The following is a 57,671-nucleotide window of genomic DNA, read 5'->3' as shown; positions in this document are numbered from 1 at the left end:
CAATTAATTCTTCGATGATTTCTTGTTCAAAACCTTTTGGGAACCAAGTTGGATGTTCACGAACAACAAAAGAAGATGGGCCAAACTCTTCGAGAAATACCCCTACTTCTTCTAACGCTTGTCGATTTTCTTTTAAGATGAATGCCTCATCTTGGCTGTAGTGGAACGTTAAAGGCAGCAATAATGCTTGCCGCTCATTCGGATCCACTTCCCCCACCTTTTCTTTAAAATATTCATATTTTATTCGTTCTTGTGCAGCGTGTTGATCGATTAAATAAAAGCCATCTTCCATTTGTGCAACGATATAAGTTCCGTGAATTTGCCCAACCACTTCTAGCTCCGGAAATGGTTCTGTATGTTTAGCGACGATGGGCTCTTCAACAACTGCCTCAGCCTTTTCCATAGTTGTTTCATCACCCTCATCTGTTTCCTGATGGCTAGTTGTATTCTCCCATTGGTTCACTAATTCTGTTGGGGGTGACTCTATTTCTATTTCATCCATTGCAGGACTTTCATTTATAATGGCCGATTCATCGGCTAGACGTTCGACAATTGTCTTGATTTTTGATTCATTAATCGTAGGTTGTTTCCAAATATTCATTTGCTCAGAAATTGGTCGAATGATTTTCTCTTTTTTTTGAGCTAATGGGACATTCATACGTTCACGAATCGCATGGCGAATCGTTTGTTCAATCAACGGCAACAACTCTTCTTCTTTACTTAAACGAATTTGTAATTTCGTAGGATGCACATTGACATCAGTCAAATATGGATCGCCTTCGATGTACAATGCAACGATTGGAAAGCGTTCGATCGGCAAAAAAGTGTGATAAGCATCAACGATTGATTTTTGGACTAAGTAATGTTTCACCCATCGGCCATTGACGAAAATGGAGATATAGTTTTTAGACGCGCGTGTAATTTCAGGCAAAGAAGCATATCCGTGAATGGAATAGTCTCTATTTTCTCCACTGAAAGCTATCATCTTTTTTGCATTTTGCATTCCGTAAATCGCTGCAAGTACTTGTTGCACATTTCCACGACCATTTGTTTGAAGGAGTGTTCCTCCATTATGAACAAGCTTAAATGCGATATTTGGATACGCAAGGGCTAAACGATTCATTAAATCGATGGAGTGCCCGAGCTCTGTTTGAATCGTTTTTAAATACTTTAGCCGAGCTGGTGTATTAAAAAATAGTTGGGACACGGTAATTTCTGTCCCTTTTCTTAGTGGCCCCGGCTTTTTCGATACAATATTTCCACCTTCAAGTTCTAATTCAATTCCCGATTCCCCATCAGAAGTTTTTAATTGAAGTTTCGAAACAGCAGCGATTGATGCAAGAGCTTCCCCCCGGAATCCAAGGGTGCGGATGCGAAATAAATCTTGCTCTTTCGAGATTTTGGATGTCGCATGGCGATAAAAACATAACATCGCATCAGTCTCATCCATGCCGCTTCCGTTATCAATAACTTGAATAGAAGTTAAGCCCGCTTCCTCAAGGAAAACTTCAATGGATGAACTTCCTGCATCAATGGCATTTTCAACAAGTTCTTTCACAACCGATGAAGGTCTTTCAACAACTTCCCCCGCTGCTATTTTGTTGGATAGCCATTCATCCATCAGTTGAATCTTACCCATGCGTATCCCTCCTTATTGTTTTAGTGATTGTTGCAATTCGTACAAAAGATTCATTGCTTCCATTGGTGTCATCGATACGATATTTATTTTTTCTAATCGTTTTAAAACTTCTTGCTCATGAGATTTCAGCGATTTCTTTTCTTGTTTAGGCTCTACATCTTCTTCAAACAATGATAGTTGATGAACCTCTTCCTCAATTTGAGGGGCTGAGTTGTCTATTTGTTGTGATTCAAATTGCTCAAGCAAAATTCTTGCCCTTTCAATAATCTTCTCCGGCATATTTGCTAGTTTCGCCACATGAACACCGTAACTTTTATCTGCTGCTCCTTTTTTCACTTTATGCAAGAACACCACATTGCCATTTTTCTCAACCGCACTCACATGAACATTTTGAAGCCGTTCAAGTACCTCTTCTAAAGCAGTTAGTTCATGATAATGGGTGGAAAAAAGCGTATTTGCACCGATGTGGTCGTGGATATATTCCATCATGGCTTGAGCAAGGGCCATCCCATCATAGGTTGATGTACCTCGTCCAATTTCATCAAATAATAACAAACTTTTTTCCGTTGCATTCGTAATGGCATACTGACTTTCCAGCATTTCCACCATGAAAGTGGATTGGCCAGAAACTAAGTCGTCAGCGGCTCCAATTCTAGTAAAAATTTGATCGGTAATCGGCAATTCCGCTTCATCACATGGTACATAACAACCCATTTGCGCCAATATGACAATCAACGCTACTTGACGCATATATGTACTTTTCCCAGACATATTCGGTCCGGTAATCAGCATCATATTTTTTTCTTCTGTTAACACGCAATCATTTGGTACATAGCCTTGTTTATTTAACATTTTTTCAACAACCGGGTGTCTTCCGCCAATGATTTTTAAGCCTTTTCCTTCATGGAAAGTCGGCTTAGTAAATTGATATTTTTCTGATACAACTGCAAAGCTTAAGTACACATCCAATTCGCTAATAATTGAAGCGAGTTGTTGTACACGGGGAATATATGCTTTTAACTGTTCTCTTAATTCAACGAATAGTTCGTACTCAAGAGCTAAGCTTTGTTCTTCCGCATTCAAGATTTGGGTCTCTTTTTCTTTTAATTCTTCCGTAATAAAGCGCTCTGCATTGGCTAGTGTTTGTTTTCGATGATAGCGAGATAAATCTACATTCGATAAGTTCGATTTTGTTACTTCAATGTAGTAACCAAAAATTCGGTTAAAGCCAATTTTTAAATTTTTGATGCCTGTTAGCTCCCTTTCTTTTTGCTCAAGCTGGGCAATCCAATCCTTCCCGTTTCGGGCAATATAGCGCAATTCATCTAGTTTTTGATTGTAGCCTTCTCGGATTACATCTCCCTCTTTAATGGCAACTGGCGGATGATCCGTAATAGCTCTTGAAAGCAATTGCTCAATATCCTCACAAGCGTCCATTTTACTCGCAAGGTTTATTAACGTTTCTTTATTGCTTTCGAGAAGTTTTTCTTTAATGGTTGGGACTTGTCTTAATGATTCACGAAGTTGCGCTAAATCTCGACCACCTACATTGCCAAATGCAACTCGTCCTGAAAGGCGCTCCAAATCATAGACGCTTTTTAGCAGTTCCCTTAATTCATCTCGCAAGAAAAATTCATCCAGTAAATCGGTCACGGTGTTTAGTCTTTCTTCTATTTGTGCTCGGTTCGCGAGAGGTTGGTGGAGCCATTGTTTTAACTTTCTTCCGCCCATTGCCGTTACCGTCTCGTCTAAAAGCCAAAGCAAAGTTCCCTTTTGATCCTTTCCACGAATGGATTGCAGGAGTTCTAAGTTGCGTTTTGAATTGGCATCGATTTGTAAATATTGTTTCGTTTCGGTATATGTAAAAGGTTGAATGTGAGATAAGGAGCGCATTTGTGTACGTTCAATATATTGAAGTAAATATTTAGCCACACCGAAACACTTTTTCGGGAGATGGAGTAAATAGTTGTTAGCTTTTTCATCGTGCATCTCTTCATTTTCAATAGATAAAACAATGCCGAGATTTGCCGCTTGTTCTTGTAAGAGAATTTTTAATTCATCTGTCACTACAAGTTCTCGAATATTATAGGCTTGTAATTGTTGAAAAAGCCCCTTTACGCCGCCTTCAATGATGAAAGACTTCGCTTCCCCAGTGGAAACATCCAAATAGGCAAATGCAAATTCATGATCACTAATTCGCTCAGCACATCCGATGAAAATGTTTGATTTATTGTCAATTGTTTTTCCTTCAATCATCGTACCTGGTGTAATGAGTTGAATGACTTCACGCTTCACTACACCTTTTGCTTGTTTTGGGTCTTCCACTTGTTCGCAAATGGCTACTTTATAACCCTTTGATACTAATGTTTCAATGTAGCTTTGGGCGGAGTGATATGGTACACCGCACATCGGTACTCGTTCATCTCCACCCGCATCACGTCCTGTTAAAGTGATTTCAAGTATTTGAGACGCTTTCAATGCATCTTCAAAAAACAATTCGTAAAAGTCACCTAATCTAAAAAAGAGAAAAGCATCTTCGTAATCTGCTTTAATGGATAAATATTGTTGCATCATTGGTGTATATGTAGTCATGTTATTACCTCACTTAAAATTCTCTAAGCTATTATAACATGACGAAAATTATAGCGATAACCAAGAAAACATGCTTTTTAATATTAGGAGCACCATCTTATTATTCTATTGATGGTGCTCTCAATGGAGATTATTGAAATGAAGAGGAGTCTTCACTGCTGCTTGATTTTTTATAATCGAAATCTGAAGAACTTGAAGAGGAAGAGGAGCTTGATGATTCATCATCATCGTCATCAAAATTCCATTCTTCTTCAAATTCAATTGGATGAACTGATACTACCACTTTTGTTTCACCGATTACTTCCACTAAGAATTCGCGTTCAATCACAATGTTGAAGCTATCGCCTTGTTGGTTGATCACTGCTTCAATGCAGTTTGGTTGTTGTAATACTTTTACATGGACTTCATTTGAATCGATGATTTCTTCATCGCGATAATGTAATTTTATTCTGTCTTTATAAGGAATTGTTTCTGTATAAACAGCAGTTTTTGAATGGTTATGATATGCATACCACACATTCACATCGAATTTACCAGATACTTCTACATATTTCCCCACTTTTTTTGCAGAATAGTGGTGGTTGATTACCCAACAACCTAATATGCTTGTTGGCGTGTTAGGTGGACGCATCACTTCACTGGATTCCGTACGTTTTTTCCCTTTCGCCACAACCGCTTTTGTCACGATTTGACGCAAACGTTTCAAACAATTTCCTCCTTTACATCTAGTCGAACTATTGTATGCGGCGAATGCCTAATTGGTGAAATATGATCTTTGTTTTTAAAGAAATTTGTTAAATCCTGTCGATTAAAGCAATAATGAGTTGAACTAGTGCATTTGCCTAACAAACATATAGTATTAAAGGAGGTTAAGAAGTGTTCCAGTTTGCGTAAAAAATTCAAAAGAAAAAGGCTACTGGAAAATCAAACATTCGATTTTCCTTGTAGCCTTTTATTAAGAGCAACTTCCAGGACTCGTATTTTGCACTTTTGATCCCGTTTCACCAGTAAGTAAATTGCCGCCAGTTGATTCAATAATATCGTTTGTAACAGTTGTCGCAATCGCGTTGGAAACTAATTGCAACAGTATATTAACTTCCATTTGAGATTGTTTAAACTGCTGAACAACTGGTAATTCATCGATTTCTTTTTCTATTTCCTCGATTTTTTTCTCAACAAGTTTCAGCGCTTTTTCTTTCCCTAAATGTTGGAAGTTTACAGCTTGTTTTTGAAGGGATTTTAAACTTGCAATTTTTTCACGCACAAATTGATTTTCATTAATTTGAGCTTCTGCTTTTTTGAAAAATTCTACTTCTTCAGTTTGGGCAATCATATGAGCGATTTCTTTCGCTTTTTCAACAATTTCATCTTTTGTATATAATTTAGTCGCCATTAGATTTCCACCTCTTGTCGTTTTACCACTTCTACGAATTCACCGCGAAGAGAGTAAGAACTTGCTTTCGTGATTTTCACTTTTACTAACTGACCAATTAATTCTTTCGGGCCAACAAAGTTTACTAATTTATTTCTTCTTGTATAACCAGCTAATACATCACTGCGTTTTTTACTTTCGCCTTCAACTAACACTTCAACAATTTGATTTTCATATTTTTTCAATGCAGCTTTTGAGAATTCTTCTACAACGGCATTGAGGCGGTATAAGCGATCTTTTTTCACTTCCATTGGTACGTTGTCTTTCATTTTTGCAGCTGGCGTACCTTCACGTGGAGAATAAATGTAAGTAAATGCTGATTCAAATCCAACTTCACGATATAAATCAAGCGTTTCTTGGAATTGTTCTTCCGTTTCGTTCGGATATCCAACGATGATGTCAGTTGTCAATGCCACATTCGGAATAGCTGCTTTAATTTTTCGAACAAGTTCTAAGAATTGTTCTCTCGTATATTTACGAGCCATAATTTTTAAGATTTCATTTGAACCAGATTGAACTGGCAAGTGAATGTGTTCAACTAAGTTTCCGCCTTTTGCTAACACTTCAATCAAGTGATCGTCAAAATCGCGAGGATGGCTCGTTGTGAAACGAATGCGTGGAATATCAATTTTACGCAGCTCATCCATTAAATCGCCAAGTCGATAGTTGATATCTGTGAAATCTTTACCGTAAGCATTTACGTTTTGTCCAAGAAGCATAATTTCTTTGTATCCTTGAGCTGCAAGTTCTCTTACTTCTTGAATGATTTCTTCCGGTCTGCGGCTGCGCTCTTTTCCTCGAGTATAAGGAACGATACAGTATGTGCAGAATTTATCGCATCCGTACATGATGTTTACCCAAGCTTTAATAGAGCCTTGTCGGGCTTTTGGAAGGTTCTCGATTACGTCCCCTTCTTTTGACCAAACTTCAACGACCATTTCTTTAGACATGTACGCTTCTTTTAAGATATATGGTAAACGGTGTATATTATGCGTACCAAATACCATGTCAACATGTTGGTATTTCGTTAAAATTTTATTGACAACCGATTCTTCTTGGGACATACATCCGCACACCCCAAGCAACATATCAGGATTTTCTCGTTTGTATTTTGCAAGAAGGCCTAGTTCACCAAATACTTTATTCTCTGCATTTTCACGGATGGCACATGTATTTAAAAGTACGACATTTGCATCTTCTACTGAATCAGTAGGTTCATATCCTAGTTGCATGAAAATGCCGGCCATTACTTCTGAATCGTGTTCATTCATTTGACAACCGTATGTGCGAATATAGAATTTACGGCCGTCTCCCATTCCTCGAAACTCTTCAGGAATTTTAAAATCTTTATGATATTTCACTTCTTCTTTTCCGCGTTTTTTCGCTTCTTTTAAAGAAGGAGCAGTGATTACTCGTTCAAAATATTTGCTATAATCTTTTTCTGTTTTTTGAGGTTTTGGCTGTGCTGCCTGACTATTTGCTAAACGTTGTTCTTCGTTCATTGATTATGAATGACTCCTTTCTAATGGATTCATAGAGGAATCCCATTTTTTAATTATAACGAATAGTTCATTAAAAGAACAATATTTATGATACGATTATGCTACTTTTGACATATTTACCGTACTGAGAGAAATCGCTCATATTGCTTGTGATTCTTCTCTTTTATAATGGTCAAAAAGGTTAGGCAATTTTGAACAACGGTAAACCAATTGAATGGATATCGTTGTTCAAATTGATATTTCGACAAGGTCAATACGGATTGAAAAAGCTCTGTTGGTTCAATATTCTTCGCTTGTAAATGCGCTAAAAAAGCAAGGAACCTTTTATGATCTTCAACTGTTAGTTTTTTTTCATCTACAAGCTTATCAATTTGTTCTCGATTTTGAAACGAATTTGCTTTACGAAACAAATTAAATAATTGTTCCTCATGTTTTCTCTTCTTCATGGAGAAGAAATCAATTACATTGCTCAATGGTAAGACCTCGATTTCTATCGATCTAAATATTTTCCTATAACCATTAATGAAATTGCGCCCTTATCTCCCATATTACCCTCTTTGGAGAATAATTTCGAATGAAAAATATAGAAAAAGAAAGAAAGTACTTTTAACTTAAATTATTGCAAGTTTTAAATGAAATAGTAAGATAAGCCAACATACTCAAAAAAATACCAACTTAAGAGAATCTAACTGTCAAAGGACAGAATTCACTTAAGTTGGTTTCACTGCATTAATATTCGATTTGACACAAAGAGCATTTTACATAAATTCTTTTACTAATTCGTTAAATTGATCTTCATCAATTTTTAAATCCATATCCACTAGCGGCTTTTCTGCAAAACCTTCTAATTGTTGTTCATAAGGTACGGATTTAGTATCTTGATAAACGATACCTGTAACAAGTCCATCTTTTTCCATTACTGTTTGCATCGCCAATTCACGATTTTGAGGGTCGTAATGTTCAATATCGCTTAATTTCGTTAGATGTTCTTTAAACCATTCATACGTGTTCACTTTATTGTAAGTCACACATGGGCTAAATACGTTAATAAAGGAAAATCCTTTATGTTGAATACCTGCTTCAATTAAAGCAGTTAGTTCTTTAATATCAGATGAAAATCCTTGAGCAACAAATGTTGCACCTGCTGATAGAGCAAGTTCCAATGGCTTAATCGATGGCTCAATTGAACCGTTTGGTGTTGATTTTGTTACGAATCCGTAAGCAGAACGTGGAGAAGTTTGACCTTTTGTTAAACCGTAAATTTGGTTATCCATTACGATGTAAGTAATATCGATGTTACGGCGAATGGCGTGAACCGTATGAGCCATCCCAATCGCATAACCGTCACCATCTCCGCCAGTAGCAATGACATGTAAATTACGATTGGCAATTTTTAGACCTTGAGCGATTGGCAATGCACGGCCATGTGTACCGTGAAAACCATAGGAATTGATATATCCACTAATGCGTCCTGAACAGCCGATACCGGAAATGATTGCAAGTTCATGTGGTTCGATACCGACATTGGCAGCTGCCCGTTGAATCGCTGCTTGCACAGAAAAATCTCCGCATCCAGGACACCAGTTAGGTTTTACGTTGTTACGAAAATCTTTAAATGTTGCCATTAGTCAAGCAACTCCTTTACACGAGTTTTTAATTCACGAGGCAAGAATGGAGTGCCGTCATATTTCGTGATACTAAATGTTTTGTTATGTCCACCAATATTCATTTTCATAATATTGGCCAATTGACCTGTCGCATTATTTTCCACCACAATAATTTTTTTCGCACGGTCTGCATAAGGTCTTAATTCATTGGCTGGGAATGGATGAATTAACCGGACATGAACGTGGTTCGCTTTAATGCCTTCTTGCTCCAATAATGGGCGAATTTCTTCAATCGCACCTCGAGTTGAGTTAAAACCAACGATTAAAACATCAGCTTCCTCATGAGGCGCATCGACATAAATTGGATCTTTGAAGTTTAAATAATTTAATTTACGTAAACGCTTGTCCATTTGATTTCTACGGTTTCCTGGTGCTTCTGCCGGTTTACCAGTTTCATCGTGCTCGTTTCCTGTTACTTTATGAATGCCGTGTAGTTGGCCTGGAAGAACACGAGTTGAAATTCCGTCTTCCGTTACTTCATATCGTTTGAAATCTTCTTTCGGATCTTTTTCTGGCAATTCATCAAGGTTCAATTTACCACGGCGAATTTCAATTTTTGAATAATCAAATGGATCAGCAGTTTGTTTACCAAGAGCCAATTGTAAATCCGTCATCACAATGACTGGTAGTTGCAATTCTTCAGCAATGTTAAATGCTTGGATTGTATCGTAAAAGGCTTCTTCTAGTGTTGAAGGAGCAATTACTACTTTTGGAATTTCTCCGTGTGTACCGTAAAGCATCGCCATTAAATCAGATTGTTCTTGTTTTGTTGGAAGCCCTGTTGATGGACCGCCCCGCTGTGTGTCGATGATTACAAGCGGCTGTTCAGTCATACCAGATAAACCGATGGATTCCATCATTAAGGATAAACCAGGACCTGCTGATGCAGTAAAGGCACGTACTCCGCCAAAGTTCGCACCGATTGCCATCGTACAAGCGGCAATTTCATCTTCTGTTTGAATAACCGTACCACCAAATTTAGGAAGTTTTTTAATTAAATATTCCATGATTTCAGAGGCCGGTGTGATTGGATATGCAGCCATAAATCGAGAACCAGCAGCAATCGCACCTAGCGCAACCGCATCATTACCAATCATGAACATGCGTCGTTTGCCATCTGCTGGTTCTAATTCCCATTTACCTACTTTATCGCCAATGAGTTCGCAAGTTGCATCATAACCTCGTTGAATGGCTTCCATATTTTTTTTGACTACTTCTTCACCTTTGCGGCCAAAAATTTCATCGACAACTGCTTGGAAGCTTTCGATTGGCAAGTTTAATAAAGCCGCAGTTGAGCCAATTGCTACCATGTTCTTCATTAACGATGTGCCAAGCTCAGTAGCAATTTCTGTAAACGGAACAGAAAAGAGTGGCGCTTTTGAGTCTTCAGGATTGACTGGGTCAAATTTACTATCAGCCAAAATGATGCCGTTTTCTGTTAATTCTTTATAATTGACCTCTATTGTTTCTTGGTCAAATGCCACTAAAATATCTAAATCGTCCGCAATTGCACGAACTGGTGTTGGGCGAACAGTAATTTTATTATTTGTATGACCTCCCTTAATGCGAGAGGAGAAATGACGGTAGCCATATAGATGATAGCCTAAACGGTTCATTGCCATTGAGAAAATTTCACCAGTACTCTCAATACCTTCACCTTGTTGCCCACCGACTTTCCACGAAAGCTGATGTAACATTTTAACATCTCCTTAAAAACTTTTAATTACATACTTTTTTCTTATTTAAATATAACATGAATCGATTTCCTTGAAATACGAAAAACGGTTAAATATTTCAATTTCAGACCTTAGACGGAAAAGTTCGTTCAAAAGTTTGTAAAGGTTACAACACTTATTTTTCCCTGCTATGTATTTTCTAAAAGAACTTTTCTTACATAGGAGAATCTTGTTATTTCGATCATTATTGATCATTTCAAGAGAATTCCACAAAAAAATGGTGGAGAATTTACTCTCCACCCTCCGTAAATTTTGGAAGAAGTACTTCCTTTCGCCACTTTGAATGATTTATCGCTGGCGTTTCTCAACTACAAGTTTTAGTGCAGTACGATCTTCTCCACCAATTTGAATGTCTGCAAATGCTGGAGAACAGATTAAATCTGTCCCGCTTGGTGCTACAAAACCACGGGCAATGGCTACTGCTTTTACCGCTTGGTTCAGAGCACCCGCACCTACAGCTTGCATTTCTGCATATCCTTGCTCTCGAATTACCGCAACGAGCGCACCTGCTACAGAATTAGGATTTGAGCGAGACGATACTTTCAATGAATCCACATTTATTCCTCCCCATATTTGCTTTTTTATTGATTTTGAATGAAGCTTTTTTGCTGGCATTCATTCAAAGGACTTGAACTTATGTCCGTAGCACATTTTATGCAGCAAATTAGAAAAATAGAATCATTTTGGAAGGGAATCATGCAAAATCTTGGGAATTATCCTTGGAAAGGATAATCGTCATTAATGTAAATTCTTTCACAAAAAGTGGCTTTGCCCGTTTCGTTATCAATATCAACGAAAAAGCCGCTGAATACGTCTCTTCCCGATTTTGGCACTTCAAATCGAGAAGGCATATTCGTTTGGAATTTGTAAAGGACGCTTTCTTTTTTCATGCCTAAAATTTCATCGTATGGTCCAGTCATCCCTACATCAGTTATATATGCTGTACCACCTGGAAATATTCTTGCATCTGCTGTTTGAACATGTGTATGTGTTCCAACGACTGCAGAAACCCGTCCATCCAAATGCCAACCAAATGCAATTTTTTCGCTCGTTGCTTCACCATGGAAATCAACAAATACTAAAGGAGAAATTTTTCTTGCTTCTTCAACTAATTCATCCGCCATACGAAACGGATCTTCATGGGGAGGTAAAAATACGCGGCCATGTAAATTGATGACCGTTAAAATATGTCCATTTTTCGAGATTTGGACAACGCCTTTACCAGGTGCCTCTTTAGAAAAGTTTGCAGGTCGAATTAAATATTGAGCCTCGTCAATAAACTCAAAAATTTCTTTATTGTCCCAAGTGTGATTACCCATCGTAATCACATCAATGCCCATTTGCAACAATTGTTGATAAATTTTTTGCGTGATTCCTCGACCCGCTGCTGCATTTTCTCCATTTGCAATAACTACATCGGGTTCATATTTTTTCTTTAATCGTGGTAAATATTTTTCGACCGCCTCTCGACCGATTGATCCGACGATATCACCGATAAATAGTACTTTCAAGCTGAATAACCCACTTTCTATAAATCAAACCTACTCAATTTTATCATCTTACAAGTATGAATGCTATTTTATTTATAATCTTGTGCCATGAAAATAATCTTCACATTTTATTTTTTTAAAATGAAACATTGCCAAGAAATTATTCTTCATAATTATAAGAAAACCCCTTTTGATTAAAAAATCAAAAGAGGCTATTAAAATATTTTATTATTTCGCATATTCAACTGCACGAGTTTCACGAATGACCGTCACTTTGATGTGACCTGGATAATTGAGTTCTTCCTCAATTTGTTTTCGAATATCCCGCGCAAGTCGATGTGCTTGTAAGTCATCAATTTTTTCAGGTTGCACAATGATTCGGATTTCACGGCCTGCTTGGATTGCGTAGGATTTTTCTACCCCTTCATAGGATTCTGAAATTTCCTCCAATTTTTCCAATCGGCGGATGTAGTTTTCGAGTGTTTCACTACGAGCACCAGGACGGGCAGCTGAAAGAGCATCTGCTGCAGCTACAATCACTGCAATAACGCTTGTAGGTTCCACATCGCCATGGTGAGAAGCGATACTGTTGATGACAACAGGGTGTTCTTTATACTTCGTAGCAAGTTCAACACCGATTTCCACGTGGCTTCCTTCTACTTCATGGTCAATTGCTTTACCAATATCATGAAGTAATCCTGCCCGTTTCGCGAGCGCTACGTCTTCACCTAATTCAGCAGCCATAAGTCCTGCCAAATGGGCAACCTCAATGGAATGTTTCAATACATTTTGGCCATAGCTTGTCCGATATTTCATGCGGCCTAAAATTTTAATTAAGTCTGGATGTAAATTATGAACGCCGACTTCAAACGTAGTATGTTCTCCCGTTTCACGAATATGTTCGTCCATTTCTCGGCGTGATTTTTCAACCATTTCTTCAATTCGAGCTGGATGAATTCGTCCATCTTGCACGAGTTTTTCTAATGCAAGACGAGCAGTTTCACGACGGATTGGGTCAAAACCAGATAAAATAACCGCTTCTGGAGTATCATCAATAATTAAATCGATACCAGTAAGCGTTTCAAGGGTACGAATATTTCGTCCTTCACGACCGATAATTCGGCCTTTCATTTCGTCATTCGGCAAGTTTACAACCGACACTGTTGTTTCTGCCACATGGTCAGCAGCATATCGTTGCAGAGCCAACGATAAAATTTCTTTTGCTTTTTTGTCAGACTCTTCTTTAGCACGCGTTTCAGCTTCTTTAATCATCATAGCGATATCTGTTGAAAGTTCTTGTTCAACTTGTTTTAAAATGATATCTCTCGCTTCTTCTTTCGTTAAAGAAGCAATGCGTTCTAATTCTGACTGTTGTTGTTCTACTAGCTCTTCCACTTTACTTTCCATCTGTTCAATATGCTGTTGTCTTTCGGCTAGAGCCTCTTCTTTTCTCTCTAGACTTGCTTCTCTCTTATTTAGAGCATCATCCTTACGATCGAGATTTTCTTCTTTTTGCAATAACCGGTTTTCTTGTCTCTGAAGCTCAGCGCGTCGTTCGCGGATTTCTTTCTCAGCCTCAGTTCGAAGTTTGTGAGTTTCATCTTTCGCTTCCAATAGTGCTTCTTTCTTTAGCGCTTCCGCTTCTCGCTTAGCTTCATCTATGATGAGCAAGCTCTGTTGTTTCGCACCATTCACTTTCGATTCATTCACTTTTTTCATATAGAAATAGATAACAGCGGCACCGACGATGAGTCCAAGCAAAGCGGAGATCATGTATTCCATACGAACACCTCCTCTTGCTATAATCACATGCATTTTCAGTCGGCTCATATATTGACAATTTTTCTCAACATACTGCCTATTTCATTTTATCATTAAAAAAAATTATACAGTCTAATTGTATAGTTCACAATTGGCTCTGTCAAGGATTGCCACCACTAATGACGGCTGATTTTGCTTCTCAATACTTCGTTATTTGATGATAATTTTAAGGAAATTTTTCTGTTTTTTTGATATAAATTGGTGGAAAATATATTAATTATAGGAAATATTAAGTTTCTATTTTCAAAAAATATTTCCTTCACTTATTTTGCCAATTTTCATTTGATTTTATTCATCTATAAATGAAATTTTGTATTTTCAAAGATGCAAATATAACTAAAACTCCACCAAGAATAATTACTGCTCTTTCTAGAGAAAGAAAAAGAGCAAAAGAGAATCAAAAAATTCTCATTCGCTCTTTTAATGAAATCTTTGGGCAAACCTTCTATTTACTTTTTTATACTGCTATTTAGAACATCACCGTTTATTATTCTTCATCAAATAACGGTAATTCTTCTGCGAGCTCTTCGTCATCGTCATGAGCTGCAATCATGTAAGAATTCGATGTCATGCCAAAGGATTCACGAATTTTTTGTGCAATTTCATCGCGAATTTCTGGATTTGCTTTCAAGAATTGTTTCACGTTTTCTCGACCTTGTCCAATTCTCTCATCGTTGTATGAATACCAGGAACCGCTCTTCTGAATAATGTCTAGCTCTGCACCAATATCGACAATTTCGCCTTCTTTCGAAATTCCTTCACCGAACATAATATCCACTTCTGCAGTGCGGAATGGTGGAGCTACTTTATTTTTCACTACTTTAATTTTTGTTTTACTTCCTATCATTTCGCTACCTTGTTTAATTGTTTCCGCACGGCGAACTTCTAAACGGATGGAAGAATAGAATTTTAAAGCACGGCCACCAGGTGTCGTTTCTGGATTACCAAACATGACGCCGATTTTATCACGAACTTGGTTAATGAAAATGCAGATTGTATTTGATTTATTGATGACCCCAGATAATTTTCGTAAAGCTTGAGACATTAGGCGAGCTTGTAACCCCATGTGTGAGTCGCCCATTTCTCCTTCAATCTCCGCTTTTGGCACTAATGCCGCTACAGAGTCGATGACAATAATATCAATTGCACCGCTTCGCACTAATGCCTCAGCAATTTCCAACGCTTGCTCTCCAGTATCAGGTTGGGAAAGAATTAATTCATCGATATTAACGCCTAATTTTTGAGCGTAAATTGGGTCTAATGCGTGTTCTGCATCAATAAATGCCGCTTGTCCACCTTGTGCCTGAACTTCCGCAATTGCATGTAATGCCACTGTAGTTTTACCGGATGACTCTGGACCATAAATTTCAATAATACGTCCTCTCGGATATCCCCCCACACCAAGGGCTGCATCAAGAGCTAGTGAACCACTTGGCACAGTCGAAATTTGCAAATCCGTTTTTTCACCGAGTTTCATAATGGAGCCTTTACCGAATTGCTTTTCAATTTGTTTTAACGCCATATCTAAGGCGGCTTTACGATCACTCAAAATGTTTCCTCCTTAAAAAGCGAATCTGTATTGTTCTGTTTCTACTATACTTCTTTTTTGAGAAATAATCAATAAAAAACCGAACGTATTTTCGCAAAAATAAAATTTGAGCCATTTTTTTGGCTCAAATTTTATTTTTAGACCTTTTGATATCTTTTTTCCTCAAGCAATCGGATTAAATAACTCAACGTATATTTGACGGTACGTAAACGGTTGGTATTTCGAAGTCCAGACAATTGAAGTTTCCTCGTCATTACATCCTCGCCAATCGCGATGCCAATCCAAATTGTTCCTGCCGGCTCTCCGTCATGTGGTTCTGGGCCAGCAGCTCCTGTCAAACCAATGCCAATGTCCGTACCAAACTTTTCACGAACATTTCTTGCCATACTCGCAGCACACTCGCTACTCACGATACCATATTGATTGAGCAATTCTTTTGGAATTCCCAGCTGTTGGATTTTTGCCTCTTCTGTGTAAGTCACCATTCCACCAACGAGCGTGCCGCTAACGCCAGGGATTTCCGCTAGTTCTGATTGAAATAATCCCGCTGTTAAACTTTCAGCAGCTGAAATCGTTAACTTATTTTGAAGCAGCATTTCAACAGCTTTTGATGCGAGCGTATCATCGTCAACACCATAGTTATATTTGCCAACAATCGATAAAATTTCCCTTTTCTTTTCATTTATTAATTCCCAAGCTTCTGCTTTCGAATCCGCTTTCGCTGTAATGCGCAACGTCACTTCACCATCAGAAGCCAGCGGGGCAATCGTTGGATTTGATTGGGCATCTAAAATATGTTGAATCTTTGTTTCCAATTCTGCTTCTCCTATGCCATAAAAGCGAAGAACGTGAGATAGAATAATTCCTCCTTTGCTGATAAGAGAAGCTAACTTTGGTTTGGCTTCAAATTGAAACATCGGCTCTAATTCTTTTGGCGGACCTGGCAATAATATGTATGTCCGTCCTCCCTTTTGAAGCAGCATGCCTGGAGCTAGACCGTGATGATTGACTAATACCTCACTACCCTGTAGAACTAGAGCTTGTTTTCGATTATTTTCTGTAAGCGGTCTACCTTGGTTAGTGAAAAATTTTTCAATTGCTTCTAGTGCTTTTTCATCGAAAACGAGAGGCACATTTAAATGCTCTGCAATCGTTTCTTTTGTTAAATCGTCCTTCGTTGGTCCTAATCCGCCGGAAAAAATGATTAAATCTGCACGGGATTCAGCAATTTCAATCGCTTTTTTGAGCCTACCTCCGTTGTCGCCAATCACCGAATGATAATATACGTTAATACCAAGTTCTGATAATTGGCTGGAAATAAATTTTGCATTCGTATTGGCAATTTGACCTAATAGCAACTCAGAGCCAACTGCAATAATTTCGGCATTCATCTTTTCCCCTCACTTATTTGGAATTAACAAAAACTTGTCGGTTTAAATAAAAATAATCCCAACCAGACCAAATTGTAAAGAATAATGCAACGTAAAGCATCAACTTATCAAATGGTATGCCGAACATAATAAAAATAGTATTGTGCAATAACAGTGCAGTAATGGCAACAATTTGCGTCCATGTTTTTATTTTTCCTAAGTTGCTGGCAGCAACAATTTTTCCTTCACCGGCCAAAATGGAGCGCAAACCAGTAACAGCAAATTCACGGCTTAATATGATGATAATGACCCACGCAGGAGCAAGCCCTAATTCCACTAACAGTAAAAATGCAGAAGTGACTAATAATTTATCAGCAAGGGGATCTAAAAATTTTCCTAAGTTTGTTACAAGATTATATTTGCGGGCAAAATACCCATCGATCCAGTCAGTACACGATGCAACAATAAATATCAATGCACCTACAAAATGATGGACAGGCATTTCAGCGCCGAACAATTCCATCGTTCCCCAATTAAAATCATACATCATCACAATGACAAAAATAGGAATTAGTAAAATGCGGGAAACAGTAATTTTATTCGGTAAATTCATTATCTACTACAACCTTTCATGCGAAAGAAAATAGTCATCTATAATAGATGACTACTGTTCCTCGCTAAATTTAATAATAATATTTTGAGCGCTCAAGTTTTGAACGTATTGAATTTCTTCATCGTTCACAAACACTTTTGCATTTTCAGAGAAACCAAGTCTTATGCGGGCATATCCGTTCGCAGATGAATCGTGTTCTACTACTTCTCCTTGTTTATAGACACGATCATCCACTTGTTCATTACCATTTGCATCGCGAATGCTTACCCAAGTATCACCAGAAACTTCAACCCGGATTTGCATTTTGTCTGTTCCTGATAATTCGTAAACAGTCGAAACCCCATCCGGTTGCACTTGTCCCTCTGAAATGACTTGCGTTTGTTGTTCATCATCTTCTTGCTCATCTACAATTGGTTGATTATTAGGCTCTTCCTCATTTCCAGCCTTATTTTCGTCCTTTGCTGGAGGATTATCAACATTTGTTTGCTCATATTCAATTGGCTCAGTATTATTTTCTGTTACTTGTTCTTCTGGAGCTGATGGCCTTTGAGAGAAAAAGAACCAAAGGACAGCAATGATGATGATAATAAATAAGGCAACAACATATTTAGGCAAAGATTCCATTAATTTATTTGTGGATGTTGTTTTTAATTTTTTACGAGTTGGACTTTGGGAGAATGATTGTGCTACTTCCTCCGTTTGATGACTAGGAATTTCGTTTTTAAATTCCTCAAAAATTTCATCTGGATCGAGTCCAACTGCTTCAGCATATTGCTTGATAAATGCTCGTACGTAAAAGGTACCCGGCATAATAGAATAATTTCCTTCTTCAATGCCGACTAAATACCTTTTTTGTATTTTCGTAATCTCTTGTAAATCATCTAAACTATATCCTTTAGACAATCTCGCTTCTTTTAGGCGAGTACCGAGCTCTGTCAACCATAACACCTACTTTATTTAATATTATTAAAATGAGAAAAAGTCCCCATTGGCAAAAGTGTCATTCTTCTCAATGGCATCATAAACGATTTCTTCATCTGGATGATGGCGTAATTCGATAATATAATCAAAATCTTCAATGTTATATTCGGAGTGTTTTACAAAGATATCTGGATGTTCTATTACTTTTACACTAGGCATTTTCATTACTTCACGCACAAGTTGCAAATGCCTTTCATCTGTCGTCATTCTAGAAACGACTCCATCGAGAATAAAAATATTATTTGTATTAAATTCATCTCCCATTAATTGTTTTCGAATCGTTTGTTTAATCATAGTAGAGGATAAAAATATCCATTTTTTATTAGCACAGACACTCGCTGCAACAATTGATTCTGTCTTGCCTACTCGAGGCATTCCACGAATTCCGATTAACTTATGTCCCTCGGTTTTAAATAATTCAGCCATGAAGTCAACTAAAATTCCTAGTTCATCTCGAACAAAACGAAAAGTATTTTTTTCATCTGCGTCTCTTTCAATATATTGACCATGGCGAACAGCTAAACGATCTCGAACTTTTGGCTCACGCAATTTTGTGACGCGGATATCATCAATTGTGTTGACAATCGATTGAAAACGTCTAATGGATTCCTCATTTTCGGATTTTAACAACAAACCTCGACGGCCTTCGTCTACACCATTAATAGTTACAATGTTCACTTTAAGCATACCAAGTAGAGAGGCAATATCACCTAACAATCCTGGACGATTTACTTGAATTTCATATTCAAAATACCATTCACCCATTTACAACCGTCCCCTTATTTCTAACGAAAATAATGACCTACAAGTTTCATCATATCTGATTTTATATGTATTGAAAAGTTAGAATGCGACAAAATTATGCTAAATTGGACAAAATTATTCATCTTTTTACGACTCATTAATTTTTGATGAATTGGAATGAAGAAAAAGGAGGAAATTTCCCCCTTTTTCCTTTTAAATACACATACGGAAAGGAAACAAAATACTATTCAAGATGATGATATGAATAGTTTAGTTAAAAAGTAACAACCAAAAAAGTTTCCATCATTAGTTAATGTTTCTGTTTTGGACTAATTTCATAACACAGCTTGCTAGTGCATGTTTTTCTTTTTCACTAGCTACTGACCATAGATCGGCGAGTACTCTCTCTTGTTCATTTTTTGGGTCAACATTTTTCGCTAAATATTCGCCGATTTGGACCGCTGTTTTTTCAATTGTGTTATCAGACAAGCCCATATTTTTTGCATTTTCTACTTGTTGTCCAAGAAATGATTTCCATCGTTCCCAGTTTTGTAATATTTCCATATTATCTCCTCCTTTTCATCATTAGTATGGACAAGCAACGTTCATTATATGTACCAACCACCATTTAAACGTATAATTTGGCCTGTGACATAATCTGCCTGTCCACTAATGTAAAAGGAGACCATATTCGCAACTTCCTCAGGTTCCCCCATGCGATGAAGTGGAATCTCATTATAAATTTCCTGTTTTTCTTCTTCCGACAAATGATAATTCATTTCCGTATTGATGATACCAGGTGCAATCGCATTTACTAAAATCCCTTGATAGGCTGCTTCTTTTGCATATGCTTTCACGAAAGCATGTTGGGCACCTTTTACTGTGGCATACACAGTTTCATAAGCAGCTCCAGCTTCTCCCCAAATAGAACCGATAAACATAATATAACTAATATCATGTTGACGCAATTTTTTTGATAAAAGTGCAACAAGTCGAATGGGGTTTTGTACATGCTCTTTCCATAGTTGATCGATAACGCTTGAAGGGGTATCTTCAAGTAGACCATAATATGCGGTACCACCTGCAAAAATGACCGCTTGAATAGAATAAATTTGATTGACCAATTGTTCTGCCCCACCATCAACGGAGAAATCCGCTTGTACCGGGATGAATTCCAAGTGAGGATAAGCAGTATTCAAATCATCTACTAAATGCTCCACTTTTTCACGATTTTTAAAATAATGCAAATAAAGCGACCAGCCATCTTTAGCTAGACGCTTTACAATCGCACTACCGATTGCACCGGAAGCTCCAATCACAAGTGCAAATTTTTTCATTGCGGGCTCCTTGTCGGTAAAATTTTGAATGTCGTTTGTTGAGATTCGCCTTGAATGGATTGAAAAGCTTCTTTCACATCTTCCAATGTGATTTTTTCAATTACAGGAACTGCATCAAACAAGTTCATATCATTAAATTTATATCTTGTAAATTGGTTTGCAATATATTCTAAAGAATTTAACGCTCTTAAGAAGAAGCCGATTTTTTTTCGTTTTATACGTTCAATCGCCTCTTCATTGAAAATTTTGTTTGCATGATTAACGGTATGCAATATTTTTTCGACGAGTGCATCAGGATCCGGTGAATCTGAGCCAACTAAAGCGAATCCAAATCCCTTCTCTAAAGTAAAATCGTAAGCAAAGGACTCATCAATTAATCCGTTTTCGTAAACATCTGTATAAAATTCGGATGCTCGACCAAATAAACATTCTAAACCAATTTGTACAGCGAGTTCATGTTTGAGCATTTCTTCCCCACTCAAATTTGTCTCCTTCGCTTTCAGTCCGACATACACTTTCGGCTGTTGAACATCCATTTTGATTTCTCGCAATTTTACTGCAACATCAAGTGGTTCTTCTTCAAAATAGCGATCAATTTCAGGTGCTTCTTTAAAGGACTTTTTATTTTGGTTTTCTTCAATAAAATTCATCATTTCTTTTGGATCCACATTTCCAACAATAAATAACAACATGTTGGAAGGATGATAAAACGTATTATAGCAAGTATATAAATGTTCAGCTGTAATTTGATCAATGGATTCAATCGTTCCAGCGATATCGATTTTTACCGGATGGTTGTGATACATATTTTCTATTGTTCCAAAATAAAGGCGCCAATCCGGCTGGTCTTCATACATCGTAATCTCTTGACCGATGATTCCCTTTTCTTTTTCTACTGTCTTTTCGGTAAAATACGGTTCCTGCACAAAATCCAGGAGCGTTTCCGTATTTTCAAAAATATGATCGGTTGCAGAGAATAAATAAGCAGTTCTTGTAAAGGATGTAAAAGCGTTGGCGGAGGCTCCTCTTTCACTGAACTTTTGGAATACATCCCCTTCTTCTTTTTCAAACATTTTATGTTCAAGGAAATGGGCGATGCCATCTGGAACTGTGATACGCTCCGATTCTCCGATTGGCGTAAAGGTACGATCAATGGATCCATATTTTGTAGTAAAAGTTACGAAAGTTTTAGAGAATCCCTTTTTTGGCAATATATATACATCAAGTCCATTGGATAATTTTTTATAATATAACGTTTCATCTAATTGGTGAAATTCAATCGTTTCCATTATTTCGCCTCCTTTCCGCATAAGAAATATGTTGCTTCATGTTGAATTTGAGATGCCATTTGTTTTAAATCTTCTTTTGTCACTTTATTCCAACGTTCCTTCCACAATTCTACAGAAAATTCTTCATCTAAATCTTTATATTGATCAAATATGTCAATTTGACCACGAGCTAAATCCAACGCTTCTCTCAATTGATTTGTCAACATTGCCCGCGTCTGATTCAATTCTAAATCGGAAATATTTCCTTTTTTCATGTCTTCTAACTGTTCAAAAATAATATCAATTGCCTTTTTCTCGTTTTTTGGTTCAATTCCTGAAACAACGAATAGTAGACCATAATGAGGCGAATAGGAACTGGAAGCGTAATATGCTAAACTTTCACGCTCACGGACATTCATAAATAGTTTCGAGTGGGCATATCCGCCAAATACACCGTTGAAAATTTGCATTTTAGGAAAATCTGGATCGCCAAATTTCACCGGTGTGCTAAAGCCAATATGCAGCTTACCTTGCTTCATATCTTGAAACTCTTTTACATAATCTTTCTCAGGCTTTGATTCCTCATTGTAATTTAGTTGTTGAGGAGTTCGATCTTTAAACTGGAAAGCTTTTTTCATTTTTTCTTGAATTTCTTCCGTGTCAATATCTCCTGCTACGTAGATGTCAATTTTGTCGTTATGAATCATGGAATAATAAGCCTCTGTCAGCGACTCCGGAGTTACTTCCTTTACCGCTTCAATTGAGCCGCTTGCTGGAATAGATGCAGGATGATTCGGACGTAAAATTTGTGTTAACCGTTGTTGAGCATAGCGAGTTTTATCGTCAAAAATTGATTCAATTCGTTGGATAACAATTTGTTTCTCCCGTTCGACGATCGATGGAACAAATTGTCCGTTTTCCATATTTGGATGGAAAATAACTGTTTGTAATAAGCCAATCACATCATTTAAAACAGGATGATTCGATAAATATTGATCATTTACCGTTTCTACGTTCAACACTACAGTATGTTCCGCACCGCGTTTCGATACGTCGAAATAAAGCATCGTACCATATAAATCATCTAAATAACTGCGAAACTCTGCTGATTTTTTAAACCGCTCATTGCTATGTTGTAATACGTTTGAAAGAACAGCTCGCTCAGCTGCCACTTTTGTCGTTAAAGGTGTCCTAAACTTAAAAGAGAAATTCACCGTCTTAAATTGTGTCGTTTTTCTTATATGTAGCGAAACGCCCTCCGCTAATTTCGTCGTTTGAAACAAAAAAATTCCTCCTGACTTCCCATATATTGTGTATATGCCTCATAAAAATAATTTTCTCAAGAGGCTCGTTTATTATTCAGAAATATACCCAATTAACTACTATTACTACTATACATGCAAAGGAACAGTTTATGTACAACATTTTCATTTTAATAGAAAATTTTCCTTTTAGCATTACATATGGCTTAATGAAGAATTTTTTGAAGATTGTAGTATAGTAGATTCTTCCATTACCGCGATTGTAACCAACCATCAGCTAATGTTTGTATGACAGGATGAATCTTTTCTAAAGGGATGGCACCAAATCCTATCATGACTAGGTTTTGAGGTGTAGTTGTTTGATAATATTTTGAGACCGGATCGATAGCAATCCCCATTTCCAATGCAAGTTCAACCGCCCGCTTTTCCTCAAGCCACTCCGGCAATTGAATAATAACATGCAGCCCCGCGGTATCACCAAAAATATTAAACTCAGCCGGCAAATAAGTTTGCAATACTTCCAATAATGTTTTTCTTTTTTTGCGGTACAATGTACGCATTTTTTCAATATGCTTTGCATAATAGCCAGAATGCATAAACTCAGCTACCACCAGCTGGTCGATTCTTGAAACAGTCGGCTTTTGATGTTGATAAAAATGCCGGAATTCAGCTGCCAGCGATTTTGGCAGCACCATATAACTCATGCGAATAGATGGAATAAGCGTTTTAGAAAAGGTGCCAAAGTAAATGACCCGCTCTAGTTGGTCCAAGTGGGAAAGCGGAGGTATTGGCAAGCCTTTATAACGGAATTCTGCATCGTAATCATCTTCAATTAAATAGGCGTCTACTTCTTTTGCCCATTGAAGAAGCTGCACTTTTCTCTCCATTGACATGACGGCTCCTAATGGGAACTGGTGGGCTGGCGTTACATAGTATAGTTTCACTTTTTTGCTAGGAATACTTGCACCTGAATCGTCAATTTTTACATATTCAATCTCATAATTCAGTTGCTTGAAAACAGCATCAGCTCGAAAAAATCCGGGTTCTTCCATCGCCACTGGTATTTTGCCAAAAAAGATGCACAACGCCTGTAATTGCTGTTGGGTTCCGCTATAAATAAAAATTTGCTCAGGGTCACAAGCAATTCCCCTTGCCATATGCAAATACTCGGTAATTTCGTTGCGCAATGGTAGTTCGCCTTGCCAAGAGCTATTGTGGACTGGATGCGCCTCTAATTGGCGTTTATATAGTTTTTGCCAAATTTTATATGGAAATGCTTCTGGATCCACTTGTCCATTTTTCAAATTATACACTTGCCTCTCTTCAGCAATTTGAATGGCAGGTTTCTTGGCAACCGGAGCCTGCAGCCAATCCTCATTATATTCGGCTATAAAGTAACCAGAACGCTCTATGCTATACAAATAGCCTTCGCTTAATAATTGTTCATAAGCATTTTGCACTGTTTGAATGCTGACGTTTAATTGTTCCGCCAATTTTCTTTTCGATGGCAATTTTTCATTGGGCCTCAGTTGTTTAGTGATAATCTTTTCTTTTAATTGTTCATAAATGGAAATATACTTTGGCATTCCTTCCAAAAATTCAAATTGCAACTCCATGGCAAGCCTCCTGGTATGACGGAAAAATCAAATTTTGGTTATTTTAAAAATATCAAACAAGGTTTTTAATAGCAACAAAGGAGTTGATATAATGGAAAACCTATTATTAGAAAATGATGTAGTGCTTCTTAAACCAATTGAACTCAAGGATATGGAAGGGATTGTTGAGGCGGCAAAGGATGATCGGATATGGGAGCATATGCAAGTGAATTTAACGTCAAGAGAAGCTGTTGAACAATATGTACGAAACGCCATTGCAGCGAGAAACAATCAAATTTCCTATGTCTTTGTCATAATGGATAAAAAGACGAATCAAATCGTGGGATGTACATCCATTTTGGATATTTCACTGGAGCATAAGCGCCTTGAAATCGGCGGAACATGGCTAACCCCATCGGTTTGGCGCACTTCCATCAACACCAATTGCAAGTATTTATTGTTGACTTATTGTTTTGAACATCTCCAGTTGAATCGGGTGCAGCTGAAAACTGCCCACACCAACAAACGCTCCCAAACAGCAATTGAAAGAATCGACGCCATGAAAGAAGGCGTTCTCCGAAATCATATGATCTTGCCTAATGGAACTATCCGCCATACCGTCATGTATAGCATCACCAAAGAAGAATGGCCCGCTGTAAAAAATAGATTTATTAAGGAATTGTTATAACATAAAAGCTGCCTAGTTCCTTCTAGACAGCTTTTATGTTTCTTAGTCATTGATATTGGAAATCAACACTTGTCTTGGACGGCTGCCATCAGGAGGACCAACCACACCGCGGGCTTCCATTTGATCGATAATTCTTGCAGCACGGGAATAGCCGATGCGGAAGCGGCGCTGGAGCATCGAAATGGAAGCCGATTGCATCTCCACCACTAATTTCACCGCTTCATCATAAAGCTCGTCTGTTTCTTCTTCAAAAGATTGATCATCTGGTTCATCAGTTGGAATCATCGTTTCATCATATTGGGCTTTTTGTTGAGCAATGACATAATCTACTACCGCTTGTACTTCCTCATCAGAAACAAATGCCCCTTGAACACGTATTGGTTTGGAAGTACCTGCTGGCATAAACAACATATCCCCTCGACCTAATAGGCGTTCTGCTCCGCCTGTATCAAGAATAGTTCTTGAATCGACAGTACTTGATACAGCGAAGGCAATTCGAGATGGGATATTTGCTTTGATGACTCCAGTAATGACATCAACAGATGGCCGTTGAGTTGCGATAATTAAGTGAATTCCTGCTGCACGAGCCATTTGTGCAAGTCTCGTAATGGCATCTTCCACATCGTGGGAAGCTACCATCATTAAATCTGCTAACTCGTCAATAATGACAACGATATAAGGTAATTTTGATAATTGCTCTTCATGCTCTTTGTTGTAGCGCTCTACGTAGCTGTTGTACCCTTTTATATTTCTCGTTCCAGTATGAGAGAATAAATCGTAACGTCTTTCCATTTCACTCACAACCTTTTGCAAGGCTTGCGAGGCTTTTTTCGGGTTCGTAACAACAGGCGCTAACAAATGTGGAATTCCGTTATAAACATTGAGCTCAACCATTTTCGGGTCAATTAACATCATTTTCACTTCATGTGGTTTTGCTCGCATTAAAATCGAGATGATGATGCCGTTAATACATACACTTTTCCCACTTCCGGTTGAACCTGCAACAAGCAAGTGAGGCATTTTATTTAATTCAGCTAAGATTGCCTGTCCAGCAATATCTCGACCAAATCCAATCAACAGTTTAGCATCCGGTTTGTTATTTTCTTTTGACTCTAAAACTTCTCTCAGCGTTACAACTGCCACTTCACTATTTGGCACTTCAATACCGATGGCTGATTTTCCTGGAATCGGCGCTTCCATTCGAATATCTTTTGCTGCAAGTGCAAGAGCTAAGTCATCTTGTAAATTGACAATTCGACTAACTTTTACTCCAACGTCTGGCATCACTTCATATTTTGTTACGGCTGGACCTAAATGAACTTGCACTACTTTTGCCTTTACGCCAAAACTTAAAAGCGTTTGCTCAAGTTTTTTTGCGTTCGCTTGAATGATAGAATATTCGCCGCTTTGATCATGCTCTGGAGGGACATTTAATAAAGTCATAGGCGGCAACCGGTAATCTTGATTTTCCACGTTGTTTTCAACGGATTGTTGAATTGTATCTTCAATTGTATCCTGTTTATCGTCTTCTTGTACTTCTTGCGCTAGTTTCTGCTCTTTTTGAATATTTTGAGTAAAATCAGAAATGATTGGTTCATCATCTTCATCATCTTCCACTAACAATAATGGAACCGATTCTTCACTTGTTGCCGCCATCTCTTTTAATGCTGTTTGTTCTTCAGATTTCTCTCGTTTACGCTTATTCTCGTCTTTATTTAATGAACGGCGTTTACGTTTTTTCTTTTTCGGCAATTTTAATTTGAAGTTTGGAATTTTTTCAGCAATCATCGGTACAAAAGCTTTTCCTGTGACTAAAACAATTCCAATGAAAAATAATAGAATTGCTACTACTTTCGCTCCAGTTGCACCGAATAAAATGTGAAACATACTAAACAAAAACGCACCAATCATTCCACCGCCAAGCGCATTGCTTCTATTTTGAATGCCCTCATCACTAATCATTATTCGCCAAGTTTCTTTCAATACTGATTGAGATTCCAACGCATCCCGCTTATATAATTCATCAAACAAAACACTATGACTAAAAATGGATAAACTGAAAATCATCATCATCGCACCGAGTAAAACGCGATCGGTAAATGGGATTTTTTCTCGCTTAACCATCAATAATATTGCGAATAAAAAGAGGAATGTTGGGACTGCGAAGTAAAGATTACCGAAAAAAAACATCGAAATACTTTGAACCATTCGGCCTACAAAACCATATTCAAAAAAGATGATGATGGCAAAGCCAATTAAAATTAATCCGATGATTTCAAAATAAAGGGGAGAAATGCCAGCCTTTGCTTTTGTTTTTGCTTTCGTTTTCTTCCTTGCCATATTGTTCACCTACTCTACAAGAAACAATCATCAGTATGAGAAACAGGATTTCCTTAACCGCTGTACGGTGAAGAAAATCCTGTCTTATCTAGTCTAGCTTAATATTCCATAATAATCGGGATTATCATTGGTCGTCGTTTTGTTTTTTGGAATAAATAAGCATTTAACGTTTCTCGGATTTCTTGTTTAATATTTGTCCATTCGAACGTGTCTTTGCTTACATATTTTTCTATACATTCACGGGCAATTTCCGTCGCTTCTGAAATTAGTTCTTCAGATTCACGAACGTAAACAAATCCGCGAGAAATAATTTCTGGTCCTGAAGCAATTCGCTTTTGGGCACGGTTTAAGGTTACGACAACGATGAATATACCGTCTTGGGAGAGCAGTTTTCTGTCACGCAAAACGATATTTCCAACGTCACCGATACCGCTTCCGTCAATAAGGACATTTCCTGCTTGTACGCGGCCGCTTATGCGCATTTTACCATTTCGATATTCCACAACATCGCCTTTATCCGCAATAAAAATGCGCGATTTATCAATTCCAACTTGCTGTGCTAATTTGGAATGTGCAATTAACATTCGGTATTCGCCTTGGATCGGGATAAAATATTTTGGTTTCATTAAGTTTAACATTAGTTTTAAATCTTCTTGGCTACCGTGTCCAGATACATGGACTTTTTTATCGGCTGCCAATACCGTTGCACCAGCTTTCGCAAGATTGTTCATGGCATTTGACATCTGCACTTCCATTCCTGGTGACGGCGTGAAAGTAATTAATACAGTATCTGTTTCTTTTATTCGAATATCGCGATGTTGTTTTCGTACAATTTTATCAAGGGCATCTAAAGGTTCTCCTTGATTGCTTGTCACAATAATAATTAATTCATCATCTTCATATTGATTAATTTCTGAAACAGGAATTAATGTGTTTTCGTCTATGGATAAATATCCAAGTTTTACTCCAATATCGATGACTTTTTCGAGGCTTTTCCCAACGATAGCTACTTTACGATTTGATTTTTGTGCCTGGTTAAATACTTGTTGAATGCGGATAAAATTTGAAGCATATACTGCAACAATGATACGAGCAGGTGCAGAATGGAAGAATTTCGCTAACCTTTCCTCAATTACCGTTTCACTCGTCGTATACCCTGGTCGCTCTGCTTCTGTTGATTCTGAAAGTAAAATAAATACTCCTTCTTCACCTAATTGAGCCATTTTGGCAAGATCTGGTTTAAATTTTCCTTTTGCAGATTGGTCAAATTTAAATTCTCCTGTGTGCACAATTGCCCCTTCAGAAGTATGGAACACAATTCCTAAAGAGTCAGGAATGCTATGTGTTGTATGGAAGAAGGTTACATAAGTCGATTGAAAGTTCATGCGACTTTTGTTTGTTACTTCGAAGAATTTCACTTGATGTGGAGCAGGTAATTCTTTCAAATGTTCCTTAGCAAGAGCAATTGTTAATTTCGATCCGTACACAGGTGCATTAATTTTTTGCAATACATAGGCAATAGAACCAATTGCATCTTCATGACCATGAGTAAGAAATATTCCTTTAATCCGATCTTTGTTTTCTTCCAAATAAGTAAAGTCAGGGATGACGATGTCAATACCAAGCATTTCATCTTCTGGAAACATTAAACCGCTATCGACAATAAAGACTTCGTCATCGATTTCAATAACGTACATGGATTTCCCGATTTCTCCCACGCCTCCAAGTGGGATGATTCGGATTACTTCATTTTTTGTTTTTATCACAATCTTTCCTCCTAATATTATCCCGAACGCACAACCACTTATTTATCATTATACGGTGAGAGGGGAGGAAGTACAAATAAAAAATGGTATTTCGATATTGTAAATTTTAAAAATAAAAAAAGCCTATCACCCAAACAACTCAAAAAGAATTGTTTGGAGAGCAGGCTTCAAATATTTTGCTTCACTTGTTCCCAAACATGATCAAATTCTTGTTTTTCTTCATCAGTCATCTCGACTAAAGGCAATCGAACTTTTTCAATATGGAAACCAACTTTACTCATTGCGTATTTTATCGGAACCGGATTTGGGTTTTTAAAGAGTTGCTTAAACAAAGGTAATAGCGTTTGATGCATTTTCGCTGCAAATGCGTGTCTTCCTTCTTCAAAAGCTTGAATCATCGCCTGCATTTCGTTTCCAACGATATGCGAAGCAACGGATATGACACCTCGACCTCCAATTGCCAACAGCGGTAGTGTTAACGCATCGTCTCCGCTATAAACGAGAAATTTATCATGAGTATTTGCTAGTATTTCAGATATTTGATCTAAATTACCGCTCGCTTCTTTTACGACTTGGATATTAGGTATTTTACTTAATGCAATTGTTGTGGCTGCTTCAATATTCGAACTCGTGCGCCCTGGCACATTATACACAACAATTGGTAATGTTGTTTCTTCTGCTACTGCCTCAAAATGTGCATAAAGTCCTTTTTGATTAGGTTTATTGTAGTAGGGAGCCACCAACATAACCCCGTCAACTCCGAGGCTCTCTATTTTTTTAGTTAGCTCAATTGTTTGTTTCGTATTATTGGAGCCTGTTCCTGCAATGACAGGCACCCGTTTGTTCACCTTTTCAACCGTAAACCGAATCAACTGAAGTTTTTCTTCAGTTGATAGAGTAGGTGATTCTCCAGTTGTTCCACAAACGACAATCGAATCGGTTCCATTCGCAAGAAGATATTCAATGAGTCTCTCCACCGCCTCAAAGTCAATATCACCATTTTCTTGAAACGGTGTAACCATGGCAGTAGCGATTCTACCTAAATCCAAATCTAACACCCCTTATAGTAAGTTATCCTCTAGCATTGCTTCAGCGATTTGGATTGAGTTTAAGGCAGCTCCTTTCAACAGGTTATCTGCGACAACCCATAGGTGGAAACCGTTTGGATGATATAAATCTTTTCGAATTCTTCCTACATACACTGGGTCTTCCCCTTCAGTATAAAGAGGCATTGGATAAACTTGATTATTTAAATCGTCTTGCAACACAACGCCAGGTGCGTCTTTTAAAATATTATAGATATCTTGTACACTTGCCTCTTTTTCAACTTCGATATACACAGATTCAGAGTGACCGTTCACAACCGGTACACGTACACATGTTGCTGCCACATGTAAATTTGGTAAATGCATAATCTTTTTTGTTTCGTTAATCATTTTCATTTCTTCTTTAGTAAATCCATTTTCTGTGAACACATCGATTTGAGGGAGAACATTATAAGCAATTGGATAATGTTTAGTTTCAGATTTTACTGGTAATACCTTCGCTTCTATATCTTTTCTGTCATCCCAATACTTGCTTTGTTCGCGAAGTTCTTCGATGGCAGACATCCCTGAACCAGAAACTGCTTGATAAGTGGAAACGATAATTCTCTTTAAACCTAATTTTTGTCGAATAGGTTGCAATGCTACAACCATTTGAATTGTTGAACAGTTTGGATTAGCGATGATTCCATTATGTTTCTTTAAGTCTTCGCGATTGACTTCCGGCACCACTAAAGGCACATCCGGATCCATACGGAAATGACTTGTATTATCAATTACAACCGCTCCACGTTTTACCGCCTCAGGAGCAAGTTTTGCGGAAACAGACCCTCCTGCAGAAAATAGCGCCACATCTACCCCTTCGAAAGCTTCAGGAGTAGCTTCCTCAATTTTGTACATTTTTCCGCCAAATTTTATTTCTTTTCCTGCAGATTTGGCAGAGGCTAAAAACTTTATATCTTTAATTGGAAAATTTCTTTTTAGTAATTGTTCTTTCATTTTTGTACCGACTGCACCTGTTGCACCTACAATCGCTACTGTTAATAGCTTCGACATTCTATAAATCTCCTCCTAATACATTTAAACCATATAATCCTTATATAATGATGAAAATTTTATCACAATTTTACTGAATTGTGTGATAAAAATTAATTTTCTTTATGGTACTGAATAAATAACGGTTGAAGCTGCTTTTTGTAGTAAATTGCATGCACGACAGTATCTACCATTTTTGTGAAATCTGCAATTAATGAAGTTGGTTTATTAAATGGATCATCTTGCCCGAAAGGAATAAAGTAAATGTTTTTTGAGTTTAATAGTTTCATAATGTTGACACCATTTAAACCTAGCGCATCATTTGTAGAAATTCCTAATACTACAGGATTTCCGTTTCTTAAAGTTGCTTTTGCAGCCATTAGCACAGGGCTGTCAGTCGCAGCATTGGCGAATTTACTGATGGAATTTCCTGTCATTGGCGCAATGACCATACAATCCAGAGGATTTTTTGGTCCAAACGGTTCTGCTTCTACAATAGTGGAAACTACCTTTTCACCAGATAGTTCCTCAATTTTTTTCACCCATTCCTCTCCTGTTCCGAAGCGTGTGACAGCTGTTAATACCGAATGGGTTACAATCGGAATGACTGTCGCACCTGCATCGCGAAGATCTTTTATTTTTGGTACGACATCCTCATATGTGCAATGGGAAGCGGTAATGCCAAGCCCAATTCTTTTACCTTTCAGCAAGATTTTCTCCTCCTTAATTGGCCAACAATCGAATTATACAAAATTTTCGCCGCATCATGCGGGAAATATTTCCCAGGTAATGCTGGTAATAATTCATAATGATCACGTTCTACATCATCTTTTAAGCAACCTGGGTAGGAAGCTAAATCATAAATCGGCATGTTAATTTTTTCTTTCACACTTGCATCTAGCCATCTAGCAGGAATTGTATTAATAAAATAATCCGCTTCTATTTCTCCCACATCAGCTAAATATACAGATTCGAAACGGAAAGCTTTCGCTTCATTCAATTGAACATCCGACCTTACAGCAATAACCACTTCAGCCCCAATACTTCTCAATAAATGTCCAAGCGTTTTTGCTACACGACCAAATCCAGTAATAATAAATCTTTTTCCAGAAATCGCATGTTTCGTATTATAGAAAGTTGCTACAAAAGCTTCTGCTGTAAGAAGAGCATTTTGCCAAATAAACTCTTCATCCTCTAAATAATAGTAAATTTGATTTTCATTTAAAATTTCTTTCCATTCTTCATTTGTCTTCCCACTAAAAATAGTCGCATTCGTTATACCTAAAACAGCAGGTACTTCCACTTTTAGTGGCTGGATTGGTAATACGACATAGTCCGGTTGTATAGATAACGAAAGATGGTTTAGTTCATGATCCCAATTTGTTTTGCTTTTGTAGTAAACAGTCCTCTCTGGATTTGATAACATTTTTGCAAGAATTTTCAATCGCTCATCCGTTCCAATTACAAGCCATTTTTCGTTCGTCATTGGTCATAATGCCTTCTTGTACTCGTTGTTTTTCGAAATAAAATACGGTCTTCCCCAATGAGATGTATTTCTTCCCAAGGAATAAATAATGCCGTCGTTGATTTTTTTTTCTGGAACGGTAAACGGGAAGGTTCTATTAATTCAAACCCTAAAATTTTTCCTGTTTTAGGATCAAAGATGCATTCCGTCTCAGATAGATAGCCGTAACGAACTCCATTTTCCATTTCGATTAATTCCTTTTCAGCAAGCTCTGATAATAGCATCATTTCCCTCCTCCATGAGCTTATTAGTACTATATGCATGAAAAATCCGTTAGGTGCCCATCAAGTTTAAAAGTTTTATTGTTGACAATCCGTTATAACTGTATATACTGTATATATACAGTTGTAAATCAGAATGGTGGTGACTCCGTGGATATTAAACTTAGTAATGCAAGCGATAAACCAATTTATGAACAAATTACAGAACAAATTAAACAAGCAATTATTACGGGAAAATTAACACCTGGTGATCCATTGCCTTCTATTCGCAATCTAGCGAGAGAATTAAAAATTAGCGTTATGACGACAAAGAGAGCGTATTCCGATTTAGAACGGGATGGATTTATCGTTACTTTTGCTGGGAAGGGAAGTTTTGTTGCGGAACGAAATCAGGAGTTTTTGCGGGAAGAATTGCTTCGGCAAGTGGAAGATCACTTAAATAAAGCCGTTCAAATTGCGAAGATTTCAGGAATACATGGAAAAGAATTATTGGATTTACTTTCATTGTTAGTAGAGGAGGAATTGGAATGACGTATGCAATTGAAGTCGCAAATTTAAGAAAAAAGTTTCCTCAATTTCAATTAGTCGATGTTTCTTTCCAGTTACCAACTGGTACAATTATGGGATTTGTTGGAGAAAATGGTGCCGGAAAAACATCAACCATAAAATGCCTTTTAAACCTGCTTCAAAAGGATAGTGGTGAAGTTAAACTATTTGGACTTGATCATGTTGAACATGATATAGCTATCAAGGAGCAAATTGGCGTCGTTTTTGATGATTTATATGTACCTGAAACATTAAATGCAACTCAAATCAATCACATATTAGAAAAAATTTATGCTAATTGGGATGAAGCTTACTACGTAGAACTATTAAAGCGCTTCAAAATACCTATTAAAAAGCCAATTAAACAGCTTTCCCGTGGGATGCGGATGAAACTGTCCATTGCTATGGCTCTTGCCCATCATCCAAAATTATTAATTTTAGATGAACCGACGAGCGGATTAGATCCGATTGTGCGGGATGAAATTCTCGATCTTTTTATGGAATTTATGCAGGACGAGGACAACAGCATTTTATTCTCCACCCACATTACATCTGACTTAGAAAAGATTGCTGACTATATTACGTTTATTCATGAAGGGGAAATCGTCTTTAGCAAAAATAAAGATGAACTGTTGTATGACTACGGAATATGGAAAGGAACGGTGGAGCAATCGAAGGAATTGCCTGAACATGCAAAAGTGCGCATGAGAAAAAATGCATTCGGAATAGAAATTTTAGTGAATCGAAAAGAAGTGAACAAAGCTTTCCATCTCGATAAACCGTCTATAGAAGACATCATGTTATTTTTTGTGAAAGGAGCTTATGTATGAAAGCACTGATTTTAAAAGATTTGTACGTCATACTTAACCAAAAAAACTCTTTGTTAATGCTCATAACGCTTTTTGTCATCGCTTCTTTCTTTTTGGGTGATACGGGAATGTTACTTATTTTTCTTACGGTTTTATCCATGACTTTAATCAATATCACCCTTTCCAACGACGAAACAAGTCATTGGAATCGATTTGTCAATACACTGCCAATCGAAAAGTCCGATATCGTAAAAAGTAAGTATATCTTAAGTCTGATCTTAATACTTTTTATGGTTATCATTGTTTTTCCAATATTTTTATTAACAAATATGATTACGAAAACATTTACAATGGTTAATTTTATTTCAATTTTATCCATCATCATATCAGGAATCCTCATGATGTTGTCATTCGTGATACCAGTGACCATTAAATATGGTGCCCAAAAAGCTCGCATTTTCATTTTGGCTCTAATTTTTATACCTGTCATTGTAATAAATGTCATTTCAAATGGTTCATTCTTTCATCAATTACTTGAATTTCTTCTTTTATTTGGATACATTGCTTTGATCATTGCGGTTGTCATGTTTTATTTATCCTATCAACTCTCCGTTAAGTTTTTTAAGAAAAAAGAATACTAAAAAAATGAGGTTGGGACAAATCTAAAAAAACATCATTTTCTCTAAGGAGAAAATGATGTTTTTTTGATATGTTATTAAAATTGATTTCCGTTCCGGGGACGCTTTCCGCGGGCCCGGCTCGAGCCTCCTCGGAGCTCATCCCTTCGCTCCTGCGGTGTCTCGAGACACGGGCTGTTCCCGCAGGAGTCGCCCCGTCACTACAATCAATTTTTAATTATATCAATTTTTTATCAAAACTCTTTCAACTGTCCCTTTAATTTTTTGTTTATGTCCCAGCCTCGTTTTTTATCAATTTATTATTTTGATGAATCATTTATACCCTGACCAATAATTGCCACTGCTGGTTTAACGGAGAAAATCTTATCGATCAGCTCCTGAATAGAATCCAAAGAAATCGCATCAATTTTTTGAAGGATTTCATCCACCGTTAAATGACGACCAAAAATCAATTCGTTTTTCCCGTTACGGCTCATGCGATTCGTCATACTCTCCATATTCAGTAAAAAACTTGCTTTTAACTGTTCTTTTCCGTTATAAAGCTCTTGTAGCGTCACGCCATCTTTTTTTATTTTTTCAATGGATTTAATAATTGTCTCATGTAGTAAAGGCAATTGTTGATTGTTCGTACTTCCGTAAATGGTTAATGCACCGACATCCATATAACAGGATGGATAGGAGAAAATTGTGTAAGCTAATCCCTTTTCTTCCCTTACTTCTTGGAAGAGGCGGGAAGACATATTGCCACCTATTATATTATTTAAAGTGATAAAGCTATAGTAATTTGGATCTTTTACACTGATGGCGGGATAACTCATCGCCAAATGGGACTGTTCTACATCCCGTTCCTTTACGAAACGTCCTGAATGAAATGTTGGATTTGATAAGTTTAGTGGGACAGCTTTTTCAGATGGTTCGAAGTTCCCGAACAACGATTCAATATGTAAAAGTAAATCTTTTGATATATTCCCTGCCAAAGAAATAACAACATTCTTTGGAAAATAATGTTTATCCATATAGTTCAAAATAAAATCACGATCAAATTTTTGAAGGGTTTCATTCGTTCCTAAAATCGGAAGGCCCAATGGATCGTTTGGATACATCACTCTCCATAAACGTTCGTGTACATCATCATCAGGAGCATCTTCGCTCATTAAGATTTCCTCTAATACAACTTGCCGTTCTTTCTCCAATTCATTTTTTTCAAACACTGAATGGAAAAACATATCAGCTAATATACTGATTGCCAACTTTCCATGATGCTCCAACACCTTTGCATAGTAGCAAGTATTTTCCTTTGATGTAAATGCATTTAGCTCTCCGCCAATGCGATCAAACTCTTCTGCAATTTGTCTAGCAGTTCGAGTATTTGTTCCTTTAAAGAGCATATGTTCAATAAAATGGGTAATTCCGTTTTCTTCTGGCAGTTCAAATCTAGATCCTGCTCCAACCCATATTCCTACAGAAATTGAACGCACGTATGGAATATGTTCATATACAATCCTTACGCCATTTTGACAAGTATAAACGTTAACCAATTTACAACCTCTTTCTACTGACATTTCCTATCTGTTCGATCTTTATAATCGAAACTACTTCTTACTTTACAAAATATTTTATAGGAATAAAAGTTTTTTGATGTCCTATGTACTTTCATTTCAAACAAATAAAAAGAGGTTGTTCTCCTTTTCTACAACCTCTCAACATATTATTGTTTTAAATTTTGTTTTGCTCGCTCTTTATCTTCTTTAATGACTATTTTTCGCGATAAATTAATGCGACCTTGATCGTCAATATCGATTACTTTCACCAGTACTTTATCGCCAATTTTGAGTACATCTTCTACTTTATTTGTACGTTCTTCTTGAATTTCAGAAATGTGGAGTAATCCATCTTTGCCAGGGAAAATTTCACAGAATGCACCGAATTTTTCAATGCGTTTTACAGTTGCTAAATAGTATTCTCCCACTTTTGCTTCGCGAACAATTTCTTCGATAATTTCTTTCGCGCGTAAGTTCATTTCTTCATTCACAGAAGAAATATAAATTGTACCGTCTTGTTCCGTATCGATTTTTACACCTGTTTCATCGATAATTTTGTTGATTGTTTTTCCCCCTGACCCAATAACATCACGAATTTTTTCAGGGTTAATTTTAATGGAAATAATTTTTGGAGCATATTTTGAAAGTTGTTCACGCGGTTTTGCAATCGTTTGTTTCATATGTTCTAAGATTTTCAAACGACCTTCTCTTGCTTGCATTAACGCTTCTTCTAAAATTTCACGTGATAATCCGTCAATTTTAATATCCATTTGAAGCGCTGTAACACCTTTTTCTGTTCCAGCTACTTTAAAGTCCATATCTCCAAGATGGTCTTCCATTCCTTGAATATCTGTTAAAATTGTATAGTGTTCGCCTTTTTTCACTAATCCCATCGCAATTCCTGCAACAGGCGCTTTGATTGGAACACCTGCATCCATCATAGCGAGTGTACTAGCACAAATTGACGCTTGAGAAGTTGAACCGTTGGACTCTAATACTTCTGATACACAACGAATCGCATATGGGAACTCTTTTTCATCCGGAATGACTGCAAGCAATGCACGTTCACCTAATGCACCGTGTCCGATTTCACGTCGACCAGGACCGCGCATAGGACCTGTTTCCCCTACTGAGAATGGAGGGAAGTTGTAATGATGCATGAAACGTTTTGATTCTTCTAAACCTAATCCATCAATGATTTGCACGTCTCCTAATGGACCTAAAGTACAGATGGAAAGGGCTTGTGTTTGACCTCGAGTGAAAAGACCTGAACCATGGGCGCGTTGCAATAAGCCGACTTCAGATGATAGCGGGCGAATTTCATCTACTTTTCGTCCGTCTGGGCGTACTTTTTCCTCTGTAATTAAACGTCGAACTTCCTCTTTCACCATTTTATCTAAAACAGTGTTTACTTGTTTCAACGTTTCTTCTTCAGCTTCTTGTTCTTCATAATAAGTAATTACTCGCTCTTTAACAGCTGCAATTGCTTCTTCCCGAGCTAATTTTTCCACAGTTTGAATGGCAGCAATCATATCTTGCTCGCACATTGCTCTAACTGCATTTTCAATTTCTTCATCAATTTCAAACAATTCTACTTCAATTTTTTCTTTGCCGACTTCTGCAACTATTTGTTCCTGGAATTCAATTAATTTTTTAATTTCTTCATGCCCAAACATAATGGCTTCAAGCATGATTTCTTCCGGAACTTCTAAAGCACCTGCTTCAACCATGTTGATAGCGTCTTTATTGCCTGCTACAGATAAGTGGATTGTACTTTTCTCTGATTGTTCTATATCTGGATTAATAACAAATTTTCCATCTACATAACCTACATGCACACCCGCGATTGGTCCGTTAAATGGAATATCTGAGATGGAAAGAGCTAACGATGAACCAAGCATTGCAGCCACATCTGTTGGACAATCCGGGTCTGAAGACATGACAATTGAAACGACTTGTACTTCGTTACGGAATCCTTCTGGGAACATCGGACGAATCGGACGGTCAATTAAGCGCGAAACCAAAATTGCATGTTCAGATGGACGGCCTTCTCGCTTGATGAACCCTCCAGGTATTTTTCCTGCTGCATATAAACGTTCTTCGTAGTTTACAGTAAGAGGGAAGAAATCTAATGCTTTTGCCTCTTTAGACATCGTTGCAGTGGAAAGTACTGCCGAATCGCCGTAGCGAACAAGTACAGCCCCATTAGCTTGTTTTGCTAATTGGCCAACTTCAATTACTAATGGGCGTCCAGCCCAATCATATCGATAGACTTTTTTTTCGGTCATTCATTAATCCCCTTTCTCTTTGAGAACACTCGTCAGGAGTATTTATATACCATTAGTAAGTGTATCAAAAAAGAATATTCTATGCTAAACATTTTCAATTAAAATATGGTAATTTTACTTTTATTGTTACCCAGTTAATTGTTTTTTGAATAAATAAAAAGCGGGAAAATCCCGCTTTGAATTAACGACGTAAGCCTAATTTTTCGATTAATGTACGGTAACGTTGAACGTCTTTTTCACGTAAATATTTTAATAAATGACGACGACGACCTACTTTTTTAAGAAGACCGCGTTGAGAGTGGAAGTCTTTCTTATGAACAGCTAAGTGATCGTTTAATACGTTAATTTCTTCTGTTAAAATAGCGATTTGTACTTCTGGAGAACCAGTATCTCCTTCATGAGTTTGGAATTCTTTAATGATTTCGTTTTTACGTTCTTTTGAAATTGCCATGTTTAGTTCCTCCTAATATTTATTTACTCCTATAGCACAGTCAACCGTTGGAGAATCGGTAAGCCGAGCTAAGGAATGTACGATTAGTACACTAGGAAATAATATCATAGTTCAAATGGATAAGCAACTTATTTATCGGCGAAATACTCAATTGTTCGTTCCTTATCTCGAGAGATTTGAGCTTTTAATGATTCAATGCCGTCAAATTTTTGTTCGTCACGTAAACGTTTATACCAAAGGACTTTTACTTCTTCACCGTAAATATTTTTTTCAAAATCTAATATGTGCACCTCAATTGTTAATTGTTTTTCATCCGGGTTTTTAAATGTTGGTTTAAAGCCGACATTGCAAACACCATCATATAATCGATTTTGCACGAACACCCTCACTGCATAAACGCCATTTTTTGGAATAAAACAGCCTTCCATTGATTGAATATTGGCTGTTGGAAATCCGATGGTACGTCCTCTTTTATCTCCTTGAACAACAATTCCAGGAACTTGGAAGGGGCGTCCTAATAAATGATGGACGGTTTCCATATCTCCATCTTGTAAACATTTTCGAATGCGAGTTGATGAAATTTTTTCCCCATCGTCCATCTGTTTTTCCACTACTGTTACACCAAAATTACCAAGGGACAGTTCCTTCATTAAATCCATATTTCCCTTTCCAAATGCACCAAAAGAAAAATCAAAGCCGGCAGTTACATGTTTAACATTCAAATCTCGAATAAAATATTGAATGAAATCCTCTGGTGAAAGCCTAGCAAAATCAGATGTGAATTGTACGACAAATGTTGTATCTACGCCCATTTCTTCTAATATTTCTAATTTTTGTGGAAGAGGTGTAATATAAAAAATTTTCTCATTGCTTTTACCTAATACAATAGAAGGATGGGGATCAAAAGTCATAACAGCACTTTTAATATTCAATTCCTCTGCTTTTTCCATTGCTGCACGGATAACAGCTTGGTGTCCTCTATGTACTCCATCAAAAAAGCCAACTGCTAGGGAATAGGAAGTGGAAGGATCAACTTTATTTAATTGATATGGATATTTTAAATGAATAACCTTCATTCGATTGGCCTCCTAGAAATTATTTGGAAACATCTTATCTGGTTTCATGAGTCCAGGTTTCGTTGGATGTTTTATATATACTGCAATCGCCTTCCCATTTCGACTAAAAACGATTTTTTCTTCCTGTTTTAATAATGAATGGACTTTTAAAATTTGTCCATTAAAAATTTTCTTTTCGTTTGATTCATCGACCTCGATAAATGGATAAGTTAACGCATCTTCAATGGGAAGCAGCAGTTGTTCAAATGTTCCTTCCTCCACAGCCTTTTCAATATCACGAAGAGTATAACAATCCGCTTTCGTAAAATTCCCTGAGGCAGTTCTAACAAGAGAAGCCATATGACTAGGATAGCCTAATAATTGTCCTATTTGTACAGCAAGAGTTCGTATATATGTGCCTTTGCTGCACTTGATTCTTATATGAAAAGTAATTTCCTCGCCTTCAAAAATGGCTTGATCATCAAGCAGTTGCAATTCATGAATCGTTACTTTTCTTGAAGGTCGATCTACTTCAATTCCTTTTCGTGCATATTCATAAAGTTTTATTCCATTTACTTTTACCGCTGAATACATTGGGGGAATTTGTTCAATTTCACCAGTAAGTTGTGAAAGCACTTTTTGCAATTGCTCACGGGTAATAACTTTATAAGATAGATCTTCTTCTACCGTTTCTCCTTCAGCATCTTCAGTTGTTGTTGAGCGACCAATAGCAACAGTGGCTTCATAAGTTTTACCCATATCCGTTATATACTCGGCAATTCTAGTTGCTTGTCCAATGCAAATCGGTAAAACTCCTTCAACCGCTGGATCGAGCGTTCCTGTATGTCCTATTTTTTTGTATTTTAAAATTTTTCTCAGTTGAAATACACAATCGTGACTCGTTAAACCTCGTTCTTTCCATAGTGGTAAAATCCCGTTCACTCTATCCCCCCTAAAATTTTCAATAAAAAAAGCCTACCTGCATTATGATGCAGTCGCAGGCTTTTTTAAACTATTTAGAATTACGCCTCATCATGATCTTCTTTAATAGAGCGTAATAATTGTTCGATTTTGTTGCCGTATTCGATCGATGAATCAAACTTAAATAAAAGTTCAGGTGTTCTTCGAAGACGAATACGTTGGCCGATTTCTGTGCGAATGAAACCTTTCGCCTTTTCCAAAGCTTTTAACGTTTCATTCTTTTCTTCTTCATCGCCTAATGTGGTGATATAAATCGTAGCTTGTTGAAGGTCGCCTGTCAGTTCGACAGCAGTTACCGTAACAAATCCTACGCGAGGATCTTTTAATTTTCGGCCAATGATGTCGCCTAATTCTTTCTTCATTTGTTCAGCAACACGATTTGCACGTAGAGACATGTTGTCACCTCTTTTAAAAGCAGGATAAAAGCGAAACGAACTGGCTTTTATCTACTTTACTTCATAGTGTTATTGTTAGTTTAATGGGAAACCGGAAAATTATCCTCTTGTTTTTATAAATATTCCCGAGAAAATTCTAGCAATTCCCATAATGGATTTGATTGTAAAAAGTGAAGTACATGATCGATTTCACGGTCAGCTGCAGCACTCGATGAAGCAACTGTTACAACAGCTATCTTTGTTCGCTGCCACACGTTTTGATGATCGATTTCTGCAACTGATACATTAAATTTTTGTTTTGTACGTGTAATCATCCGTTGGAGAACTGCACGCTTTTCCTTTAAAGAATGGGCATCCGGAATCATAAATTCTGCTACAAGATAGACAATCATTTCCGCACAATTTCTTCCATAATGAAGGCTTCGATGACGTCGCCTTCTTTAATGTCGTTAAAGTTTTTAATTTGCATACCGCACTCAAAGCCTTTAGCGACTTCTTTTACGTCATCTTTAAAGCGTTTTAGCGACTCAAGTTCTCCCTCATAAATAACGATTCCATCACGGATGACGCGTACGCCTGCATCGCGAGTTACTTTACCATCTGTCACATATGAACCTGCAATTGTACCCACTTTGGAAATTTTAATTGTTTGACGTACTTCCGCTTGCCCGATAATTTTCTCTTCATATTCCGGATCAAGCATTCCTTTCATTGCAGCTTCAATTTCTTCAATTGCTTTATAAATGACGCGGTGTAGGCGAATTTCTACGCCTTCTTGTTCCGCTGCACGTTTTGCATTAACGTCTGGACGAACGTTAAATCCTATTACAATGGCATTGGAAGCCGCTGCAAGACTAATATCGGATTCAGTAATTGCCCCTACACCTGTGTGGATAATTTTTACATTTACACCTTCCACATCAATTTTCATAAATGAGGAAGATAGAGCTTCTACTGAACCTTGTACGTCTGCTTTGATGATTAAATTCAATTCTTTCATATCCCCTTGGGACATTTGTTCAAACAAGTTATCTAACGTAACTCGTGATTTTTGTGCACGACTTGCTTGTATTGCCATTTGTGCACGAGCTTCACCAATTTCGCGAGCCGTTTTTTCATCTTCAACGACTACGAATCTGTCACCTGCTTGAGGTACTTCGTGTAAACCAGTAATTTCGACAGGTGTTGCTGGCAACGCTTCTTTAACTCGACGTCCTAAGTCATTGACCATAGCACGAACACGACCGAACGTATTTCCTACAACGATTGGATCTCCAACGCGCAACGTACCATTTTGCACTAATAATGTCGCTACAGAACCGCGCCCTTTATCTAATTGTGCTTCGATAACTGTACCGATTGCTCTGCGGTTTGGATTCGCCTTTAATTCAGAAACTTCTGCAACTAGTAGAATCATTTCTAATAGTTGGTCAATTCCTTCACCTTTTAACGCTGAGATTGGTACGAAGATTGTATCGCCACCCCAGTCTTCCGGAATAAGACCATATTCAGTTAATTCTTGCATAACGCGATCAGGATTTGCTGTTGGTTTATCCATTTTGTTTACAGCAACAATGATTGGTACGTTAGCTGCTTTCGCGTGGTTAATGGCTTCCACAGTTTGTGGCATTACACCGTCATCAGCAGCAACAACGATAACAACAATATCGGTAATCTGTGCACCTCTAGCACGCATTGTTGTGAAGGCTTCGTGCCCTGGTGTATCAAGGAAAGTAATTTTCTTTCCGTTAATATCCACTTGATATGCACCGATATGCTGCGTAATACCGCCAGCTTCTCCTTCTGTTACTCTCGAATTGCGGATGGAGTCTAAAGTTGTCGTTTTCCCATGGTCAACGTGGCCCATAATTGTTACAACAGGTGGACGTTCTTCTAAATCCTCTTCTGCATCCGCTTGTTCAAAGTAAATTTCTAAGTCCGTTTTATCGATGCGAACTTCTTCTTCCACTTCTACGCCATAGTCCGCACAAATTAATTCTATCGCATCTTTGTCTAAATCTTGGTTAATTGTAGCCATTACACCTAGCATGAAGAGCTTTTTAATGATTTCAGAAGGTTCGCGATTTAATTTCTTCGCAAGTTCTGCTACCGTTAGCGATTCATAGAAAGTAATTTTTTTAGGAAGTTCCTTTTGAACTTGCTGTTGAGGTTGTTGTTTTGCCTGACGGCGTTTACCACCATGAATACCAGGCTTTTTACGTTGATCGCCTTTATTTTTTGTTTGTTGTTGATGAACATTTTGATCTTTTGTAGATTTGTTTCGTTTAAATTTTTCAAAAGCAACGTCTGACCCATTATCATTATTATCGGTTTTCTTTAGCTGTTGCTCATGTCTTTTCACTTCTTTGTTTTGCACTGGCTTTGACTTTGGTTGTTCTGCATTTTTTTTCTTAACTGGTGCTTCATTCGTATTTTTGTTAAAGACTGCGTCCAATTTAGCAACCTCTTCTCCGTTAAGCGTAGACATATGATTCGTTACATTTATATTTAATTTTTTCAATTCTTCAATGATTTCTTTACTAGGTCTATTAACTTTTTTGGCATATTCATGAACTCTGATTTTGGTCATCTGCTCACCCCCGATTAATTTTCGTTGAGTAGACTAGACAATTTTTTGGCGAAACCTTGATCGGTGATTGCAATAACCACCCGGGCTTCTTTCCCAATCGCATGTCCTAGTTCATAGCGATTACCAAATATATGATACTCAACGTTATAAAACGTACATTTATCTTGAATTTTTTTTCTTGAATTGTTGGCTGCATCCGAAGCAAGAATGACTAACTTCGCATTGCCTTTTTGAATTTCTTTGACAACTAATTCTTCACCAGTTATGATTTTTCGAGCTCGAGTCGCCAAGCCCAGTATTTGGAATATCTTTTCATGATTCATTTTTAAATAGCGACTCCCTGCGAATTAATCTAATTAATTCATCATAAATTTCATCTGGTATTTTTACTTCTAGATGGCGTTCTAAAATCTTTTTGTTACGAGCTGTTTCAACTACCTCTTCCGACTTAGAAACATATGCACCGCGGCCTGACTTTTTTCCAGTCGGATCTACCGATACTTCTCCATCTTTAGAGCGAACAACACGAAGCAACTCTTTTTTTGGGAAACTCTCACCTGTTACAACACAGCGGCGTAATGGAACTTTTCTTTTCGTTGGCACGTAATATCACCTTCCCTATAAGCTCATCATACGCATTCCTTGTTCGATGTCATTTATTTTTCATCATCTTGTTCTTCTTCGATTGTAACTTCTTGATGTTCATCATCGTTGATATCTTGATATAAGTCATATTCAAAATCGTCGAAGGAAGACTCTTTATCATTTTGAATGTCGATGATTGGACTGTTCTCATTAGGATAAATGCCTAATTCACGAGCATCAGATTCGCTTTTTATATCAATTTTCCAACCTGTTAATTTTGCTGCAAGTCTCGCGTTTTGTCCCCGTTTACCAATTGCTAATGATAGTTGATAATCTGGAACGATGACTGTCGTTGATTTTTCTTCTTCATTCACAATGACATCTAACACTTTTGAAGGGCTAAGAGCATTTGCAACAAATACAACAGGATCTTCCGACCATTCAACAATGTCAATTTTTTCGCCATTTAACTCATTGACGATTGCTTGTACACGGGCTCCTTTCGTACCAACACAAGCACCTACTGCATCCACTTCTGGATCGTGAGTATAAACGGAGATTTTTGAACGATCTCCTGCTTCACGAGCGATTGATTTAATTTCTACGATACCATCATAAATTTCTGGTACTTCCATTTCAAATAGTCTACGTAGTAAACCTGGATGTGTACGGGAAACGATAATTTGTGGTCCGCGAGTCGTTTTTTCGACTTTTGTAATGTACACTCGAATGCGTTGTTGAGGCTTATATTCTTCACCTTGCATTTGTTCATTTAATGGTAATGCAGCTTCTACTTTTCCAAGATTAATATAAATATTGCGAGCGTCTCTTCGTTCAATAATTCCATTCACGATATCATCAGTGCGATCAACAAATTCTTCATATATAATGCTTCTTTCTGCTTCACGTACGCGTTGAGTAACAACTTGTTTTGCAGTTTGTGCAGCAATTCGACCAAAGTTGCGAGGTGTCACTTCTTGTTCAACAATATCTCCTGGTTCATAAACGCTATTAATTTTTCTAGCTTCTTCTAGCGAAATTTCTAATCGTGGATCTTCCACTTCCTCCACAACTTCTTTTCTTGAGAAGACTTTTATTTCACCTGTTTCTTGATTAAAATCAACACGTACATTTTGTGCTTGATTAAAATTGCGCTTATATGCAGTCACTAATGCGGCTTCGATCGCTTCCACTAATATTTCCCTTGAAATGCCTTTCTGCTCTTCTAGAGCAATTAAAGCATCTAGTAATTCACTGCTCATTGTTTTATTTCACTCCTAATTAATTTGATGAAAAATCGATTGCTAGCCTAGCTTTTGCAATCTTTTCTTTTGCAATTTTTATTACAACATTCCGTGTTTTGATACGTATTTCAATTTCCAGGTTCTCTTCATCGTTGGATTTTAAGTATCCATAGAACTCTTTCATTCCTTCTATTGGTTCATACGTTTTGATGTAAACGTATTTTCCAACAGCCTTCTCAAAATCCGATTCTTTCTTCAATGGGCGTTCCGCACCAGGAGAAGAAACTTCTAGATAGTAGTTTTGTTCAATCGGATCCTTTTCATCCAACACGGCACTTAATCGCTCGCTAACAAGTGCACATTGGTCGATATCAATTCCACCTTGAGGAGTATCGATGTATACACGGAGGAACCAAGCGCGTCCCTCTTTTACAAACTCAATATCCACTAATTCAAGATTTAAATCCTGTAAAATCGGTGTCACCAGCTGTTCTACTATTGTAGTAATTTTGCTCATAATATCCTCCCAACGTCTTGTTTCGTTGACTAAAAACAGAAATTCCACCAATATTGGTGAAATTCGCATTCCGTGTACTTTTTCAATCGCCCCCCCTCCTTGGTGGAGAGCAAAACTCAAGACACAATGTAAACAATAGAAAAGAGCGGGAAAACCCACTCTTTTGCTGCAAAAACTATCAACAAATTATTGATATAACAATAGCACAATTTCTTAATAAATGCAAATTTACAAAACGATTCCACCGTATTGACAAATTTCCAATGCACGGCTTAACTCGACATCTTTTCGAAAATTAGAATAGTGATAATTGGTCTTCATCTGGAAGGCCTTCTAATACACCTAATTGTTCCATGTATTCAATCAATGATTTTGATACACGACCGCGAGTTTGTAAATCTTCTTTTGATAAAAATTGTCGTTCTTCTCTTGCTGCTACAATTTGTTTCGCAACGCTTTCCCCTAATCCTGGAATAGCATTGAACGGAGGGATAAGGGAATTCCCTTCGATGACAAATTCTGTTGCCTTTGATTTGTATAAATCGACATTTTTAAAGCTCATTCCTCTTTCGCACATTTCAAGAGCAATTTCAAGAACCGTTAACAAGTCCTTTTCTTTTTTCGTTGCATCTAATCCTTTTGCATTGATTTCTTCCACTCTTGTACGAATGGCTCTTGCCCCTTTAATCATCGCTGGTAAATCAAAATCTTCAGCACGAACTGAAAAATAGGCACAATAGTATGCTAGAGGAAAATGTACTTTAAAGTATGCCACCCGCACAGCCATTAATACATAAGCGGCAGCGTGAGCTTTCGGGAACATGTATTTAATCTTTTTACATGATTCAATATACCAGTCTGGCACACCGTTTTCTCTCATCGCTTTTTCCATATCTTCTGTCAATCCTTTTCCTTTACGAACAGATTCCATCGTTTTGAAAGCGAGAGAAGGTTCTAGCCCTTTGTATATTAAATATACCATGATATCGTCACGACATCCGATAACTTCTGAGAAAGAACATACGTTGTTTGCTATCAATTCGCTGGCATTTCCTAACCAAACATCTGTCCCGTGAGAAAGCCCAGAGATTTTTAATAACTCTGAGAACGTTTTTGGCTTTGTATCTTCCAACATTTGACGAACAAATTTTGTACCGAATTCTGGTATGCCAAGAGTTCCTGTTTTACAAAAAATTTGCTCAGGAGTTACCCCTAAAGATTCTGTTCCGGTAAAAATCGCCATCACTTCTGGATCATCGGGTGGAATTGTTTTAGGATCGATGCCTGTTAAATCTTGCAACATGCGAATCATTGTCGGATCATCGTGCCCAAGTATATCAAGTTTTAAAATGTTATCGTGAATCGAATGGAAATCAAAGTGCGTTGTACGCCATTCAGCATCTTGGGCATCTGCAGGATATTGCACAGGTGTAAAATCGTAAATATCCATATAATCAGGAACAACGAGAATCCCTCCTGGATGTTGTCCAGTCGTTCGTTTAACGCCCGTACAACCTTGTACTAAACGATCGATTTCTGCGGCTCGGAAATTTATATTATTATCATTTGCATATCCTTTTACAAAGCCGTACGCTGTTTTTTCAGCAACGGTGCCGATTGTTCCTGCACGATATACTTTATCTTCCCCGAACAATACTTTCGTATAGTTATGGGCGCGAGGCTGGTATTCCCCTGAGAAGTTCAAGTCGATATCAGGAACTTTATCTCCATTAAATCCAAGGAACGTTTCAAACGGGATATCTTGTCCGTCTTTATTTAAAGGTGTTCCGCATTTTGGACAATCTTTATTTGGTAAATCAAATCCTGAACCGACGGAGCCATCTGTAAAGAATTCAGAATAGTAACAGTTCGGACATACATAATGAGGTGGCAACGGATTCACTTCCGTTATTTCCATCATTGTTGCAACTAGGGAAGATCCAACAGAACCACGCGAACCTACTAAATAACCATCTTCTAAAGACTTCTTCACGAGTTTTGCAGAAATTAAATAAACAACCCCGAAACCATGGCCTAAAATAGAGTTCAACTCTTTTTCAAGACGTTTCTCTACGATTTCCGGAAGATTTTCACCGTAGATTTTATGAGCCATTTCATACGTCATTCGTGTAATTTCTTCATCTGAACCTTCAATTACAGGTGTATAAAGTTTATCTTTAATCGGCTTCACATCGCCAATCATGTCTGCAATTTTTTGAGAGTTTGTGACAACGATTTCCTTTGCAGTTTCTGGACCTAGAAATGCAAATTCTTCAAGCATTTCATTTGTTGTGCGGAAATGCACTTTTGGAAGAGGATAACGATTTAAAGGATTCGCTCCACCTTGAGAAGATACTAAAATTTTACGGTAGATGGCATCATGTTCGTCTAAATAGTGAACGTTACCAGTTGCAACAACCGGTTTATCCATTTTCTTGCCAAGTTTCACTAATTTACGAATGATATCCTCTAAATGCCACTCATCATGAATCGTGCCACTGTCAAGCAGTTGAGAATAAACTGATTTTGGATGCACTTCAATATAATCATAAAATTCCGCTACTTCTTCTGCTTCTTCAGGGGATTTATTCATCATTGTTTCAAATAATTCGCCGTTGCTACAGCCAGAACCAATGATTAATCCTTCCCGATGTTTCATTAAATCTGAGCGTCGAATGCGCGGCACTCGATAAAATGTTTGCGTATGAGAAATGGACACTAATTTGAATAAATTTTTCAAACCGTTATTATTAACTACTAAAATTGTGCAATGATACGGTCTAGATTGTTTATATGCTTCTTCTCCACCCATGAATTTATTAAAATCATCATGGTATTTTATGCCTTTTTCTCTTGCCTCTTTTAATAGATGCAATAATAAATAACCCGTCGCTTCAGTATCATAAATAGCTCGGTGATGTTGCGTCAATTCAATACCGTATTTTTTACAAAGCGTGTTTAAACGGTGATTTTTAAGAGTTGGATTAATTAGTCTTGATAACTCTAACGTATCAATTACCGGATGTTTAACTCCTTCAATTCCCGCTTTTTCATATGCTGCATAAAGGAACCCCATATCAAAGGAAGCGTTGTGAGCAACAACAATTGCATCACCAATAAATTCGTGAAACTCTCGTATCACATCGTCAACTTCTGGAGCATCTTTCAACATATCATCGGTAATATGAGTCAATTCAATGATTTTTTCCGATAACGGTCTATGTGGATTAGCAAATCGTTCGAATTTATCAATGACTTTGCCTTCCTTTATTTTAACTGCTGCTAATTCAATAATCGTATCGTAAGCAGTAGATAACCCGGTTGTTTCCACATCAAACACGACGAACGTCGCATCATCTAAGAGAATATGCTGTTCTTCGTAAGCAATCGGTACACCATCATCCACCAAATTTGCTTCCAAACCGTAAATAATTTTAATACCGTGCTTTTTCCCCGCAGCGTAAGCTTCCGGATATGCTTGGACGACAGCGTGATCTGTAATCGCTACTGCTGGATGCCCCCACTTTGCAGCTTGTCCTACAATTCGGTCAACTGGCGTGACAGCGTCCATTTGACTCATCGGCGTATGTAGATGCAATTCAACTCGTTTTTCGCCATCAGGTGCTGTATCTTTTCTTGTCTCTTTATGAATTTCATTGATATCATTCGCCATTACCACTAAATCACGAACGAACGTATCGTTTTGAACGGATCCTCTAACTTTTACCCACATCCCTTTTTTAATACGGGACATGGTTTCAGCATCATCATTGTTGCGAGAAAACATTTTCACAAGAATGGAATCTGTGTAGTCCGTCAATTTTATTTCCAACAATGAACGTCCGCTTTTTAATTCTTTCACTTCCACATCGAAAATGTAGCCTTCAATCACGATGCGGCGCTCTTCTTCAACAATCGATTTGATATCAACAATTTCTGTGTCATTAATTATAGATCCGAGTTGCACAGGACCCCTTTCAACTTGCGGCGTTTCCTTCTTCTCTTTTTCCCGTTTTTGGAAGTCTTCAATGGCTTGTCTTGCCAGTTCAGCTTCTTCTAGCATTCGCTGTTCCAATAATCTTTCTTGCTCGGCCTTTTCCTCTTCTGATGCTTCAACTAATTTGAAATCGACAGGAAACAGTGGAAATCCAAAGCAAGCATAAGATTCTGAAATGATTGCGCCATATTTTGATTTTAATGTCAATTGTTCCATTTCTGATATACATGTAAGAACTAATTTGTTTCCTGCCCAAGTTGGCATCTGACAAGTGAGTCGTTTTTTTACTGGTGGAGATGCATCAATGCGTTCTACAACAGACAACCAGTAGTCTGTAATCAGTTCTTCCGTTATTTGTGGATTGATTGCTTCAATTGTTAACGTTGTTTGGGCAATATGATGAAATTCTTCTTTTAATCGAGAAGAAAATAATTGATAGATTTGATAGGGCAAGATATTTTGAAGCTTTACTGAGAAATTCCAAATCCGTTTTTTCTTATGAACTGTTAAGCGAGTGAGTTCACCTTGTTCAAAAAAGGACATGTAAATATCATCTTTTAAGTTAATTTGTGAAAGGAGCGTATTAAAGCGCTCTCTTGCATCTAAGTTTGTCAATCAACTCACCACCTTCTATATTAAGTAGCCCTCAAAAGGAAAGTAAAAAATGAAAAGAATTCGCATATCTCTGTAGATAAGGCGAATAAACGCCTCATCTATAGAACGAGCGAATTCTATTTTCTATCCAACTATTAAGTATACACTATTTTTCAACGGATTGTTTGAAATTATTGAGTTCGATAAAATTCATTTAATCGGTCAATAAGCTCTTCCTTCGCGCATTCAAAAGTCTCTCCTGTTTTTCGAATTTTAACTTCCACGATTCCCTCCATCGCCTTATTACCGATTGTAACGCGAATTGGTAAACCGATTAAATCGCTGTCAGCAAATTTGATGCCTGCCCGATCATCCCGATCATCATATAACACATCATAGCGATAAGTTGTTAAGATATTGTAAAGCTGATCTGCAAGATTTCGTTGAGCTTCATCTGCTACGTTAACTGCCATCAGATGTAAATCGTATGGAGCTAAATGTTTTGGCCAAGTAAATCCTTTTTCATCATGGTATTGTTCTGCTAATATGCCAAATAGTCTAGTCAAATCTAGTTCGTAACTCGCTAAATGCATCGGTATTTTTTTACCTTCTTGATTTGTAACATATGCTTTCATTTTCTCTGCGATAAGCGTGTTCAGTTTAGTTACTCGTCCAATTTCAATTCCCTTTTCTAAACGAATAATGCCTTTTCCGTCTGGTGAAGGGTCACCTTCTTCAATATACCGAATATCTCCATATAAATTGATAGCAAAATCTCGATTTGGATTCACATTAATGTAATGATAGCCGTTTTCGTTAGCCCCGCTCACACCGTTTACAATGGACTTAATTCCATAGTCAGCAACCACTTTTATATCAAGAGGAAGTTTAATTGGACCAATCGATCCAATAGAACATCCGAGCGTTTTTTCAATTTCCTCTCCACTTGCAAACTGTACTTTTGATGCATTTATTAATTTCATGATTTTTATCATATTCAACTGGTGGTCTCCGCGAACTAATGCGACGATGATTTCGCCATCAACATTTAAAACTAGGGATTTAATGCATTTCGTCGATTCAACTTGTAAAAAATCACATAATTCGTGAATCGTTTGAACATTTGGTGTTGCAACTTTTTCTATCGGTTTCAATTCCTCATTGGGTTGTTCATATTCAATGGCCACTTCTGCAATTTGTGCATTTGCTACATAATGTGATTGATTTGAAAAAGCGATCATTTCTTGTCCATTATTGTTTAGAATAACAAATTCAAACGATTGATCACCAAATGCTCCTGAATCCGCTTTCACAATATGCACGTTTAATCCAAGACGAGAAAAAATTCGTTCATAAGTACTAATCATCTGTTCAAAGCTTCCATTTAAACTTTCTTCATTATCGTGAAATGAATAAGCATCTTTCATCAGAAACTCCCGCGCTTGAAATAAATCATGGCGGTACTCCTTTTCGTCACAGAACCTCCTTTGAATTTGAAATAGCGTTAAAGGTAATTTTTTATACGTTTTGATTTCATCCCTAACAATAGAAGTAATCAATTCAATGCTTGGTCCCATGACTAATTCATGTTGGTTACGATCTTTTAGATAAATCCATTCTTTGTTGAAAAACTGCAATCTACCTGACTGCTTCCATAAATCAATCGATTGAATCGACGGCAATTCCAATTCAATGGCTTGACGTTCCTCAAGCTCCTCCCGTACGATTTGCTCAATTTTATGTAATACCCGTTTCGCTAAAGGTAAATACGTATATGTTCCATTTGCATGTTGACGAATATATCCAGCACGCAGCAACATTTGACAAGATTTTGTATTGGCAGTTTGAGGCACTTCCCGCATTGTTGGTATAAACGTTAAACTTTGTCTCATCAGTGCTCCACCTTTATGATTTTCTATCTTTCTTAATAGAATAGCATATCCTTGAAGAGATTGAGTATATACATTTTTTTATAAATAATGACTAAAATCAAAGACTTTCTGTCATTTTTGTAATAAATGATAAGAAACGCACTTATTCCAATGTCTGCATACAACATTTTGTCACAATTGCATCATTTTCCTCAAAATAAAAAACCCCATTTTCTCCCGTGAGAAAATGGGGTTTTTTATCTTTTGTCCCAGCCTCCATTAAAGTCGTATCATATTATTTATTGGAAAAACAACCGCTGAATATCGTTCCATGTTACAGCAATCATTAAAATCATTAATAACACGATTCCTACAAAATGAACCATGCCTTCCTTTTGACGATCGACAGGTTTTCCTCTAAGTGCTTCAATACCAAAGAACATTAATCGGCCGCCGTCTAAAGCTGGAAGTGGAAGTAAATTCATGATTCCTAAATTAATGCTTAATACTGCTGTCCAGTACATCAGCGTAAAGAAACCATGTTTTGCTACTTCTCCAGTTACTTGATAAATACCAACTGGTCCAGCCAAGTCATCAAGAGTGAAATGTCCAGCGATTAAATGAACTAACGCCTGAAGAATTAACATTGTGTATTCCCAAGTTTGTTGGAAGCCATACACAACAGCTTTAAATGGATTTTTTACAAATGGACTTTTGTACATAACGCCAATTTGTCCAACTTCTTCGCCATTTTCCAGCTTGACTGTATCTGGAACAATATTTAACTCGACAAGTTCTTCATTTCGCTTTACAATGACGGATAACTCTTTGCCGGCACTATTTTGAACATAACTTGTTAAATCAGCCCACTCATTAATAGGCTTTCCGTTTATAGATTTCACATAGTCTCCGGCTTGCATACCAGCTACAGCTGCAGGACTGTTGTCTACTACTTCCGTAACAATCGGTTCATTTGTTGGTACTCCTTGGAAAATACCAAGAAGTAAAAAGATTGCAAAGGCTAAAAGAAAGTTAAATAAAGGACCAGCAAAAATTGTTAAAGTTCGGTTCCATAACGATTTCGCTTCGAATGTTCGGTCATAAGGAGCAATTAACGTTTCTTCACCATTTTCAACAATTATTGCATTGCGAGAAACATCAAAACGAACTAAACGCTCTTCTTCATCGTATCCTTCGATCCATAATTTTTTAGTTAAATCGGCACGTTCCACTTCCATAAATAATACGTTCGGATTTTGAACATTTTGATTTAAATAAATCTTTTCGACCTTTTCTTCATTATTCAATATGAGCCCAACACGATAGCCAGGTTGAAGTTCAATCCGATCAAAATCATCTCCGGCCATTCGTACATATCCGCCTAAAGGTAATAGTCGAATGGTGTATATTGTTTCCCCCTTCGTCATACCAAAAATTTTTGGACCCATACCAATAGCAAATTCGCGCACTAAAATACCTGCTCTTTTTGCAAAAATAAAGTGTCCTAATTCATGAAAGAATACGATTAATCCGAATACGAGGATAAATGCTAAAATAGTTTGCATAAAATACCACCTTTAGAGCCAAGCTCGTGTTTATTGTACCATATGAAGCACTTTTTTTCTTGTTTCACTGTCTACATGCAAAATCGTTTCCAAATCAGGATTCAGTACATTGTGATGGTCATTCATGATGCGTTCGATAATCTCTTCAATCTGTAAAAATGCAATTTTTTCTTCTAAAAACAACTGTACTGCTGCTTCATTAGCTGCATTCATGGCCGTTAAAATGGTTCCGCCAATTCTTCCTGCTTCATAAGCCAGTTTTAATGCTCTGAATCGCTCAAAATCAACTTCTTTAAAATGTAGTTGTCCAATTTCAGCTAAATTTAATGACTTTCCACCAACAAGTGGCAATCGGTCTGGGTAACTTAATGCATATTGAATTGGTACACGCATATCTGGAGTTCCTAATTGAGCGATGACACTTGTATCATGGTATTCCACCATCGAGTGGATAATGCTTTCTTTATGAAGCAAGACATCAATTTGGTCAAAAGGCATGTCAAATAGTACATGGGCTTCAATCACTTCTAATCCTTTGTTCATCAACGTTGCAGAATCAATTGTAATTTTTGCACCCATTGACCAGTTCGGATGATTCAAGGCATCCTTGACTGTAACATTTTTTAATTCATCGCGAGTTTTATCGCGAAATGCACCGCCAGAAGCTGTCAAAATTAACCGGTTAATTTGTTTTGGATTTTCCCCATTCATCGACTGGAATATCGCTGAATGCTCACTGTCAACTGGTAATATCGGTGCATGATGTTTTTTTGCTTCTTTCATTACTAGATGGCCAGCGGTAACAAGGGTCTCTTTATTAGCGATTGCAATCGTTTTTCCCATGCGAATGGCAGCTAATGTAGATGGCAAACCAACACTTCCTAAAACTGCATTCAATAAAACGCTCGTCTCAGGATGTGTTGCAACTTCTACTAAACCTTGTTCGCCGTATGTAAAATGTATATGAGGAAACTCTTTTTTTAATGCAAGTGCATCTTTTTCCTCTTGCACAGAAACTAACTCAGGTTGTAATGTTTTAATAATTTCTCTAGTTTTTTCTATATTTTTTCCTGCAGAAAAAGCAACAAGTTGGAACTCTTCTGGATGGGATTTTAATATATCATAAGTTTGCCATCCAATTGAGCCTGTTGCCCCTAACAAACTAATTTTTTTCAATTTGGGTCCTTCCCTTCATTAACTAACAAAATGCAACAAGTTGAATAATGGTAATACAAACAATAAACTATCGAATCGATCTAGTATTCCACCATGTCCAGGAAGAAGTTTTCCTGAATCTTTTACATCATAATGTCTTTTAATAGCAGATTCTACTAAATCACCTAATTGTCCAAAAATAGAGCTTACAATCGTTACAAGTATTAGTATAAACCAAGGTTTTTCAAAGGGGTAAATAAATTGCATAACACAGGCAGATACAACCGCTATCAAAATCCCTCCGAAAAATCCTTCAACCGTCTTATTAGGTGAAATTTCTGGCCATAGCTTGTTTTTCCCAAATTTTCTACCAGTAAAATATGCCCCTGAATCAGTAGACCAAACTACAAGTAAAGCAAAAATAATAAATTGTAACCCTGCATCTCTCGTTTCAATTAAATAATAAAATCCGATTCCTATATACAAAGCTGACAGTAGGACAAATCCAATTTCATCGAATGTAAAATGATTTTTTACAATGACAGAATGAATTAATAATAAAAGTGCAGCAATGACAAGAAATTCTAATTTCGAATAAGATGTGATATCTTGGATTTTTGCCGCAAAATGATCAGGCATTAATAGCATATATACGGTAAGTAACCCAATTAAGCCTGGAACTGAGAAAATAGCCATCTTTTTCATGCGTAGTAGTTCGAACATTCCAACTGTAGCCATTGCGTAAACTAATAGAGTAAACGGGAGATTACCATATAATACAAACGGGATGAAAAAAGCTGCTGCTACTACACCCGTTATAATACGTTGCTTCAATACATTTCTTCTCCTTTCAATCCACCATAGCGACGATTTCTTTTTTGATAGGCTTGAATTGCTTCTAAGAAAGTTTCCTCATTAAAATCTGGCCATAGCGTATCCGTAAACCAAAACTCAGTATAGGCTAATTGCCAAAGCATAAAATTGCTTAATCGTACTTCTCCGCTTGTACGAATTAATAAATCTGGTTCCGGTAGATGTGATGTCATTAGATATTGGTTCATTGTTTCTTCAGTAATCGAATCAAAATTTAATGTTCCTTCTTGTACATCTATCATCATCTTTTTTATAGCATTCACAATTTCGGCACGGCTGCCATAATTCATCGCAAAATTCAAAATAAGCCCTGTATTATTTTTTGTTTTTTCTAACGCTTTATTTAAAGCTTTTTTTGTATGTTCTGGTAAACCTTCCTTTTCACCAATCATTTGCACGCGAATATTTCGTTCCATGATTTCAGGTAAAAAATCATTAAGAAATTTTTCTGGTAAGCTCATTAAAAATTCTATTTCCGATTTGGGACGCTTCCAGTTTTCTGTTGAAAAGGCATATAGTGTTAACACTTTCACACCTAAATCATCTGCCACACGTGCTATTTTTCTAACAGTTTTCATCCCCTCATGATGTCCAGCGATTCGTGGCATTGCCCGCTTTTTTGCCCAACGTCCATTACCGTCCATGATGATTGCAATATGGGAAGGGATTACTTCAAGATTGACGCTTTCTTCGGCTATTTTTTTCTCACATTTAGTTTTATTAAAAAAATTTTTTAATACCATTTATTCCCCCACCTGAC

Annotated in this window: 50 protein-coding genes (1 of these 50 cut by a window edge); 4 read left to right on the top strand and 46 right to left on the bottom strand. The window is 37.2% G+C overall.

Features of this window, described 5'->3' with window-relative positions; translation table 11 throughout:
* The 21 genes from mutL to pdxR form a co-directional block, all read right to left on the bottom strand.
* On the bottom strand, positions 1–1,639 hold the 5' portion of the coding sequence (gene mutL, locus NST98_RS01150) for a DNA mismatch repair endonuclease MutL (protein WP_340714169.1). Its footprint begins 236 nt before the window's first position; the window shows 1,639 of its 1,875 coding nt (coding positions 1–1,639); its start codon is at positions 1,637–1,639; its stop codon lies off the left edge, out of view.
* 12 nt (positions 1,640–1,651) lie between these two features.
* Complete coding sequence (gene mutS / locus NST98_RS01145; protein ID WP_340714168.1) at positions 1,652–4,231, bottom strand: DNA mismatch repair protein MutS; 2,580 nt, start codon at positions 4,229–4,231, stop codon at positions 1,652–1,654.
* Between the two features lie 130 nt (positions 4,232–4,361).
* Entirely contained in the window at positions 4,362–4,937 is a 576-nt protein-coding gene (gene cotE, locus NST98_RS01140) for an outer spore coat protein CotE (protein WP_016836837.1), read from the bottom strand.
* Positions 4,938–5,186: 249 nt separating this feature from the next.
* Positions 5,187–5,624 (bottom strand): RicAFT regulatory complex protein RicA family protein, encoded by a 438-nt coding sequence (locus tag NST98_RS01135; RefSeq protein WP_016836836.1) that lies wholly within the window; start codon positions 5,622–5,624, stop codon positions 5,187–5,189.
* A complete protein-coding gene (gene miaB, locus NST98_RS01130) occupies positions 5,624–7,165 on the bottom strand; it encodes a tRNA (N6-isopentenyl adenosine(37)-C2)-methylthiotransferase MiaB (protein WP_016836835.1) in 1,542 nt (513 codons plus the stop codon). Before miaB ends, NST98_RS01135 begins: the two co-directional genes overlap by 1 nt.
* Positions 7,166–7,281: 116 nt before the next feature.
* On the bottom strand, positions 7,282–7,638 hold the full coding sequence (locus tag NST98_RS01125; protein WP_340714167.1) for a hypothetical protein: 357 nt from the start codon (positions 7,636–7,638) through the stop codon (positions 7,282–7,284).
* A gap of 285 nt (positions 7,639–7,923) precedes the next feature.
* Positions 7,924–8,790, bottom strand: coding sequence for a 2-oxoacid:ferredoxin oxidoreductase subunit beta (locus NST98_RS01120; RefSeq protein WP_340714166.1), 867 nt, complete (start codon positions 8,788–8,790; stop codon positions 7,924–7,926).
* The gene (locus NST98_RS01115; RefSeq protein WP_340714165.1) at positions 8,790–10,529 is read right to left on the bottom strand and encodes a 2-oxoacid:acceptor oxidoreductase subunit alpha; all 1,740 of its coding nucleotides are present in this window, start codon (positions 10,527–10,529) and stop codon (positions 8,790–8,792) included. The genes NST98_RS01120 and NST98_RS01115 overlap by 1 nt, the downstream gene beginning before the upstream one ends.
* A 327-nt stretch (positions 10,530–10,856) precedes the next feature.
* Positions 10,857–11,123, bottom strand: coding sequence for a stage V sporulation protein S (locus NST98_RS01110; RefSeq protein WP_016836831.1), 267 nt, complete (start codon positions 11,121–11,123; stop codon positions 10,857–10,859).
* 158 nt (positions 11,124–11,281) lie between these two features.
* Entirely contained in the window at positions 11,282–12,079 is a 798-nt protein-coding gene (locus NST98_RS01105; RefSeq protein WP_340714164.1) for a TIGR00282 family metallophosphoesterase, read from the bottom strand.
* A gap of 207 nt (positions 12,080–12,286) precedes the next feature.
* Entirely contained in the window at positions 12,287–13,840 is a 1,554-nt protein-coding gene (gene rny, locus NST98_RS01100; protein WP_016836829.1) for a ribonuclease Y, read from the bottom strand.
* A 526-nt stretch (positions 13,841–14,366) separates the two neighbouring features.
* Entirely contained in the window at positions 14,367–15,428 is a 1,062-nt protein-coding gene (gene recA / locus NST98_RS01095) for a recombinase RecA (RefSeq protein ID WP_340434419.1), read from the bottom strand.
* A gap of 137 nt (positions 15,429–15,565) precedes the next feature.
* Positions 15,566–16,819, bottom strand: a complete 1,254-nt coding sequence (locus tag NST98_RS01090) for a competence/damage-inducible protein A (RefSeq protein WP_340714163.1) — start codon at positions 16,817–16,819, stop codon at positions 15,566–15,568.
* Positions 16,820–16,832: 13 nt separating this feature from the next.
* Positions 16,833–17,411 carry a CDP-diacylglycerol--glycerol-3-phosphate 3-phosphatidyltransferase gene (gene pgsA, locus NST98_RS01085; protein WP_016836826.1) on the bottom strand — a complete coding sequence of 193 codons (579 nt, stop codon included), beginning with the start codon at positions 17,409–17,411 and terminating at the stop codon, positions 16,833–16,835.
* A gap of 51 nt (positions 17,412–17,462) precedes the next feature.
* Complete coding sequence (locus NST98_RS01080) at positions 17,463–18,359, bottom strand: helix-turn-helix domain-containing protein (RefSeq protein WP_184656202.1); 897 nt, start codon at positions 18,357–18,359, stop codon at positions 17,463–17,465.
* An 18-nt stretch (positions 18,360–18,377) separates the two neighbouring features.
* On the bottom strand, positions 18,378–19,157 hold the full coding sequence (locus tag NST98_RS01075; protein ID WP_016836824.1) for a DUF3388 domain-containing protein: 780 nt from the start codon (positions 19,155–19,157) through the stop codon (positions 18,378–18,380).
* Positions 19,158–19,442: 285 nt separating this feature from the next.
* Complete coding sequence (locus NST98_RS01070; RefSeq protein WP_016836823.1) at positions 19,443–19,700, bottom strand: DUF3243 domain-containing protein; 258 nt, start codon at positions 19,698–19,700, stop codon at positions 19,443–19,445.
* A 44-nt stretch (positions 19,701–19,744) separates the two neighbouring features.
* Positions 19,745–20,473, bottom strand: a complete 729-nt coding sequence (gene ymfI, locus NST98_RS01065; protein ID WP_340434410.1) for an elongation factor P 5-aminopentanone reductase — start codon at positions 20,471–20,473, stop codon at positions 19,745–19,747.
* The gene (gene yfmH, locus NST98_RS01060; RefSeq protein WP_340714162.1) at positions 20,470–21,762 is read right to left on the bottom strand and encodes an EF-P 5-aminopentanol modification-associated protein YfmH; all 1,293 of its coding nucleotides are present in this window, start codon (positions 21,760–21,762) and stop codon (positions 20,470–20,472) included. The genes ymfI and yfmH overlap by 4 nt, the downstream gene beginning before the upstream one ends.
* Entirely contained in the window at positions 21,762–23,024 is a 1,263-nt protein-coding gene (gene yfmF / locus NST98_RS01055; RefSeq protein ID WP_340714161.1) for an EF-P 5-aminopentanol modification-associated protein YfmF, read from the bottom strand. Before yfmF ends, yfmH begins: the two co-directional genes overlap by 1 nt.
* A gap of 230 nt (positions 23,025–23,254) precedes the next feature.
* Positions 23,255–24,619 carry a MocR-like pyridoxine biosynthesis transcription factor PdxR gene (pdxR, locus tag NST98_RS01050; RefSeq protein WP_340714160.1) on the bottom strand — a complete coding sequence of 455 codons (1,365 nt, stop codon included), beginning with the start codon at positions 24,617–24,619 and terminating at the stop codon, positions 23,255–23,257.
* A 91-nt stretch (positions 24,620–24,710) separates the two neighbouring features.
* Here pdxR and NST98_RS01045 point away from each other — a divergent pair, with 91 nt between their 5' ends.
* Positions 24,711–25,286, top strand: a complete 576-nt coding sequence (locus NST98_RS01045) for a GNAT family N-acetyltransferase (protein WP_340714159.1) — start codon at positions 24,711–24,713, stop codon at positions 25,284–25,286.
* A gap of 42 nt (positions 25,287–25,328) precedes the next feature.
* Here NST98_RS01045 and NST98_RS01040 read toward each other — a convergent pair whose 3' ends face one another.
* The 7 genes from NST98_RS01040 to NST98_RS01010 form a co-directional block, all read right to left on the bottom strand.
* Positions 25,329–27,626 carry an FtsK/SpoIIIE family DNA translocase gene (locus NST98_RS01040; RefSeq protein ID WP_340714158.1) on the bottom strand — a complete coding sequence of 766 codons (2,298 nt, stop codon included), beginning with the start codon at positions 27,624–27,626 and terminating at the stop codon, positions 25,329–25,331.
* A gap of 98 nt (positions 27,627–27,724) precedes the next feature.
* On the bottom strand, positions 27,725–29,392 hold the full coding sequence (locus NST98_RS01035) for a ribonuclease J (RefSeq protein WP_016836816.1): 1,668 nt from the start codon (positions 29,390–29,392) through the stop codon (positions 27,725–27,727).
* Between the two features lie 167 nt (positions 29,393–29,559).
* Positions 29,560–30,441, bottom strand: coding sequence for a 4-hydroxy-tetrahydrodipicolinate synthase (gene dapA / locus NST98_RS01030; protein WP_016836815.1), 882 nt, complete (start codon positions 30,439–30,441; stop codon positions 29,560–29,562).
* 12 nt (positions 30,442–30,453) lie between these two features.
* A complete protein-coding gene (locus tag NST98_RS01025; RefSeq protein ID WP_340714157.1) occupies positions 30,454–31,491 on the bottom strand; it encodes an aspartate-semialdehyde dehydrogenase in 1,038 nt (345 codons plus the stop codon).
* A gap of 92 nt (positions 31,492–31,583) precedes the next feature.
* Positions 31,584–32,180: a dipicolinate synthase subunit B gene (locus NST98_RS01020; protein ID WP_016836813.1), complete on the bottom strand. Its 597-nt coding sequence runs from the start codon at positions 32,178–32,180 to the stop codon at positions 31,584–31,586.
* Entirely contained in the window at positions 32,174–32,956 is a 783-nt protein-coding gene (locus tag NST98_RS01015; protein WP_016836812.1) for a hypothetical protein, read from the bottom strand. The genes NST98_RS01020 and NST98_RS01015 overlap by 7 nt, the downstream gene beginning before the upstream one ends.
* A complete protein-coding gene (locus tag NST98_RS01010; RefSeq protein WP_016836811.1) occupies positions 32,953–33,219 on the bottom strand; it encodes a YlmC/YmxH family sporulation protein in 267 nt (88 codons plus the stop codon). Before NST98_RS01010 ends, NST98_RS01015 begins: the two co-directional genes overlap by 4 nt.
* Before the next feature lie 147 nt (positions 33,220–33,366).
* Between NST98_RS01010 and NST98_RS01005 the strand changes: the two genes are divergently transcribed.
* The 3 genes from NST98_RS01005 to NST98_RS00995 are packed head-to-tail and all read left to right on the top strand — an operon-like array spanning position 33,367 to position 35,212.
* The gene (locus tag NST98_RS01005) at positions 33,367–33,747 is read left to right on the top strand and encodes a GntR family transcriptional regulator (RefSeq protein ID WP_340714156.1); all 381 of its coding nucleotides are present in this window, start codon (positions 33,367–33,369) and stop codon (positions 33,745–33,747) included.
* The gene (locus NST98_RS01000) at positions 33,744–34,592 is read left to right on the top strand and encodes an ABC transporter ATP-binding protein (protein WP_016836809.1); all 849 of its coding nucleotides are present in this window, start codon (positions 33,744–33,746) and stop codon (positions 34,590–34,592) included. The genes NST98_RS01005 and NST98_RS01000 overlap by 4 nt, the downstream gene beginning before the upstream one ends.
* Positions 34,589–35,212: an ABC-2 transporter permease gene (locus NST98_RS00995; protein WP_340714155.1), complete on the top strand. Its 624-nt coding sequence runs from the start codon at positions 34,589–34,591 to the stop codon at positions 35,210–35,212. Before NST98_RS01000 ends, NST98_RS00995 begins: the two co-directional genes overlap by 4 nt.
* 296 nt (positions 35,213–35,508) lie before the next feature.
* Here the strand turns inward: NST98_RS00995 and NST98_RS00990 are convergent, their stop codons facing one another.
* From NST98_RS00990 to NST98_RS00905, 18 genes are all read right to left on the bottom strand, one after another.
* Positions 35,509–36,747 carry a M16 family metallopeptidase gene (locus tag NST98_RS00990; RefSeq protein ID WP_340714154.1) on the bottom strand — a complete coding sequence of 413 codons (1,239 nt, stop codon included), beginning with the start codon at positions 36,745–36,747 and terminating at the stop codon, positions 35,509–35,511.
* Positions 36,748–36,917: 170 nt separating this feature from the next.
* Positions 36,918–39,038, bottom strand: a complete 2,121-nt coding sequence (pnp, locus tag NST98_RS00985; RefSeq protein WP_340714153.1) for a polyribonucleotide nucleotidyltransferase — start codon at positions 39,036–39,038, stop codon at positions 36,918–36,920.
* A gap of 181 nt (positions 39,039–39,219) precedes the next feature.
* Positions 39,220–39,489: a 30S ribosomal protein S15 gene (rpsO, locus tag NST98_RS00980; protein ID WP_016836805.1), complete on the bottom strand. Its 270-nt coding sequence runs from the start codon at positions 39,487–39,489 to the stop codon at positions 39,220–39,222.
* 128 nt (positions 39,490–39,617) lie between these two features.
* Positions 39,618–40,565 carry a bifunctional riboflavin kinase/FAD synthetase gene (locus NST98_RS00975; RefSeq protein WP_340714152.1) on the bottom strand — a complete coding sequence of 316 codons (948 nt, stop codon included), beginning with the start codon at positions 40,563–40,565 and terminating at the stop codon, positions 39,618–39,620.
* Positions 40,566–40,577: 12 nt separating this feature from the next.
* A complete protein-coding gene (gene truB, locus NST98_RS00970; protein ID WP_340714151.1) occupies positions 40,578–41,486 on the bottom strand; it encodes a tRNA pseudouridine(55) synthase TruB in 909 nt (302 codons plus the stop codon).
* 80 nt (positions 41,487–41,566) lie between these two features.
* A complete protein-coding gene (gene rbfA / locus NST98_RS00965) occupies positions 41,567–41,920 on the bottom strand; it encodes a 30S ribosome-binding factor RbfA (RefSeq protein WP_096550686.1) in 354 nt (117 codons plus the stop codon).
* Positions 41,921–42,033: 113 nt separating this feature from the next.
* Positions 42,034–42,312, bottom strand: coding sequence for a DUF503 domain-containing protein (locus NST98_RS00960; protein ID WP_096550685.1), 279 nt, complete (start codon positions 42,310–42,312; stop codon positions 42,034–42,036).
* Complete coding sequence (infB, locus tag NST98_RS00955; RefSeq protein WP_340714150.1) at positions 42,309–44,510, bottom strand: translation initiation factor IF-2; 2,202 nt, start codon at positions 44,508–44,510, stop codon at positions 42,309–42,311. The genes NST98_RS00960 and infB overlap by 4 nt, the downstream gene beginning before the upstream one ends.
* A gap of 14 nt (positions 44,511–44,524) precedes the next feature.
* On the bottom strand, positions 44,525–44,833 hold the full coding sequence (locus tag NST98_RS00950) for a YlxQ family RNA-binding protein (protein WP_340714149.1): 309 nt from the start codon (positions 44,831–44,833) through the stop codon (positions 44,525–44,527).
* Positions 44,823–45,113 carry an RNase P modulator RnpM gene (gene rnpM / locus NST98_RS00945; RefSeq protein ID WP_340714148.1) on the bottom strand — a complete coding sequence of 97 codons (291 nt, stop codon included), beginning with the start codon at positions 45,111–45,113 and terminating at the stop codon, positions 44,823–44,825. The genes NST98_RS00950 and rnpM overlap by 11 nt, the downstream gene beginning before the upstream one ends.
* A 53-nt stretch (positions 45,114–45,166) precedes the next feature.
* Positions 45,167–46,357: a transcription termination factor NusA gene (nusA, locus tag NST98_RS00940; RefSeq protein WP_340714147.1), complete on the bottom strand. Its 1,191-nt coding sequence runs from the start codon at positions 46,355–46,357 to the stop codon at positions 45,167–45,169.
* A 19-nt stretch (positions 46,358–46,376) separates the two neighbouring features.
* Positions 46,377–46,856, bottom strand: a complete 480-nt coding sequence (gene rimP, locus NST98_RS00935; RefSeq protein WP_096550682.1) for a ribosome maturation factor RimP — start codon at positions 46,854–46,856, stop codon at positions 46,377–46,379.
* A 295-nt stretch (positions 46,857–47,151) separates the two neighbouring features.
* Positions 47,152–51,468, bottom strand: coding sequence for a PolC-type DNA polymerase III (locus tag NST98_RS00930; RefSeq protein WP_340714146.1), 4,317 nt, complete (start codon positions 51,466–51,468; stop codon positions 47,152–47,154).
* Between the two features lie 170 nt (positions 51,469–51,638).
* Positions 51,639–53,339 (bottom strand): proline--tRNA ligase, encoded by a 1,701-nt coding sequence (locus tag NST98_RS00925; protein ID WP_340714145.1) that lies wholly within the window; start codon positions 53,337–53,339, stop codon positions 51,639–51,641.
* Between the two features lie 278 nt (positions 53,340–53,617).
* Positions 53,618–54,883, bottom strand: a complete 1,266-nt coding sequence (rseP, locus tag NST98_RS00920) for an RIP metalloprotease RseP (protein WP_340714144.1) — start codon at positions 54,881–54,883, stop codon at positions 53,618–53,620.
* Positions 54,884–54,913: 30 nt separating this feature from the next.
* The gene (locus NST98_RS00915; RefSeq protein ID WP_340714143.1) at positions 54,914–56,059 is read right to left on the bottom strand and encodes a 1-deoxy-D-xylulose-5-phosphate reductoisomerase; all 1,146 of its coding nucleotides are present in this window, start codon (positions 56,057–56,059) and stop codon (positions 54,914–54,916) included.
* Between the two features lie 18 nt (positions 56,060–56,077).
* A complete protein-coding gene (locus NST98_RS00910; RefSeq protein ID WP_096550679.1) occupies positions 56,078–56,872 on the bottom strand; it encodes a phosphatidate cytidylyltransferase in 795 nt (264 codons plus the stop codon).
* On the bottom strand, positions 56,869–57,654 hold the full coding sequence (locus NST98_RS00905) for an isoprenyl transferase (RefSeq protein ID WP_340714142.1): 786 nt from the start codon (positions 57,652–57,654) through the stop codon (positions 56,869–56,871). The genes NST98_RS00910 and NST98_RS00905 overlap by 4 nt, the downstream gene beginning before the upstream one ends.
* Between the last annotated feature and the right edge of the window lie 17 nt (positions 57,655–57,671).

The organism is Ureibacillus sp. FSL W8-0352, from assembly GCF_038004345.1.
GTDB lineage: Bacteria > Bacillota > Bacilli > Bacillales_A > Planococcaceae > Ureibacillus > Ureibacillus thermosphaericus.
This window is presented reverse-complemented; position numbering and strand designations above follow the sequence as displayed.

What these genes read in the sequence shown, in the direction of transcription:
- NST98_RS00925 (WP_340714145.1), bottom strand. Translation starts at nt 53,339, where the DNA reads ATGAGACAAAGTTTAACGTTTATACCAACAATGCGGGAAGTGCCTCAA.
- pdxR (WP_340714160.1), bottom strand. Translation starts at nt 24,619, where the DNA reads ATGGAGTTGCAATTTGAATTTTTGGAAGGAATGCCAAAGTATATTTCC.
- mutS (WP_340714168.1), bottom strand. Translation starts at nt 4,231, where the DNA reads ATGACTACATATACACCAATGATGCAACAATATTTATCCATTAAAGCA.
- NST98_RS01070 (WP_016836823.1), bottom strand. Translation starts at nt 19,700, where the DNA reads ATGGAAATATTACAAAACTGGGAACGATGGAAATCATTTCTTGGACAA.
- rbfA (WP_096550686.1), bottom strand. Translation starts at nt 41,920, where the DNA reads ATGTCTCTACGTGCAAATCGTGTTGCTGAACAAATGAAGAAAGAATTA.
- NST98_RS01090 (WP_340714163.1), bottom strand. Translation starts at nt 16,819, where the DNA reads ATGAATGCCGAAATTATTGCAGTTGGCTCTGAGTTGCTATTAGGTCAA.
- NST98_RS00905 (WP_340714142.1), bottom strand. Translation starts at nt 57,654, where the DNA reads ATGGTATTAAAAAATTTTTTTAATAAAACTAAATGTGAGAAAAAAATA.
- nusA (WP_340714147.1), bottom strand. Translation starts at nt 46,357, where the DNA reads ATGAGCAGTGAATTACTAGATGCTTTAATTGCTCTAGAAGAGCAGAAA.
- NST98_RS01010 (WP_016836811.1), bottom strand. Translation starts at nt 33,219, where the DNA reads ATGCTATTATCAGAGCTTGCTGAAAAGGAATTAATCGAAATGGAAAAT.
- NST98_RS01075 (WP_016836824.1), bottom strand. Translation starts at nt 19,157, where the DNA reads ATGGGTGAATGGTATTTTGAATATGAAATTCAAGTAAATCGTCCAGGA.
- rseP (WP_340714144.1), bottom strand. Translation starts at nt 54,883, where the DNA reads ATGCAAACTATTTTAGCATTTATCCTCGTATTCGGATTAATCGTATTC.
- NST98_RS01015 (WP_016836812.1), bottom strand. Translation starts at nt 32,956, where the DNA reads ATGACGAACGAAAAATGGCTTGTAATTGGAACGGATGAGCGATTGAAA.
- NST98_RS01040 (WP_340714158.1), bottom strand. Translation starts at nt 27,626, where the DNA reads ATGGCAAGGAAGAAAACGAAAGCAAAAACAAAAGCAAAGGCTGGCATT.
- infB (WP_340714150.1), bottom strand. Translation starts at nt 44,510, where the DNA reads ATGACCAAAATCAGAGTTCATGAATATGCCAAAAAAGTTAATAGACCT.
- rny (WP_016836829.1), bottom strand. Translation starts at nt 13,840, where the DNA reads ATGGAATACATGATCTCCGCTTTGCTTGGACTCATCGTCGGTGCCGCT.
- ymfI (WP_340434410.1), bottom strand. Translation starts at nt 20,473, where the DNA reads ATGAAAAAATTTGCACTTGTGATTGGAGCTTCCGGTGCAATCGGTAGT.
- yfmH (WP_340714162.1), bottom strand. Translation starts at nt 21,762, where the DNA reads ATGGAAACGATTGAATTTCACCAATTAGATGAAACGTTATATTATAAA.
- NST98_RS01115 (WP_340714165.1), bottom strand. Translation starts at nt 10,529, where the DNA reads ATGTTACATCAGCTTTCGTGGAAAGTCGGTGGGCAACAAGGTGAAGGT.
- NST98_RS01025 (WP_340714157.1), bottom strand. Translation starts at nt 31,491, where the DNA reads ATGTCGAAGCTATTAACAGTAGCGATTGTAGGTGCAACAGGTGCAGTC.
- pgsA (WP_016836826.1), bottom strand. Translation starts at nt 17,411, where the DNA reads ATGAATTTACCGAATAAAATTACTGTTTCCCGCATTTTACTAATTCCT.
- rpsO (WP_016836805.1), bottom strand. Translation starts at nt 39,489, where the DNA reads ATGGCAATTTCAAAAGAACGTAAAAACGAAATCATTAAAGAATTCCAA.
- NST98_RS01045 (WP_340714159.1), top strand. Translation starts at nt 24,711, where the DNA reads ATGGAAAACCTATTATTAGAAAATGATGTAGTGCTTCTTAAACCAATT.
- NST98_RS01120 (WP_340714166.1), bottom strand. Translation starts at nt 8,790, where the DNA reads ATGGCAACATTTAAAGATTTTCGTAACAACGTAAAACCTAACTGGTGT.
- miaB (WP_016836835.1), bottom strand. Translation starts at nt 7,165, where the DNA reads ATGAACGAAGAACAACGTTTAGCAAATAGTCAGGCAGCACAGCCAAAA.
- NST98_RS00975 (WP_340714152.1), bottom strand. Translation starts at nt 40,565, where the DNA reads ATGAAGGTTATTCATTTAAAATATCCATATCAATTAAATAAAGTTGAT.
- rimP (WP_096550682.1), bottom strand. Translation starts at nt 46,856, where the DNA reads ATGAGCAAAATTACTACAATAGTAGAACAGCTGGTGACACCGATTTTA.
- NST98_RS01135 (WP_016836836.1), bottom strand. Translation starts at nt 5,624, where the DNA reads ATGGCGACTAAATTATATACAAAAGATGAAATTGTTGAAAAAGCGAAA.
- NST98_RS00950 (WP_340714149.1), bottom strand. Translation starts at nt 44,833, where the DNA reads ATGAATCATGAAAAGATATTCCAAATACTGGGCTTGGCGACTCGAGCT.
- pnp (WP_340714153.1), bottom strand. Translation starts at nt 39,038, where the DNA reads ATGACCGAAAAAAAAGTCTATCGATATGATTGGGCTGGACGCCCATTA.
- NST98_RS01000 (WP_016836809.1), top strand. Translation starts at nt 33,744, where the DNA reads ATGACGTATGCAATTGAAGTCGCAAATTTAAGAAAAAAGTTTCCTCAA.
- NST98_RS00960 (WP_096550685.1), bottom strand. Translation starts at nt 42,312, where the DNA reads ATGATTGTCTATCTTGTAGCAGAATTTATGATTCCGGATGCCCATTCT.
- NST98_RS00995 (WP_340714155.1), top strand. Translation starts at nt 34,589, where the DNA reads ATGAAAGCACTGATTTTAAAAGATTTGTACGTCATACTTAACCAAAAA.